Below are 56,280 nucleotides of genomic sequence, written 5' to 3' on the forward strand. Positions count from 1 at the left end.
CGGTCAGGAGGGACTGGACCGGGTCTTCGAGGTGCTGCGTGCACCGTATGCCGAAGAGCCGACGAACTGGTCCCGGCGTTACAAGGCAAATCTCGAAAAGCTCGCCTCCGGCGATGTCATCAAGGTCGCGGAAGTCGTACGTGACCTGTGGCGTCGGGAGCGCGAGCGCGGTCTCTCCGCCGGAGAGAAGCGCATGCTCGCCAAGGCCCGCCAGATCCTGGTGAGCGAGCTCGCTCTCGCGGAGAACACGAACGAGGACAAGGCCGAGGCTCTGCTCGACGAGGTCCTCGCGTCCTGAAACCGGATCACACCGGTCGTACCACCGGATCACACCGGTCCATGAATGTGCCGCGGTGCCCGCTGACCAGTCGTTTTCACGCTGTGTCGTCGGGCGCTCCGGCATGTTCGGACCCGAATCCGCGTCCGATGCCCGACTGCCGGTAACCCCCGTGCCCGCGGTGTGATCCGCGTATGCGGCGGCCGCCGGTGATCAGGCGGCCCCCGGTGCTGCGTGAGCGCCCGCTCCGACCTGTGCTCGACCGGGTGTCACGGAAGGGGCCCGGTGCGAGTCAGGGCGTCACGCCCGGCTCGCTGGGCCCCTACCCATGTCGGTCGTGGAAACAAACCTGCCGAACCTTCGGACCTTCCCCCTCTGACCCCTGGGGCCCCGGGACTCTCGGACCCTTCGGACTTCTCGGACCTTCGGAGTGCAACCGATGTCATCGACGCCATCCCCGACCGACCGGCCGCGCCCGCCCCGTACCGCCGCGGTGATCCCCGCCGCCGGGCGGGGCGTGCGGCTCGGGCCGGGCGCGCCCAAGGCCCTGCGGGTGCTCGGCGGGACGCCCATGCTGATCCACGCCATTCGCGCCATGGCCGCTTCCCGTGCCGTCTCCCTCGTCGTGGTCGTCGCCCCGCCGGACGGCGCGCCCGAGGTGAAGCACCTCCTCGACGAGCACCCGCTGCCCGAGCGCACCGACTACCTCGTGGTGCCGGGCGGTGAGACCCGCCAGGAATCCGTGCGCCTGGGCCTCGAGGCACTGCCCGAGGACGTCTCCGTCGTCCTGGTCCACGACGCCGCCCGCCCCCTGGTGCCGGTAGACACGGTCGACGCGGTCGCCGCCGCGGTACGGGACGGAGCGCCCGCCGTCGTTCCCGCGCTGCCCCTCGCGGACACCGTCAAGGAGGTCGAGCCCGCCCGGACGCCCGGCGAGCCGGAGCCGGTGCTCGCCACTCCCGTACGGGCCAGGCTCCGCGCGGTGCAGACGCCGCAGGGCTTCGACCGGGACACGCTGGTGCGGGCGCACACCGAGGTCGCGGTCGACGGCGAGGGCGCCACGGACGACGCGGGCATGGTGGAGCGGCTCGGCGCCCCGGTGGTCGTCGTCCCCGGCCACGAAGAGGCGTTCAAGGTGACCCGGCCGCTCGATCTGGTGCTGGCCGAAGCGGTACTCGCCCGCAGGAGGGCCCACGATGGTTTCTGAGCAGCCCGCCGCGGGGACTCCCGCGGCCCCCGTCATCCCGCTCGTCGGCATCGGCACCGACATCCACGCCTTCGAGGAGGGCCGCGAGCTGTGGTGCGCGGGCCTGAAGTGGGAGGGCGAGGGCCCCGGTCTGGCCGGCCACTCGGACGCCGACGTCGTCGCGCACGCCGCCTGCAACGCGCTCTTCTCCGCCGCCGGACTCGGCGACCTCGGCCGGCACTTCGGCACCGGCCGGCCCGAGTGGTCCGGGGCCGCGGGCATCACGCTGCTCACCGAAGCCGCCCGGATCGTCCGCGCCGAGGGCTTCGGGATCGGGAATGTCGCCGTCCAGGTCGTCGGCCTCCGCCCGAAGATCGGCAAGCGCCGCGAGGAGGCGCAGCAGGTGCTGTCCGCCGCGGTGGGCGCCCCGGTCTCGCTCTCCGCCGCGACCTCCGACGGGCTCGGCTTCACCGGCCGCGGCGAGGGCATCGCCGGTATCGCGACCGCCCTGGTCTACCGGACCGCCTGACGCCCGGGGCCCGGCCTGCTGCACATCGCTTGCACGTACGCTGACCATGCAAGCGATGGGCGGCACGAGGCGGGAGTGGTACCGGTGACCAGCGCGACCACGGCGATGGCGGGGACAGTGGCCGACCGGGCCGCCGACGGAGGCCACGGAGACGCCGGGTATGTCCTGCGCACCGCCACCGCCGAGGACCTCGGCGGTGCGCGGGCCGTGATGCTCGACACCGTCTACCGCGACCTGAAGTCCGGTTACGTACCCCGCTGGCACGCCGACATCATCGATTCCGAGGCCGCCTATCTGCGCCCGGAGCGCTGCACCCTGCTCGTCGTCGAGCACCGCGGCGAGATCGTCGCCACCGGGGCCGTGCGCGACCGGGGCCCTCAGGCCCCGCCCAATCCGCAGTGGGTCGCCGACCGGTTCCCCTCCGGGTCCACCGCCCAGCTCTGCCGGATCTATGTGCGCCCCGAGCACCGCAGGCACGGGCTGGCCCGCCGCCTGGTACGCGAGCTGGGGGAGTTCGCGGTACGGGCCGGCGGCTACCGGGCGCTGTATCTGCACACCGACCCCGCCGTGCCGGGCGCCGAGCCCTTCTGGCGTTCGCTGGCCCGCGAGGTGTGCGACGAGCGGGCGCTGCCCGGGGGCGGGCAGGGGATCGTCCACTTCGAACTGCCGATGCCCGGAGCCGCCCCGGTTTCCGGCGGTACCGTCCGGACCACCCCCGCCGGTTAGATGACAATCGTTTTCATATAAGGTCGCCGCCATGCCCCCCTCGCGCCCCCACCTCCGCCGCGCCGCGCTGCCCCTCGCCGCCGCCGCGCTCCTCGTGCCCGCCGCCACCGCCTGCACCTCGTCCGCGGGCTCCGGCGGATCCGGCGGGGACCAGCGGCTGAAGGTCGCCCTGGCCTTCCCGCCCGCCCAGGCCATGTCCCCGTACGGGGACGACGCGGTCATCCTGAGCCGGCTCGCCGTCGTCGAAGGGCTGACCCGGCTCGACCGCAACGGTCGGGCCGAGCCCGCGCTCGCCGCCTCCTGGAAGCGCGCAGGCGACCGGGCCTGGGAGTTCACCGTCCGCCGGGACGCCGTCTTCCAGGACGGGACGACGCTCGACGCCGCCGCCGTGGCCCGCTCGCTGGCCGCAGCGCAGAAGGCGTCCCCCAAGCCCCGGGTGCTGTCCGACACCACGCTCACCGCCACGGCCGAGGGCGCGGACACCGTACGGATCACGACGAAGGACGCCGACCCGCTGCTGCCCCAGCGGCTGGCCAACCCCTCGCTGAGCGTGCTGTCCGCCGCCGCCTACCGGGGGGCGAAGGTCGACCCCGCCGGGCACGCCACCGGACCCTTCACCCTCGCCGAGGTCAACGGCGCGGTCAGCGCCACCCTGGAGCGCAACGACACCTACTGGGGCGACCGGGCGAAGGCCCCCGGCGTCGACGTGCGGTTCGTCGCCGACGGCACCGCCCGCGCCAACGCGCTGCGGACCAAGGACGTCGACGTCGCCGAGTACGTGCCCATCTCGCAGGCCTCGCTGCTCGGCGACGGCCTGGTCCACGCGTTCCCGTCCGCCCGCACCAACGGCCTCTCCCTCAACACCGGGCGCGGCGTCTTCGCCGACCCGGCGATGCGCGCCGCCGCCCGCGAGGCCATCGACTCCCAGGCGCTCGTCGACGGCGTCTACGAAGGGCGCGCCGACACCGCCCAGGGGCTGCTCGGCCCCGGCGTCCCCTGGGCCGCCGACCTGCGCACCGCCCCCACCGGCCGGGCGAAGGCCGCCGCCCCGGCCGAGGTCGCCAAGACCCGGCAGATCGTGCTCGCCACCTACACCAACCGGCCCGAACTGCCCGAGGCCGCCACCGTCGTCCAGCAGCAGCTGGAGAAACGCGGCTTCACCGTCAAGCAGGTCGTCCGCGACTACGCGCAGATGGAGGCCGACGCGCTGGCCGGGAAGTACGACGCGTTCATCCAGGCCCGCAACACCCTCCTGGACACCGCCGACCCGGTCTCCTACCTCGCCTCCGACTTCACCTGCGACGGCAGCTTCAACATCACCCAGCTCTGCGCGAAGTCCGTCGACGCCGCCGTCGACCGGGCCGCCGCCCTCGCCGACACCGATGCCCGCCACCGCGCCGAGATGACCGCCGAGGCCGCGATCCTCGGCTCGGACGCCCTCGTCCCCCTCGTCCACGAGCGCTTCGTGCAGGGGTACGACGACGCCCGCGTCCGGGGCGTCGCACTCGACCCGATGGAGCGCACCCTCATCACCGCCGACACCCGCGTCGGGTGACCGCGTGAAGTACCTCGCCGGACGGCTCGGGGCGCTGCTCGCCGTCGTCGCGGTGATCGGGCTGCTGCCCTGGCTGACCCGGACCGACCCGGCCCGCACGATCCTGCACGCCCGGTACGCCGACCGGGCCCCGACGCCCGAGACCCTCGACGCGATCCGCGCCGGGACCGGACTCGACGGCGGGCCGCTGCACGTCCTGGGCGGCTGGTTCGGCGGGCTGTTCCGGGGCGACCTGGGGGAGTCGTGGGTCTCCGGGCAGCCCGTCGGACCCGATGTGACCGCCGCGCTGGGCAACTCCCTCACCCTGATGGGCGTCTCGCTCGCCGTCGCCGTCCTCCTCGCCCTCGCGCTGAGCGCGGCGACCCTGCGGCGCGGGGCCGCGCGCCGGATCGTCCGGGTGCGCGCCGGCGCGGGCGCGGCGGTGCTCGCCGCGCTGCCGGAGTTCCTCCTCGCCACCGTGCTGGCCACGGTGTTCGCCGTGCGCCTCGGGTGGTTCCCGGCGCTCGGCTGGGGCGCGCCCGACCAGCTGGTGCTGCCCGCGCTCGCCATGGGCGTCCCCGCGGGCGCCCTGCTCGGCCGGCTGCTGGACGACGCCCTGCCCGGCGCGTTCGCCGAACCCTGGGCCCGCGCCGCCGCCGCGAGCGGGATGCCGGGCCGGATCGTCGCCCGCCACGCCCTGCGCCGTACGCTGCCGGGCCTGCTGCCCCAGCTCGGCCTGGTCGCGGTCGGGCTGACCGGCGGCGCGGTCGCCGTCGAGACGCTGTACGCCATCCCCGGCCTCGGCGGTACGGCGCTGGCCGCCGCCCTCGCCCAGGACCTGCCCGTCCTCCAGGCGGCCGTCCTGGTCCTGCTGCTCCTCGGCGTCGCCGCGGGGCTCCTCGCCCGCCTCGCCGTCCGCGTGCTGCTGGGCCCCGCGCTCACCGACCGCGCGCTGCCCGCCCTCGTCGCGCCCCGGCTGCCCGGCCGCCGCGCGCTCACCGTCGCCGCCCTCGTCCTCGGCGGCCTCCTGATCGCCGTCACCGTCGCGGGCCTCCTGCGCGACCCCCTCCAGGTGGAGACGGCCGCCCGCCTCGCGGGCCCGTCCGCCGCGCACCCGCTGGGCACCGACAACCTCGGCCGCGACGTCCTCGCCCGCCTCGGCCACGGCGCGGCCCGCACCGCGCTGGCGGCCGTCGCGGTCGGAGCCGTGACCCTCCTCCTCGGCCTCGTCCTCGGAGCCGTACGCGCCGGAGCGCTCACCGAGACCGCGAACGCGCTCCCCGCCGTCCTTGCCGGTCTCGTCGTCGCGGGCATCGCCGGGCCGGGCCCCTGGGGCGCGGCTGCCGCCGTCGCCGCCGTCGCCTGGGCCCCGCTCGCCGCGCACACCGCAGCCCTGTACGCCCAGGAGAAGGCGGCCCCGCACCTCGCCGCCGCCGTCGTCCTCGGCGCGGACCGGGCCCATCTGCTGCGCCGCCACGTCCTGCCCGGAGTCCTGCCGCCCGTCGCCCGGCACGCCCTCCTGCGGGTCCCGGCCGTCGCGCTCGCCCTCGCCTCCCTCGGCTTCCTCGGCCTCGGCACACAGGCACCCGCGCCGGAGTGGGGCCGGATGCTGTCGGAGAACCTGCCGTACGCGGAACGCGCCCCGTGGGCGGTCCTCGCCCCCGCCGTCGCCCTCGCCGCCCTCGGCGCGCTGGCCGTCCTCACCTCGGCCGCCGTGCGCGGGCGCACCCCGGCGGGCCTGAAGTGAACCCGCCCGCGCCGGTACGCGGACCCGGGGGCGCCCCGTGACCTCGCCCCCGCGCGCCCCCGCCGAGGCGCGCCGCCGGCTCCGGCTCGCGAGCGCGCCCACCCCCTACCTCCGGCTCCTGACCGCCACCCAGTTCGCCTTCAACACCGGCTTCTACGCCGTCCTGCCCTACCTGGCCACCCACCTCGGCAGCGGGCTCGGCATGGCGGGCTGGCTCGTCGGGCTCGTCCTCGGACTGCGCACCTTCAGCCAGCAGGGCCTGTTCGTCGTCGGCGGCGCGCTCACCGACCGGTACGGCCCGCGCCCCGTCGTGCTGGCGGGCTGCGCCCTGCGGATCGCCGGGTTCGGCTGGCTCGCCCTCGCCGGATCCACGGCCACCGTCATCGCCGCCGTGCTCCTCATCGGCTTCGCCGCCGCGCTGTTCTCCCCGGCCGTCGAGTCCGAGGCCGCCCGCGAGGCCGTCCGGCACGAACGGGACACCGGCACGCCGCGCGCCCACGTCCTCGCCCTGTTCTCCGCCGCCGGGCAGGCCGGGGCGTTCCTCGGACCGCTGCTCGGCTCGCTGCTCCTGCTGCTCGGCGGCGGCTTCCGGGCCGCCTGCCTCGCCGGGGCCCTCGTCTTCGCCGCCGTCCTGGCCGGGCACGCCCGGCTGATGCCGCGCGCCGACCGCGTACCGGACCGGACCCGCGCCGCCGTCACCCGTACGGCCCAACAGGGGCGATCGTCCTGGCGGGCGGTGTTCGCCAACCGGGCGTTCCTGCTGCTCTGCCTCGCGTACAGCAGCTACCTCGTCGCGTACAACCAGCTCTACCTCGCGCTGCCCCTCGAGGTGGAACGGGCCACCGGGTCGGAGGCCGCCCTCGGCTGGCTCTTCGCGCTGTCCTCGCTGCTGGTCGTCGTCGCCCAGCTGCCGCTGACCCGCTGGTCCGCCCACCGCATCGCCCCGCGCACCGCCCTGGTCACCGGCCTCGTGGTCGTCGCCGCCGGGTTCGCCGCCGTACCGCTCGCACCCGCCGGCCCCGGCGGTCTGCTGCCCGGCGCGGCGCTCGTCGTCCTGCTCACCCTGGGCCAGATGCTGCTGGTCCCCGCCGCCCGGAGCCTGGTGCCGGACCTGGTCGAGGACGCCCGGCTCGGGCTGGCGACCGGGGCCCTGTCCTCCGTGTCGGGGTTCGCGGTCCTCGGCGGGAGCGCGGCGACCGGGGCGCTCCTCGACGCACCCGCGCCCGTCCGGTGGGCGGCGCTCGCGGCGGTCCCGCTGGCCGGGGCGGCGCTGGCGTTCACCCTTCCGGCGGGACGCGGCGGGAAGGAAGCGGAGGCGCGCGCGGTTACGGGGTAGAAGCATCGGACCGACCGCCCCGCAGGGACCAGGAGGACGTACGCATGACCGCCGCACTCTCCACCGAGCTCAAGAACCTGCTCGACACCCCCGTGTTCGTCAACATCGCCACCATCCAGCCCGACGGCAGCCCCCAGGTCTCCCCGGTCTGGGTGAAGCGCGACGGCGACGACGTGCTGATCTCCACCACCGCCGGCCGCCGCAAGGAGAAGAACCTCCGCCGCGACCCGCGCGTCACCGTGGTCGTCCAGCCCTTCGACGCCCCGTACAGCTACGCCGAGATCCGCGGCGAGGCGACGCTCACGACGGACGGCGGTCAGGAGCTGATCGACGAGCTCTCGCTGAAGTACACCGGCAAGCCGTACGCGGAGTTCAACCCGAACTCCGGCGCCGACGACCCCCGCGTGGTCGTCCGCATCTCCCCGCGCAAGGTCGTCGGCAGCATCTGAGGCTCCGAAAGGCCGCTCGCACACCCCGGAAAACGCTCTCCGGACCGGTTCGGGCCATCCCGGTACCAGAAAGTTGTCCCCGCGATCCCCAAGGGTCGCGGGGCACTGGTGCGGGCCTACTACCCTTGAGGCGTGACTATTCGCCTGCACGACACCAACGCCCGGCAGATCCGTGACTTCGTCCCGCTCGCAGCGGGCTGTGTCTCGATCTACCTCTGTGGCGCCACTGTCCAGGCAGCACCGCATATCGGCCACATCCGCTCGGGCCTGAACTTCGACATCATGCGCCGGTGGTTCAGCTACCGCGGCTACGACGTCACGTTCATCCGGAACGTCACCGACATCGACGACAAGATCATCGCGAAGTCCGCCGAGCAGGGCCGCCCGTGGTGGTCGATCGGCTACGAGAACGAGCGCGCGTTCAACAACGGCTACGACGTGCTCGGCTGCCTGCCGCCCACCTACGAGCCCCGCGCCACCGGCCACATCCCCGAGATGATCGAGATGATGCGCGGCCTGATCGAGCGCGGTCACGCCTACGAGGCCGACGGCAACGTCTACTTCGACGTGCGCTCCCTGCCCAGCTATCTGGAGCTCTCCAACCAGGAGCTGGACGATCTGCGCCAGCCCTCCGGCGAGGGCGAGACCGGCAAGCGCGACCAGCGCGACTTCGCCATGTGGAAGGCCGTGAAGCCGGGCGAGCCCAGCTGGGAGACGCCCTGGGGCCGCGGCCGGCCCGGCTGGCACCTGGAGTGCTCCGCGATGGCCCACAAGTACCTGGGCTCCGCCTTCGACATCCACGGCGGCGGCATCGACCTGATCTTCCCGCACCACGAGAACGAGATCGCCCAGGCCAAGGCCTACGGCGACGCGTTCGCGAAGTACTGGGTGCACAACGGCTGGGTCACCATGTCCGGCGAGAAGATGTCGAAGTCGCTGGGCAACTCCGTCCTCGTCAGCGAGATGGTCAAGCAGTGGCGTCCGATCGTCCTGCGCTACTACCTCGGCACCCCGCACTACCGGTCGATGATCGAGTACAGCGAGGAGGCCCTGCGCGAGGCCGAGTCCGCGTTCGCGCGGATCGAGGGCTTCGTCCAGCGCGTCACCGAGAAGGCCGGGGAGACCGTTCCCCCCGCCGCCGAGGTGCCGCCCGCCTTCGCCGAGGCGATGGACGAGGACCTGGGCGTGCCGCAGGCGCTGGCGATCATCCACACCACCGTCCGCCAGGGCAACAGCGCGCTCGCCGCCGACGACAAGGAAGCCGCCACCGCCCGCCTCGCCGAGGTCCGGGCCATGCTCGGCGTCCTCGGCCTGGACCCGCTCGACCCGCACTGGGCCGGCGAGGGCGACCGGGGCGAGGACCTGCACGGCGTCGTCGACACCCTCGTCCGCCTCGTCCTCGACCAGCGCCAGTCGGCCCGCGCCCGCAAGGACTGGGCCGCCGCCGACGCCATCCGCGACCAGCTCAACCAGTCCGGCCTCGTCATCGAGGACAGCCCCACCGGCCCCCGGTGGACGCTGGGACCGCGCTGAGCACCCGCTCCGAGCAGTGAGATTGTGCCGCCCGGCGATCCGGGCGGCACACTTTCCTTATACGTACGTACGTCTGAAAGCAACGAAACAGGTAGAGATCATGGCCGGGAACAGCCAGCGCAGGAACCGCCGCACGTCCAACAAGAAGGGCATGCAGGTCGGCAGCGGTGGCCAGCGACGCCGTGGTCTCGAAGGCAAGGGACCCACGCCGCCCGCCGCCGCCCGCAAGGGACACAAGAAGAACCGGGTCGCCGGCGCCCAGGCCAAGCAGGCCGCGGCCCGCCGCCCCGCGCCCCGGCGCGGCGGCGTGAAGGGCACCTCGGAGATGGTCGTCGGCCGCAACCCGGTCTACGAGGCCCTGCGCGACGGCGTGCCCGCCAGCACCCTGTACGTCCAGCAGTACATCGACAACGACGAGCGCGTCCGCGACGCCCTCAAGCTCGCCGGCGAGCGCGGCAACATCAACCTGATGGAGGCCCCGCGCCCCGAGCTGGACCGGATGACGAACGGCCTGAACCACCAGGGCCTCGTCCTCCAGGTCCCGCCGTACGAGTACGCGCACCCGGAGGACCTCACCGCCGCCGCGTACGACAACAACGAGGACCCGCTGATCGTCGCCCTCGACGGGGTGACCGACCCGCGCAACCTCGGCGCGATCGTCCGCTCGGTCTCCGCGTTCGGCGGTCACGGCGTGGTCGTCCCCGAGCGCCGCGCGGCCGGCATGACCGCGGGCGCCTGGAAGTCCTCGGCCGGCACGGCGGCCCGCACGCCCGTCTCCCGGGTCACCAACCTCACCCGCGCGCTGGAGGGCTACCAGAAGGCGGGCCTCACGGTCGTCGGCCTGGCCGCCGACGGCGAGCACACGGTGGAGGACCTGGAGCAGCTGGCCGGGCCGGTCGTCATCGTCATCGGCAGCGAGGGCAAGGGCCTCGGCCGTCTCGTCGGCGAGACCTGCGACTACCGGGTGCGGATCTCGATGCCGGGCGGCGCGGAGTCGCTCAACGCCGGTGTCGCGGCGGGCATCGTGCTGTACGAGGTGGCGCGCCGCCGTAGTTAGCCGAGCCGCCCGCCGGGATGTCCCGGCGGTGCGCGCACCGGGGTGGACCCGCTCCCCGCGGGGAGAACGGGTCTGCTCCCCGGGCGAGTTGAGGGGACGACCCGGGGCGCGTCGACGCGCGAACGCCGAACACAGTTCCAGGATGCCCGAGTTTGGCCGGATCTTGACGGGTCTCGGACAGATCCGGGCGGTCAAGGCAGTGTCCTAAACACACATCACTCGGTTAGATGAGTGTGGACACCAGAACGCCTCGGTTCGACGAGCAACCCGCCCTGAGCATGACCAAGGTGGACAGCGACCCCGCGCAGGTCATCGTCAACCACGCCAGCTTCCGGGTGCAGCTCGCCCCGGGCCAGCGCGCACGGCTGCGCGGTGCCCCCGCGGAAACGGCCCGCATCCCCGCCATGAGCGGCGCCGCCGGAGGCCGCAGGCGGGCACCGGTCGTCTGGAGCGGGAAATCCGCTCCTGGCGACCCCGGCGCGACGGGCCTCCTCCAGGCCGTGCGCAACTCCACCGCCGGGCACCTCGACGCCGGACCCGGCGGGGTCTCCGGGGACGGGCACGGGCACGAAGCGGGCGCGACGCAGGTCATCCCGCTCCTGGAGGAGACGCAGCCCAACCCCGTACTGACCGCCCCTCACCAGCCGGGACGCACCGGCCCGCTGCTGCCGCCCATGCGGCAGGCCGTCGGCGCGTACGACGATCCGGCCGACGACCTCGGCCGGCCCGGCGCCCCCGGCGACGACGACTACGACGAAGCAGCCGACTCCCGCGCCCGGCGGAACGGCAACGACCCCGTCCGGCACGCCTATTACCCCGGCCACCGGATGAACCTGGGCGTCGTCCTGCTCCCCATGCGGGTGCTCCTCGGCTTCATCTCCATCTACGCCGGCATGGGCAAGCTGTGCGACCCCGTCTACTTCGACGGCGGCGAGCGCGGCTCGATGGTGAAGTGGCTGACCTCCCTGCACCCGTGGGCCGCCGCCGAGCCGCTGCGCGACTTCGCGCTCTCCCACCCGGTCGGCGCCGGACTGACCGTCGCCTTCCTCCAGGTGGTGGTCGGCGTGCTCACCGTCCTCGGACTCTGGCAGCGGGTCGCCGCCGCGTTCGGCGCGCTGCTCTCCGCCGCGCTGCTGGTCACGGTGAGCTGGCGCACGGTCGCGGTGTACGACGCACCCGACATCATCCTGCTGGCCGCCTGGAGCCCGCTGATCATCGCGGGCGCGCCGGTCTACTCCGTGGACGGCCGACTGGCCGGGGAAGCCTGGCGCAAGCTCGGCCCGCGCTCGGAGATCTGGGACCTGCGCCGCCGGGTCCTGCGCCGGGGCACCGTCGTCGGCACGGTCGTCGTCGGCCTCACCCTGCTCATCGGCTCCATCCTCGGCGGCGCGGTCCGCTCCACCGAGGTCGTCACCGTCCCCGGCCGCAACGACAACCCCACCAACCGCCTCCCCGGCATGCCGCTGCCCCAGGAGTCCACCGGCGAGCGCCAGTCCTCCCGTACGCCCGACCAGCAGCGGCAGCCGGAGCCCACCCGCTCCGGCGCGGCCACCGCCCCCGCCCCCGGCCAGGCCACCCCGGGCGCGCCCCGCGAATCCGGCGGCCAGAGCACCGGTTCGGACACCCAGCCCAGCCAGACCCAGGGCACGGGCCAGGCGCCCCCGCAGCAGTCCACCCCGCAGCAGCCCCCGGCCGCCACCAGCGCCGGACCGGCCTCGTCCGGATCCACCGGCGGCGACGCCTCCTCCGGCGGCGGCGGCGAACCGGCGCCCACCGGCGGCTCGACCTCCTCCGGCGGCGAGGGATCCACCTCCGGCGGCGGCCGGAACCCGATCGGCGGCCTGCTCGGCTGACCCCGTACGACAGCGACGAGAAGCGGCCCCCACTCGGATTTCCGTCCGGGCGGGGGCCGCCTCTCATTGCTGTCGTACGGGCGCGGGCCGCTGTCAGCCGGCGGGGGAGCCGAGCTCGCGGGCCGCCTCGGTCAGGTCCTTCGCGGTGTCGATGGCCCGCCAGTACGCCCCGTTCGGCAGCGGATACCCGGCCAGCCGGCGCTCACGCGCGAGCCGCGGGAACGTGGTCCGCTCGTGGTCGCCCCGGTCGGGCAGCAGCTTCGTGAACGCGGGCGAGAACACGTACACCCCGGCGTTGATCAGATACGGCGAGGGCGGCGACTCGATGAAGTCGGTGATGTGCCCGAACGCGTCGGTCTCCACGGCGCCCCAGGGAATCCGCGGCCGGGCGAGGGCCAGCGTGGCCGTCGCGTCGCGCTCCGCGTGGAAGGCGGCCATCTCACGCAGCGAGAAGCGCGTCCAGATGTCGCCGTTGGTGGCGTACCAGGGCTGCTCCGGGTCGGGCAGCCGCCCGGCCGCGTACTTCAGCCCGCCGCCGCGCCCCAGCGGCTCGGTCTCCACGACGGTGGTGACCCGCAGCGGCAGTACGGCGGCCTCCAGCCACTCCTGGAGAACCTCGGCGAGATGCCCGCAGGAGACCACGGCGTCGGTGACTCCCTCGGAAGCCAGCCAGGACAGCTGATGGCCGATGATCGGAGTCCCGGTTCCGGGGATCTCGACCATCGGCTTGGGGCGGTCGTCGGTGTACGGCCGCAGCCGTGACCCCTGGCCACCGGCAAGGATCACGGCCTGCGTCGGATACGTATGCATGGCAGGCACGATATGCGGTGCCCGCCGGCCGAAGGCGGCGCTCGGCGCGCCCGCCGCCGGGGCTCAGCTGAACTGCGCGACGCCGGAGGCGAACGAGGTGTCGCAGACGGGCCGGGAGAAGCGGTGCGCACGGGTCGGGCCGTACTGCTCGACGGCCGCCTTGCCGAGGGCCTTCGCGATCGACATGCAGTGGCGGGCGAGCGACGGGCGCTGCTCGACGGCGCGCTGGAGGCCCGTGAGCGCGCTGCCCGGGTCCTTCTCCTGAAGCTCCACGAGCAGCTTCTCGCGCAGGACGTCCTGCGGGGCGTGCGGCTTCGCGGGCTTGGACACGGTCTCCGAGGAGGCGGCCAGCAGCTTGGAGTCGTTGTCCGTCGCCGCCCACGGAACGCTGGTGACCGCGAGGGTCCCGGACAGAACCATGACGACGGGCAGGACGAGAGCGAGGGATCGGCCGATGCGGCGCGCGGTGTGGGTCACGCAGTGAGCGTAGCGGCCAGTGATGACTTGGCGACAATTCGTCACCCTCGCGGGGGATGGTTCGACGCGCCCTTTCGAATACGAGGTTGACGAACGGAGGCGAAATGCCCTGTGTGCCGGGGTATTTGATGCCACCCGGCACCGAAACCCCCACCGGCCGGGACCACGCAAACGGCCCCGCACCCCCTTGCGGGGAGTGCGGGGCCGGGCGTAGAGCGGGCGGCGGGTCAGTTGGTGAGACGCTCGCCGGTGGAGGTCGCGAAGACGTGCAGCTCGTCCGGGCGCGGCACGACGTGCAGCTCGGTGCCCTTCTCCGGGACGGCACGGCCGCCGACGCGGACGACCAGGTCCTTGTGCTCGCCGCCGACCTGCGCGCCACCGTAGACGAAGCCGTCGGCGCCGAGCTCCTCGACGACGTTCACGGAGACGGCGAGACCGGCCGGCGCGTCCGAGGAGTCCTTGGTCAGCGACTTCGCGGCGGCGCCACCGTGCTCGACGATGTCGAAGTGCTCGGGGCGGATGCCGACCGTGACGGTGGTGTCACCGCGGTCCGCGGCGGCGCTGAGCGCCTCGCGGGACACCGGGACGACGCTGTTGCCGAACTTCACGCCGCCGTCGGTGATCGGGACCTCGATGAGGTTCATCGCGGGGGAGCCGATGAAGCCGGCGACGAAGAGGTTCGCCGGGCGGTCGTACATGTTGCGCGGCGAGTCGACCTGCTGGAGCAGCCCGTCCTTCAGCACCGCGACCCGGTCGCCCATGGTGAGGGCCTCGACCTGGTCGTGGGTGACGTACACGGTGGTGATGCCCAGCCGGCGCTGGAGCGAGGCGATCTGCGTACGGGTGGAGACACGGAGCTTGGCGTCGAGGTTCGACAGCGGCTCGTCCATGAGGAAGACCTGCGGCTCACGCACGATGGCCCGGCCCATCGCCACACGCTGACGCTGACCACCGGAGAGCGCCTTCGGCTTGCGGTCCAGGTAGTCGGTGAGGTCCAGCATCTTGGCGGCCTCTTCGACCTTCGCCCGGATCTCGGTCTTGTTGATACCGGCGATCTTCAGGGCGAAGCCCATGTTGTCCGCGACGGACATGTGCGGGTAGAGCGCGTAGTTCTGGAACACCATGGCGATGTCCCGGTCCTTCGGCGGCAGGTGGGTGACATCGCGGTCACCGATGCGGATGGCACCGCCGTTGACGTCCTCGAGACCCGCGAGCATGCGCAGGGAGGTCGACTTGCCACAACCGGAGGGACCGACGAGGACGAGGAACTCGCCGTCCTCGATGTCGATCTCGAGCTGGTCCACGGCCGGCTTCGTGGAGCCGGGGTAGACGCGGGACGCCTTGTCGAACGTGACACTGGCCATGCTGAATCTTCTCCTCAACCGGCAGGAACGTGCCGGACGATCCGAGTAGGGAGTGGTCTGGTCCACAGACGCGAACCTGCCGTGACGCTACCTGGCGGTCATGTGGTCTGTCAGTACCTCCTGGGTCACGAAAATCGCCTCGTGAACGTGGGAGATGCCAGAGCAATGCACTTTTGGCCCGCCCCCGTGTGAGGGGAGCTTCCTGCTTCGACGTCCACCGCCGACCGGACGCCGCCCTGAAGGCGACACCCCGCCAGTCTCACGCGGACTCCACAGGCATCACGGCCGACGGCCCGTCGGTCCGGAGCGTACTTTCTTGCGTATCCCCTGGCTGACTATGCCGTCAGCACCACGTCCGGTACCTCGGACGACCTGATCACCGGTGGCATGGCCCGCCCCGGAGGCAGCGCCGACGCCAGCAGCTCGTACATCCGCATCCCCTCCTCCCGCAGATTCCGTGCCGCGTTCACATCTCGGTCGTGCACCGCACCACACCCACCGCAGGACCAGCCGCGCAGGGCCAGATCCAGCTTCGGCCCCGTCGTCCCACATGCCGAGCAGCGCCGCGTCGAGGGGAAGAAACGGTCGACGACGACCAGCGTCCGGCCGTACCACGCGCACTTGTACCGCAACTGCCGGAGCAGCTCGCCCCACGAGGCATCCAGGATCGCCCGGTTCAGCCCCGCCTTTCGCCGACGTCCCCTCCCTCCCGGTGACCGCAAGAGCGAGGCGACGGCCAGGTCCTCCACCACGAGCACTTGGTTCTCGCGCACGAGGCGGGTGGTGAGCTGGTCCAACGCGTCCCTGCGGACATCGCTGATCAGGGCGTACAGCCGGGCGATCTCCTGCCGCGCCTTCTCTCTGTTCCTTGATCCCTTTTCCTTGCGGTGCAGGCCCCGCTGGAGAGCCGCGATCTTCGCCCCGTACTTCTTGAGCAGTCGCGGGTGGTCGGCCTTCTCCCCGTCGTCCAGCGTGACCAGCGTCGCCAGACCGAGGTCCAGACCGACCGCCTTCGGCACGCCACCGTCCCGCAGAAACACGGGCGGCAGCGGCTCGATCCGCTCCTCCACCAGCACGGAGACGAAGAAGCGGCCCGCCCGGTCACGGCTCACTGTCAGCTTCACCGGCCGCACGCCCGCTGGGAGCGGCCGGGACCAGCGGATACGGAGCGGCCCGGACTGCTTGGCCAACGCGATCAGCCCCGTACCCGGCCGCTCCGGGTCCTCCACCCAGCGGAAGCCCGTACGGACGTACGTCGCGGAGTCCCGGGAGCGGCTCTTCTTCCTACGCTTCGGGTGCTTGGCCGTTGCCTTGAAGAACCGTCCGAACGCGGCGTCGAGGTGGCGGAGCGCCTGCTGAAGAACGGTCGAGGACACCTCCTGCAACCATCGCGTCTCTTCGGCGTTCCGCCAGCCTGTGAGAGCCCGGCAGGATTCCGCGAACCCGAGCGACACCCGGTGCTCGCGCCAGGCCCTGTCCCGCAGGGCGAGGCCCTCGTTGTAGACCCAGCGGCAGGCGCCGAAGGTCTTGATCAACTGATCTGCCTGGGTAGGGGAGGGGTAGCAGCGGTACCGGTAGACACGCTGGCAGGTGCCGGCTTCCGGCGTCCGCCGCCGCATGGGTACGGCCACCCGCTGCTGATGCTTGACCCGGCCGGGAACGCCCAACGCCTCACGCTTGACGCGCCTCGCCCCCGCGCCGGTGACGCGGAGCTGCCCGTCGCTTTCCATCGACCCTCCCCCTGTCCGATATTCGGATGGCACTTCAGTGCCTTCAACGAACAGGTGAGTGGGAGGTCACGGCTGCCCGATATGCCTGTCCGTGGGGAAGCTGGGCTGTGTAGAGTTGTGATGTCTCGATGCGCGTCCTCGGCGTGCGGAGTGTGCCTCCTTAGCTCAGTCCGGCCCAGAGCGGCTGTCTTGTAAACAGCAGGTCGTCGGTTCGAATCCGACAGGGGGCTCAGCGTGAAGCCCAGGTCAGACATCGTCTGACCTGGGCTTCTGCCGTTCCCCCTGCCCCCTGACAGGGCCGCCGCGAGCCCGCGCCACCATGGGTGGGACCGCCCGCACCGCCGGCGTCCGGTGTGGCCACCGTTCTTCGGGTGGGCTCTCGGTCCACTGTGGCGAGAGCGAAGAACGGCGGCGGCCGTTACCTGCGGGGAGCGCCGGGCGTGAGGCCCGTGCTCCGCGATCCCCACTGTCGCCCGGATGGGCCGGGCCCGGCCACACTGTTGCGGCTGAGTGCAAAAGCGCACGTCATCGGGCCAGGACGGGACGCTGCCGGGCGCGGCCTCACCGGTGGGTTCGTTCCGCTGCGGGGTGCGGGGGCGTCCGGTGGTGGGCGTGCCGTACGCGAAGCAGCAGGGTGCGGGTGTCGGGACGGTCGGCGGGGGTGCGGGCCAGGCAGTCGCGGATGATCTTGTGCCAGGGGTGCGGCAGCGTGGCCGACAGCCGCAGTGCCTGCGTTCGCCCGGCGTAGCGCGTGGCCGCGTCGCACCGGGCGCCCGTCGTGCCGCCCGGCAGGGGGAACGCGCCGGTCAGGACGACATGGGCGAGGACGCCGAAGGCCCATACGTCGACCGACGGCCGCACGCGTGTGCCCCGCTCGTCCATCTCCGGCCACAGTTGTTCCGGCGGGGTGTAGTCGCGGCTGGCGTAGGGGGGTGCGTAGGCGTGTGCGCCCTCCAGTTCGGCGGCCGTGTTGAAGTCGGCCAGGCGGACCGAACCGTCCGCCATCACCAGGATGTTGGCCGGTTTGAGGTCGCCGTGTACCCAGCCCGCGTCGTGCAGCTGGGTCAGGCCCTCGCAGATCTGCATCAGCACCGTGCCGGGATCGGCGGGCGCCGGGGCGGTGTCCAGGCACCGGTTGGCCCGTTCCAGGACCAGGACGGTGGCGCCGTCGAGTTCCGGGTGCCGGGGATCGTCGACGACGAGGGTGTCGTACATCCGGATCAGCCGCGGTGACCGCAGGCGGCCGAGGAAGGTCACTTCCCGCTCGATCAGGCCGCGCAGGTGGTCCGGCCGGCGGGGGGTGCGGGGGCCGGGCGGCCAGAACTTCAGGGCGACGGTGCGGGGCGTGCCGTGGGTGGAGTGTGCTCCGTACACGGTGGTGAAGGCGCCCGACGCGAGGGGCTCGCGGACTTCCCAGTCCCCGACGCGGTAGCCCTTCGGGACGGTGACGGTGTGCCGGTCGGCCTTCATCTGCATCCCTCGTACGCGGGCGCGGCGAGTACGACGAGGTCGTCCTCGCGCACCAGGTCGAAGCGCAGGGCGAGGGAGGCCAGGGTGTCCTTCTTGCCGTTGGAGCGCCGGCCGGGTTCGGCCGCCTCCGGGCCTGGCCGTACGCGCAGCTTCAGGGCCAGGTAGTCGATGTTCCAGTAGACGGAGGAGCGGCTGACCGCCGGCCATACCGGGCGCAGCCGTTGTACGAGTTGGTCGACCGCGGGGGTCGGGGCGTGCGGTTCGCCGCGCAGGCGGGGTTCGCACAGGGCGGCCAGGACCGCGAAGTAGCGTTTGGTGCGGTCGAGCGTGAACGCGGGGGCCGTCACGGACCCCGGCAGTTCCCGGGCCTCCGCGCTCGCGAAGACCTGGCGCGGCGCCCATACGTCGAAGGTCAGCAGATCGCCCGCGGCGGGCAGCACGACACGGGAGAACTCGAACGCCACGGGTGCGTCGACCCGGCCGGGGGCGACCTTGATGTGTTCGCCGGCGCCCTCCGGGTTCTCCACCACGTAGGTCTGCCCGGCGCTGCGGTTGGTCAGCAGCCAGAAGTCGCGCTGTGCGGAGATCTCCCCGGCGAACCGGGGGACGCCCTCGTGGGCGATGGTGAGGCCGCCGGGCGTTTCCCGTCGGCCGAAGGCCAGACTCTCACCGGGGGCGATCCTGATCTGGTCGCCCGGACGCGCGCATGCCGGAGGTACGACGATGACGCTGTACATGGACTTGTCCCCTCGTCAAGCCATGAGGGCCACCCTCCCCCGGTCCAACATGGGGGAGGGTAAGCGAGGTTGACGTCGGGCGCAAAGGATGTCCGGTGTTCGGCGCGCGGGTCACCAGTCGAAGAGGCCCTCGAGGGAGATGCCGCCCATGCCCGCCCCGACCGTGGCGTCCATGGTCTGGCCCACGACGGGGAACTTCCCGAAGGCCGCGCCCCGGCCGGTGAGGGTTCCCATGCCGAACTGGTAGAGCGAGGTGTGGAATTCGCTGCTGTCCCAGCCGTAGGCGGTGCCGTTGAGCACGACGCTCGCGGCTCCCGCGGCCAGGCTGAGGATGGTGAGGGTGGCGCCGACGGCCTGCCCGCCGGGGATGAAGCTGGCGATCGTGCCGGCCTGACCCAGCCAGCTGGACCAGTTGCCCGTGACCGTCGCCCACTCCGCGGGGTCGTCGACGTCCTCCGGCCAGAGGCCGATGTCGGCGTACCAGGGTTTGTCCTGGTCGTCGTTCTGCGACGGGTCGATCCCGACCCCTTCGCACTCCGCGGCCTCGTCCGCGGCTGCCTGTGCCGCGGCCGCGAGCTCCGCGTCGCGTCGTGCCGCCGCCGTCTCCTGGGCCTGGCTCGCGGCGTCGGCCGCGGCCTGGGCGTCCTGTCCGGCCTGTTCGGCGGAGGCCTGGGCCCGGGTGGCGGAGCCCTGGGCGGCGGTCGCGTACGTCACCGCCTGGGCCGCCGACGCCTTCGCCTGCCGCATCGAGTAGTTGGCGCTGCGGGCCGCGACCTGTGCCACGGCGGCGGCCTGTTCGGCGGAGTGCGCGGAGCGGGCGGCGTCGGCGGCCGACGCGTCGGCCGCGTCGGCGTTGGCCTTCGCCTGCTGCGCCGAGTTCGCGGCGTCCGTGGCGTGGTCACGGGCCCGTGCCGCCCAGGCGGCTGCCTCGGTCGCGGCCTGGCGGGCCTCGGCTGCCGCCCGGGAGGCGAGTGCCGCGTCCTGCTGTGCCTGGGCTGCGGTCCGCGCGGCGTGCGCGATCGCGGCGCGGATCGCGGAGATGTGGGTGGCCTGGTCGTGGTCGAGACGGGCGGCGACGAACTGGTCGCGGACGACGAACCTCCGTCGCATCCGGGAGGGGCCCTCCATGGCGATCCGGGCGGCCGCCGTCAGGTAGGCGCCCCCGGTGCCGATCAGCCGCAGGATCTCGACCCGGTCGTCCTCCTTGACGGCTTCGGGCATCTCCAGCCGCAGGAAGCGGTGCAGGGCGGTGGCGGTTCCCGCGTCGAGCGCGGCCTGGGCCTTGGCGTGTACGGCGTTTCCGGGGGTGCCGTTCAGCAGTTTGAGTACGGCGACGCGGTAGTCGGTCTCCGCCGCGGCGATGGCTCCGGTGTCGAGGAAGGCGGTCGCCGCGTCGGTGTCGTCGCTGGTCAGCGCGGTGTGCGCGGAGTAGGCGACCACGGAGGTGGACATGGTGGCCAGGGCCAGCACCGTCTCCCGGTCGTCCTGCCGCTGGGCGAGCAGCCGGTCGGCGTCGACCCAGTTCAGGACGGACGCGTCGGTGCCGGAGAGCGCGAACTCGACGGCCTCGCGGGTCCATGTTCCGGTGGAGTCCAGGAGTTTGACCGCGGCCTGCCGCCCGGTGGACGCCGCCGTGGCGGTGTCCCCGTCGCGCAGGGCCGACTCGGCCGCCGCGATCAGGTCCCGGGTCTCGGCCGTGAGCCGGTCCGCCTGCGTCCGCTGCCGGGCCGCCCGTTCCATCTCCTCGCTCTCCTCCTGGGCGAGCAGCCGGGCGAGGTCGATGCCGATCGCGGTGTCCTCGGTCAGCCGCGCGTTCTCCGCCGTCCGTGCCGCCTCCTCGACCTCCCGTGCCTCCTGCACCGCCTCGGACGCGGTGTTCGCCGCCTGGACCGCGGCGGCCGCGAAGGCCGTGGACCGCTTGGCGTACTCGATGGCCTTGCCCGCGTTGGCCGCGGCCTCGTCCGCCGCGTCGGCGGCGGCGTCCGCGTGGGCGGCCGCGCTCCGGGCCGCGTCGCGGGCCGTGCGGGCGGCCACCGCGGCCCGGTTGGCCAGTGTCCGGGCGGTGCCCGCCGCGCGGGTGGCGCGGGATGCCGCCGCGTTCGCCTCCGCCGCCGCCTGCCGGGCGGCCGCGGCCTGGGACTGTGCGGCGCCCGCCGAGGCGGCGGCGTCGGCGGCGTGGTTCGCCGCCTGTGCCGCGTTGCTCGCCGCGCCCGCCGCGGCGGTGCCGGCCGCGGAGGCCTCGGCCGAGGCCACGGCCGCCTGGTCCGCCGCCTCTGCCGCCGTACGCGCCCGGCCCGCCGCGGCCCGTGCGCCCTCGGCGGCGGCCCGTGCGGCGGAGGCCTTCGACGCGTCGGCCGACGCGGCGATGGCGGCGTTGTAGGCGCCCGCCGCGGCGCGCCCGGCGGCGGCGGCCGCCGCGGCGGCGCCCTGGGCCGCCAGGGCCGCGCGGTACGACGCCGCCTGGGCGGTGCGGGACGCCGCGATGGCGGTGTTGGCGGCGCTCGCCGCGCCGCGTGCCGCGCCGGCCGCGTCGTTCGCGGCCTTGGCCGACTTGGCGACGTCGTTCTGCGCGGCCCGCGCCTCGTCCGCCGCCCTGAGGGCGGCGGCCTTGGCCTTCTCGGCCGCGTCCTTGGCCCGTGCGGAGGCGGCGACCGCCTGCGCGGTCCGGAGCTTCGCCTGTTGTCCCTCGCGCTCGACGATGTCGACGAGTTGGCCGATGGTCGCGGCCTCCTCGTCCCGGGACCGCGCGATGTACTGGCCGGAGGCCAGGAACCAGGAGATCGCTGCGGGCGAGCCGTCGCTGAGCGCGCGTTCGGCGTACTTCTTCACCTCGGGGGAGGCGGTGGCGAGGAGGGTGAGGACCGCGACCCGGTCGTCCTCCGCCTGTGCGGTGTACCGCGTGTCGGTGAGGAAGGTCCGCATCGACCGCAGCGTGCCCGTGTCCAGGGCCGCGCCGGCCTTCCTGCGGACCGCCGGGCCGCTGTTGTCCGAGACGGTGAGGACCGCGACGCGCTGGTCCTCCAGGACGGGCGTCCGGAACCCGTCGCTCAGGAAGGCCGATACGGCGGTGTCGCCGGCGCTCAGGGCCGTACCCGCGCTCGCCCGGGTCGCCGTGCCCGCGTCGGGCAGGCAGGCGAGGATCGCGATCCGGTTGTCCTCCGCCCGTGCGGCGGGCAGCCGACGGGTGAGGAAGTCGGTGACGGCCGCCGGTGTGCCGGTGGCGAGCGCGGTGGCCGCGGCCTCGCGCACCGCGCGTCCGCCGGTCTTGTACTCCCATACGGCCCGGCCCCGTTCGGTGTCGGGCAGACCGTGGTAGGTGCCGTCCTCGTCGGCGGCACGGGCGGGCGTGGCGGCGCCGAGGGTGAGCGCGGCGGGCAGGGCGGAGACCATCGTGGCTCCGGCGATCGTGGCGAGTATGCGGCGTCTGCTCCACAGTGAGGGCGGCACAACGGCATCCTTCCGGGTGGGTGCGTGGGTGCGTGGGTGCGTGGGTGCATGGGCGCGTGGGGGCAGGGGTGCAGGAGGTGCGGGGGTGCGAGGGGGGTGTCGCACGCTAGCTCCCCGTACGCAGGGGCACAGCCTCGAACTTTCGAGGGGCGGCCCGGACGCCGGCGCTGGTAGCTGTTGGTACCCAGCCCGTCGCCAACTCCCGTACGGAGGAACTCTCGTGAGACGCTGGCTCCCTCTGGGGCTCGTCGCCGCGGCCGCCGCCGCCGCACTGCCGCTGTTGATCGTCCCCGGCTCGCCGGCCTCGGCCGACGGCGTTCCGCCGGTCGCTGTCGAGGACTTCGCCTATCCGAACGCCGATGAGATCTTCGCCGACACCGGTATCCGGCTGATCTCCGGCGACGGCAACATCACGCTCACCGCGTGCGGTCCCACCGGCCTGATCGAGGTCCACGCACGCGACCGGGAGAAGTTCTGCTTTTCCGTCAGGGGCGCCTCCGGCCGGGTCGCCATGGAGGTCGAGGCGGTGTACGGGATCAAGGGCGCCGACTACGAGATGACCGCCGACATGACGGTGGAGGGCACCGAGACCTCGTACGAGGTCGACCCCAACAGCTGGACCGCGGTGGGTGAGACCGCCGACCCCGAGGAGCGCGACCACACGCTCGTGGAACTGCGCACCACCAAGTGACCCGTCGCCCCTGCCCGTCCCGCTGCCTCTGCCTGTCCCGTCGCTCCTGCCTGTCCCGTCGCCTCCGCCTGTCCCGCCGAGAGGGATCCTCCATGTCCTCGCCCGTGCCTCGCCCCGGCCGACTCAGACTCGGTCTCACCCTGCTGGCCGCCGGCCTCCTGCTGTCCGTGCCGCTGCCTGCCGCCCACGCCGCGGTCGGCACCCCGACCCCCGACGGCGAGATGGCCTTCACCGCGCACCTCGACATCGGCGGCGACGGCACCCGCGCCTGCTCGGCCGCCCTGGTCGACCCGCGGTGGCTGGTCACCGCCGCCTCCTGCTTCGCCGAGGACCCGCAGTCCGGAACCGCTCCGGCAGCGGGAAAGCCCGGCCTGAAGACCACCGCGACGATCGGCCGCACCACGCTCTCGGGCGCCGGCGGCCATGTCACCGAGGTCGTGCAGATCGTGCCGCGGGCCGGCCGCGACCTGGTCTACGCCCGGCTGGCCACCCCCGCCGCCGGCATCGCGCCGGTGCCCCTGGCCGACTCCGGGCCGGCCGCCGGCGACGATCTGACCGTCCTCGGCTACGGCCGCACCAGCACCGCATGGGTGCCGGGCAGGCTCCACCAGGCGAACTACACCCTGGACGCGGCTGACGGACAGACCCTGACCATGAGCGGCAAGACCGCCGAGGACTCCGTCTGCAAGGGCGACACCGGCGGTCCGGTGCTGCGCGCCCGCGCAGGCGGGTACGAGCTGGTCGCCGTCAACTCCCGTGCCTGGCAGGGCGGCTGTCACGGCAGCGACGAGACCCGCACCGGCGCGATCGCCGCCCGCACCGACGGAACGCCCGGCGGCGCTTCGCTGAGGAGCGGACAGACGCTGCGCTCCGGCGACACGCTGCTGTCGAAGTCCGCCCGGGTCGCCATGGGCGCCGACGGCAATCTGACCGTCTCGTCCAACGCCGGCAAGACCCTGTGGTCCTCCGGCACGACCGGCAACCCCGGCGCCACCGCCGCCCTCGACACCCAGGGCAACCTGACCGTGAAGTCGGCCGGCGGAGCCACCCTCTGGCAGTCCAGGACCTCCGCGCCCGGCGGCACCGCCGCCCTCGACGACCGCGGCAGCCTCGTGGTGCGCAACGCCTCCGGCGAGAGCCTGTGGTCCAGCAACACCGTCGTGCGCAACGACCTGAACGGGGACGGCCGCTCGGACTTCACCGGCTGGTACGACTTCGGCGACGGCCGCGACGCCATCAACCGGTTCCTCACCGCCCCGGACGGCGCCTTCCTCGCACCCGGCAACGGCTGGATCACCACCATCGACACCTGGACGGCGGCCAGGGCGAAGGTGCTGACCGGTGACTACAACGGCGACGGCCTCGCCGACGTGGCCGGTGTCTACGGCTACGCCGACGGCACCATCGCCGTCTGGACCTGGCTGGCCAAGGGCGGCGGCTCCTACGCCACACCGTTCCGCTCCGTGGAGGTCGCCAACTGGACCTTCGCCCGCCTGACCTTCACCAGCGGCGACTTCGACGGCGACGGCCGCGACGACCTGGCCGCCTGGTACGACTACGCCGCCGGTCACGACCGGCTCTTCACCTTCCGGTCGACCGAGGCCGGGGGCTTCCGGGCTCCTGCCGCCTCCCTCACCCTCGACGCGGGCGGCTGGACGGCCGGCCTGGCCAAGCTGGTGACCGGGGACTACAACGGTGACGGCCGCGACGACATCGCCGCCTGGTACACCTACGACAGCGGCCTGGCCCGCACCTACACCTTCCGGGCCACCGCCGACGGCGGGTTCAGCGCCGGGGTCAGGGGCTGGGAGGGCGCCACCTGGGGCTCCCGGGACCGCACCACCGTCTACTCCGGCGACTTCGACGGCGACGGCCGCGACGACATCGCCGCCCACTACGACCACAGCGACGGCAGCGACAGCTTCCACACCTGGCTGGCCGACCCCGGCGGCTCGGTCGGCACCTACAGGGCCTCCGCGCGCATCCCCGCGGGGAACCTCAACCGCGTCAACATGAAGATCGCCGCAGGTGACTACAACGGCGACGGCCGCGACGACCTCGGCTTCATGCACGGCTACGCCAACGGCACCATCAGGATGTGGACGATGCCGTCCCTGAGCGACGGCACCTTCGGGGCGTACAGCGGCGGCTGGGCCTCCACCGGGTCGAGCTGGACCTTCGCCCGGGTCAATCCGATCGAGCGCTATCCCGTCTGACCGGCCCGGGAGGGGCGGTACCGCAGGTCCGCTGTTGACGAGAGGGCCCGCACCTGGTTTCCCCGGGTGCGGGCCCTCGGTGCGTGGCGCCATGCCCCGCCCTAGTGGTGCCATGTGGTGCCATGCGGTGTCTCCGTGGTGCCATTCGTGGGGCCGGTGGCCGTTCGGCGTGTGGTGTCGGGGTTGTCGTTGCGGTGAAAGTGCAGTTCACGGGCCTGTTCATGAATGCTGCGCCAAGGTGGCTCGACGTGGTGCCATCTGTGTGCCATGATGGCGTCATGGACCTCACCCCCTACGTCGACCACCTCCGGCGGGAACTCGCCGTCGCCGCGGATGCCAGCGGTGACGACGCCCGTGCCCTGGCCGAGCGGCTCAGCGCCCCGCTGGAGTCCGCCGCCCGGCTGACCCTGCTCAATGTGCTCTCCGCCGCCATGGCCGATGTCACCCGGGAGCTGGCCCCCGGTTCGGTCGACGTGCGGCTGCGCGGGCTCGATCCCGAGTTCGTGGTGACGCCGCCGCCGGTGCCCGAGCCGGTGCGGGAGGCACAGGAGCCGGCCGTGGCTCCTGTCGTGGCCGCACCGTCGGCCGCGGAAGCCGACGACGGCACCATGGTCCGGATCAACCTCCGTCTCCCGGCCCATCTCAAGGGCCGCGCGGAGAGTGCCGCGGCGGCGGAGGGCCTGTCGGTCAACGCCTGGCTCGTGCGGGCGGTGTCCGTCTCCCTCGACGGCGGGGGGCGCGCGAGCGCACCGGGCCGGGGCAAGGACGCGGGCGGGCGCGGCGGCTTCACCGGCTGGGTCCGCTAGGGCCGGACAGGCCCTGGCGACCGGGCCCTTCCCGCACCACTTTCACCGGCGGATCGCCGATCCGGCCGACGTCACAGATCACTCACCGAGTCACTCATCGAGCCAAGAGGACGGAACAGCCATGCCTTCTTTCGAGACCCCCGAGCCGATCTCCGCCGTCATCGAGCTGGACGCCGGTACCGCCCGCATCACCGCAGGCAAGCGCACCGACACGGTCGTCGAGGTGCTGCCGGGCAACGGGTCCGACGAGGACGACGTACGCGCCGTGCAGCAGACCCAGGTCTCCTGCTCGGGCGGCCGGCTCACCGTCAGGACCCCCAAGAAGCGGTCCCTGTTCGGCAAGCCGGGCGCCGTCGTCGTGAGCATCGAACTGCCCGCCGGGTCCGCTGTGCGCGGCACCTCCGCCCTGGGCGGCTTCTTCTGCGAAGGCCCGCTCGGCGAGGTGCAGCTACGGACCTCGCTCGGCGACCTCCAGGTGGACGAGGCGGCCCGTGCCGAGCTCAGGACCGACCACGGCGACATCCGGCTGAGCCGCTCCACCGGGGACGCCGAGGTCATCGGCTCCGGCCGGGTCGAGGTCGGTACGGTCGCCGGGGCGGCAGTCGTCAAGAACGGCAACGGCGCGACCGGGATCGACGAGGTCGGCGGCGAGCTGAAGGTCAACGCGGCCAACGGCGACATCTCCGTGGGCGTCGTGCGCGGCAGCGTCGTCGCCAAGTCCGCCAACGGCCGGATCGAGGTCGGCGTCGCCCATGCCGGGGTCGACGCGACCTCCTCCAACGGCCGCATCCGCGTCGGTGACGTGATCCGCGGCCGCATCGCCCTGCGCACCTCCGTCGGCGACCTCGAGGTGGGCATCCACGAGGGCACCGCCGCCTGGCTCGACCTGAACCCCAAGTTCGGCACCGTACGGAACGCGCTCGGCGCCGCCGCCGGTCCCGAGGACTCCGACGAGACCGTCGAGGTGCACGCCCGGAGCGGGGCCGGCGACATCATCGTCCGCCGCGCCTAGAACCTGCCCGCCCTAGAGCCTGCCCGCCCCAGAGCCTGCCCGCCCCAGAAGCTGTCCGCCCCAGAAGCTGTCCGCCCCGGAGCCTGTCCGCCCCGGAGCCTGTCCGCCTGAAACCTGCCCGCCCCGGAGCGCGTCCCGCCCTGAACCGCCGGACGCGCCCCGGCCCTGCCCCCTGCCCGAAATCACCCCTCGCGAAAGGGAATCAGCATGACTGTCACCCGAACCTCCGTGCCGCCTGCCGCCCAGGCCGCGGCGCAGGCGATCACCGCCACCGGGCTGCGCAAGTCCTACGGCGACAAGGTCGTGCTCGACGGCATCGACCTGTCCGTGCCCGAGGGCACCGTCTTCTCCCTGCTCGGCCCCAACGGCGCGGGCAAGACCACCGCCGTCAAGATCCTCTCCACCCTCGTCACCGCCGACGCCGGCGAACTGAGCGTCGGTGGCCACGACCTGGCCGCCGACCCGCAGGCCGTGCGCGCCGCGATCGGCGTCACGGGGCAGTTCTCCGCCGTGGACGGGCTGATCACCGGGGAGGAGAACATGCTGCTGATGGCGGACCTGCACCATCTGTCCCGGCGCGACGGGCGGCGGGTGACCGCCGAACTGCTGGAGCGCTTCGACCTGGTGGAGGCGGCGAAGAAGCCCGCCGCGGGCTATTCCGGCGGGATGAAGCGCCGCCTCGACATCGCGATGACGCTGGTCGGCGCCCCGCGGATCATCTTCCTCGACGAGCCGACCACGGGCCTCGACCCGCGCTCCCGCCACACCATGTGGGGGATCATCCGTGAGCTGGTCGCCGGTGGCGTGACCGTCTTCCTCACCACGCAGTATCTGGAGGAGGCCGACGAGCTGGCCGACCGTATCGCCGTCCTCGACGGCGGGAAGATCGCCGCGGAGGGCAGTGCCGAGGAGCTCAAGCGGATCGTCCCCGGCGGCCACGTCAAGCTCCGCTTCCTCGACCCGGACGCCTACCGCTCCGCCGCCTCCGCCCTGCGCGAGGTCACCTGCGACGAGGAGTCCCTGTCGCTCCAGATCCCCAGCGACGGCAGCCAGCGCGAACTGCGCTCCCTCCTCGACTGGCTGGACTCGGCCGGCATCGAGGCCGACGAACTGACCGTGCACACCCCCGACCTCGACGACGTGTTCTTCGCCCTCACCGGCCCCGGCGCGCCCGTCCGTGACAACCAGCCGAAGGAGGCTGTCCGATGAGCTCCCTCCCCCTCGCCGTCCGCGACTCGAACACCATGCTGCGCCGCAATCTGCTGCACGCCTGGCGCTATCCGTCCCTCACGCTGAACCTGCTCCTCACACCTGTCATGCTCCTGCTGCTTTTCGTCTACATCTTCGGCGATGTGATGAGCGCGGGCATCGGTGGCGGCGGGGGCGGCCGTTCCGCGTACATCGCCTACATCGTCCCGGGCATCCTGCTGATGACCGTCGCATCCACCGTGGTCGGGACCGCGGTGTCGGTCTCCACCGACATGAGCGAGGGCATCATCGCCCGCTTCCGCACCATGGCGATCCACCGCGGCTCCGTGCTCGTCGGGCATGTCGTCGGCAGCGTGCTGCAGAGCGTGCTGAGCGTGCTGCTGGTGGGGGCCGTCGCCGTGGCCATCGGCTTCCGCTCCACGGACGCCACGCTCCTGGAGTGGCTGGCGGCGTTCGGGCTGCTGGTCCTCTTCGCCGCCGCCCTCACCTGGATCGCCGTCGGCATGGGCCTGATCAGCCCGAACGCCGAGGCCGCCAGCAACAACGCCCTGCCGATGATCCTGCTCCCGCTCCTGTCCAGCGCCTTCATCCCGGTGGAGACGATGCCGGGCTGGTTCCAGCCGATCGCCGAGTACCAGCCCTTCACCCCCGCCATCGAGACGCTGCGCGGGCTGCTGCTCGGCAGCGAGATCGGCCACAACGGCTGGCTGGCCGTCGGCTGGAGCCTCGGGCTCGTGGTGCTCGGCTACTTCTGGTCGACCTCGAAGTTCGGCCAGGACCCCCGGTAGCCGCTTCTCCCCGCTCGGCTCCCCGGTGAGCGTCCGCACCGATTTCTACCGGGGGGTAGGCCGACCCGGGATCCTTGTTATACCTTGCGTCTAACAAGGGTCCCGCACGAGCCGATTCCCTGCGCACCGCGACGGTCGGCCGCCGTACCCGCCTCTCCACGACCAAGGATCACCGCACTCGACCCAAGGAGCCGCAGCATGGCCGGCAGCACCGTTCCGTCGAAGGTCCAGGAAAGTCCCGAGGGTGACGACGTCGCGCGGCGGCTGCTCGACTCGGCCGCGCAACTGGCGTACGACCCGGCCACCGAGGTGGACTGGGAGACGCCGCTCGACAAGGAGTTCCACGGCGCGAGCCCGGAGTGGTGCAGTCTCTACGGGACGGCGTACTGGGGCGAGTTGACCGAGGCTCAGCGCAAGGAGCTCACCCGGCAGGAGGCGGCCTCCGTCGCCAGCACGGGGATCTGGTTCGAGATGATCCTCCAGCAGATGGTGCTGCGCGACATCTACATGAAGAACCCGGCGGGCGCGGAGTTCCAGTGGGCGCTGACCGAGATAGCCGAGGAGTGCCGCCACTCGATCATGTTCGCGCGCGGCGCGCAGAAGCTCGGCGCGCCCCACTACCGCCCCCGCCGCGCGGTGATGGAGCTGGGCAGGGCCTTCAAGACGCTGGCGTTCGGCGAGGCCGCGTACGCCGCGATCCTGGTCGCCGAGGAAGTCCTCGACGTGATGCAGCGGGACTGGATGCGCGACGAGCGGGTCGTGCCGTTCGTCCGCACCATCAACAACATCCATGTGGTCGAGGAGTCCCGGCACATGAAGTTCGCCCGGGACGAGACCCTCAAGCGCCTGGCGGGCGCGGGGTGGTTGCGGCGGCAGATCAACGCGTTCGTCGTCGCCGTCGCCTCGTACTTCATCGTGACCAGCATGGTGAACCCGGAGGTCTACGAAAAGGCCGGGCTCGACCGGCGGCGCGCGCTGGCCGCCGCCCGGGGCAACCAGCACCACAAGTCCATGATGCGGTCCAGCTGTTCGGGGCTGATGGACTTCCTGGCCTCCGCCCGGCTGCTCACCAAGCCCGCCCTCGCGTTCTACCAGCGCGCGAACCTGATCTGAGCCGGGGCCATGACCTACGCCATCACCCAGACCTGCTGCAACGACGCCACCTGCGTGGCCGTGTGCCCGGTCAACTGCATCCACCCCACCCAGGAGGAACGCGCCTTCGGCAGCACGGAGATGCTCCACATCGACCCGCGGGCGTGCATCGACTGCGGGGCCTGTGCGGATGCCTGCCCGGTGGACGCGATCTTCCCGGTGGACGCGCTGTCCGCCGGGCAGCGGGAGTACGCGGACATCAACGCCGCCTACTTCGAGGAGGAGGAGCCCCTCCCCGTCGGGGCGGGTGTCGACGGGCCCACCTTCCATGTCTGGGGCGAACCGGTCTTCGGGCGGGCGCTGCCCTCCGATTTCGGGCCGCTGCGGGTCGCCGTCGTCGGCACCGGACCCGCCGGGATGTACGCGGCGCAGGACCTCCTGCTGCACACCGCCGCCGAGGTGACCCTGATCGACCGGCTGCCGGTGGCGGGCGGTCTCGTCCGCTACGGCGTCGCCCCCGACCACCCCGCGACCAAGAAGGTCGGCGACACCTTCGCCCGTTTCCACTCCCACCCCCGCGTCCGGATGCACCTGGGCATCGAGGTGGGCCGGGACGTCTCCGCGCAGGAACTGGCCGCCCACCACGACGCGGTGATCTACGCGGTCGGCGCCTCCGCGGACCGGCGGCTCGCGATCCCCGGCGAGGACAGTCCGGGGTGCCTCTCGGCGACCGCGTTCGTCGCCTGGTACAACGCCCATCCGGAGGCCGTCGTGCGGGGCGTCGACCTGTCCGCCGAGCGGGTCGTCGTGGTGGGCAACGGCAACGTCGCCCTCGACGTCGCCCGCATCCTGGTCGCCGACCCGGAGGCGCTCGCGGGCACCGATATCGCCGCGCACGCGCTGGACGCCCTGCGGGCGAGCCGGGTCCGCGAGGTGGTGGTGCTGGGGCGGCGGGGTCCCGAGGACGCCGCGTACACCCGCTCCGAACTCCTCGCGCTGAAGCATCTGCCGGGGGTGGAGCTGGTCGTCGACGACCACGATCCGCGTACGGCGGCGGCGATCGGGGCGGCGGGGGCGGGCGACCGGGCGGGGGTGCTGCGGGGGCTCGGTCTGTCCTCCGTCTCTCCGGCCTCCGCAGGGACGGGCCGGCGCATCGTGCTCCGCTTCCACTCCGAGCCGGTGGAGATCCTGGGCGACGGGGGCGTGCGCTCCGTACGCGTCACGGACGGCGGCGGCGCGGGTACGGCGGACCTGAGCGCCGGGCTGCTGCTGCGGGCCATCGGATACCGGGGACTGCCGGTCCCCGGGCTGCCGTTCGACGAGACCTCCGGGACCGTCCCGCACGAGGGCGGCCGGGTCGCCGGGCTGCCCGGCGGCTATGTGGTCGGCTGGATCAAGCGGGGGCCGTCCGGCGGGATCGGCGCCAACCGCGCCTGCGCCGCCGAGACCGTCGGCACCCTCCTGGCCGACGCGGTCGCCGGGACGCTGCCCGCGCCGACGGGTGACGCCAGAGCCTTCCGGCGGCTCGCCCGGCAGCGCAACCGCCGGGTGGTGGACGCCCGGGGCCTGGCCGCGATCGACCGCGCGGAACGGGAGCGGGGGCGGCGCGACGGGCGGCCCCGGGTGAAGCTCGCCACCGTCGAGGAGCTGGTGGCGACGGCGCGGTCGGGGCGACTGCTGCGGCTGCCCCGCTGACGTACCGCCGCGCTTCGGCGCCGTACACAGTCCGGCCCGGGGCCCGGCGGTTCACACCCCGCCGGGCCCCGGGCCGCGATCCGTGCCGGTACCGCTCAGGCCTTCGCCTCCGACGCCTCCGGCATCCCGGCCGCCGGGCCGTTCGCGGCGGCCGGCGGAAGGAGCGCGGTCGCCGGGCGTACGGGGATGAGCGCGGCGACGACCGCCGCCGCGAGGCCCACCCCGCAGCCGATCAGCATCGCGACCCGGAAGCCGTCCTGCGAGGCCAGCGGGAAGCCGCCGAAGTCCGTGGTCATCCGGGCCAGGACCACCCCGATCACCGCCGCCGCGAACGACGTGCCGATCGAGCGCATCAGGGAGTTGAAGCTGTTCGCCGACGCGGTCTCGGACCGGGGCACCGCGCCCATGATGAGCGCGGGCATCGCCCCGTAGGCGAAGCCGACGCCCGAGTTGCAGACGAGGGTGACGATCAGCAGGCTCCACGGGGAGTCCGCGCCGATCAGCGGTACGGACAGGCCGTAGCCGGCGGCGATGAGCAGGCTGCCGACGGCCAGGGTGACCTTGGGGCCCTTGGCGGCGGACAGCTTCGCGCCGACCGGGGACATCGCCATCATCATCAGGCCCGCCGGGGCCATCCACAGGCCCATCGCGAGCATCGACTGCCCCAGGCCGTACCCGGTGGCCTCGGGCAGCTGGAGCAGCTGGGGCACGACGAGGGACTGGGCGTACATCGCGAAGCCGACCAGGACCGAGGCCGTGTTCGTCATCAGGACCTGGGGGCGGGCGGTGACGCGCAGGTCGACCAGCGGGTCGCTCAGGCGCAGTTCCCACCAGCCCCAGAGGGGCAGCAGGACCAGGACGACGGCGAAGAGGGTGAGCGTGGTGGCGCTGCCCCAGCCCCAGTCGGCGCCCTTGGAGACGCCGAGCAGCAGGCAGATCAGCGCGGTGCCGAGGCCGACGGCCCCGAGCAGGTCGAAGCCGCCGGACCTGGTGGCCGGGCGGTCCCCGGGAACCAGCGCCACGATCAGCGCGCCGACCGCGACGGCCAGTACGGCGACCACCCAGAACAGCACCCGCCAGCTGGTGTTCTCCGCGATGGCGGCGGCGAACGGCAGCCCCAGCGCGCCGCCCACGCCCATCGACGCGCTCATGATCGCGATGGACGGGCCGAGCTTCTCGGCCGGGACCACGTCGCGCAGCAGGCTGATGCCGAGGGGGACCACGCCCATGCCCAGGCCCTGGAGGGCGCGTCCGGCGATCATCGGGACGACCGACGAGGACAGGGCGCAGACCACCGAACCGAGGATCAGCGGTGCGAGGGAGGCGAGCAGCATGCGCCGCTTGCCGTACATGTCGCCGAGCCGGCCGGCGACGGGGGTGGCCACGGCGGCGGCCAGCAGGGTGGCGGTGATGACCCAGGAGGCGTTCGACGCGGAGGTGTCGAACATCTTCGGCAGCTCCGCGATCAGCGGCACCACCAGCGTCTGGGTGAGCGCCGCCACGATGCCGGCGAAGGCCAGGATGCCGACCACGCCTCCCGGGCGGGCTGCGGGGGGTGAACTCTCCACGGCTGCTGCTCCCTCTTGCCCTTCCGGGCCTGTCGTCCGTCGTCGGTGTTCGACTATGCAAGATACATGGAATGTGCATTGTGCATAGCATGTGCATCATGCACACCTATCGTGATAGGCCTGGTCAACGATGAGAAGAGCGGAAGAGCGCGTGGACAAGCCCATCGACCGGATCGAACGCGAGACCATGCTGCTCGGCCGTTACATGCACCTGCTCACCCCGCGCGTGGAATGGCGGCTCGACCGCAGCGCCTACATCCTGCTGAGCCGCATCCAGGCCGAGGGCCCCATGTCGATCAGCCAGCTCAGCGACGCCTTCGGCCTGGACGCCTCCACGCTCAACCGGCAGACCGCCGCGATGCTGCGGGCCGGGGTCGTCGAGCGCATCGCGGATCCCGACGGCGGCATCGCCCGCAAGTTCGCCATCACCGACGAGGGCGAACGCCGCCTCGACAGCGACCGGAGCAGGAACCTGGCGGGCCTCGCGAAGGTCCTCGCGGACTGGACCCCCGAGGAGGCCGAGCAGCTCGCGGTCTCCCTCGGCCGCCTGAACCTCTCCATCGAACGCCTCGACGGACGGCCCTGGCCCCGCGACTGACCCCGGGCCTGCCCAGGCCGTCTGCTCAGGCCGTCTGCTCAGGCCGTCTGCTCAGTGGCGGCCCGCGATGCGGTCCGCCGCCTTCGCGATCGGGTCGGTGCCGGGGCGCGGCGAGGTCGTCTCGCGGCGGTCGGCGGCGCGGTAGGCGGCGTACATGCTGTGGACGCCGAGCCAGCGGAAGGGCTCCGGCTCCCAGCGGCGGACCTTGTGGTTCACCCACGGCAGGGTGGTCAGATCCGTCGGGCCGGCCTGGCCGGAGTCCTGCTGGATCAGGTCGCGCAGGGTGCGGGCGGCGAGGTTGGCGGTGGCGACGCCCGAGCCGACGTAACCGCCCGCGTATCCCAGGCCCGTGGAGCGGTCCAGGGTGACCGTGGCGCACCAGTCGCGCGGGACGCCGAGGACGCCGGACCAGGCGTGGTCGACGTGGACGCCCGCCGTGGTGGGGAAGAGCCGGACCATCAGCTCGCGCAGGGCGGCGACCGTCGCGGGCCGGGTGCGGCCGTCGTGGTCGGTGGCCGAGCCGAAGCGGTAGGGGTAGCCGCGGCCGCCGAGCGCGATGCGGTCGTCGGCGGTGCGCTGGGCGTAGAAGTAGGCGTGGGCCATGTCGCCGAGGGTCTCGCGGCCCTCCCAGCCGATCGTGTCCCAGATCCGGGCGGGCAGCGGCTCGGTGACGATCATGGAGGAGTTCATCGGGAGCCAGGTGCGCTTCTGGCCCTTGAGGCCCGCGGTGAAGCCCTCGGTGCAGCGCAGGACGTACGGGGCGCGGACCGTGCCGTACGGGGTGACGGCGTGCTTGGGCTTGATCTCGGTGACCGGCGTCGACTCGTGGATCGTGACGCCGAGCGCCTCCACCGCGTCCGCGAGGCCCTTGACCAGCTTGGCCGGGTGCAGCCGGGCCCCGTGTGGGGTCCAGGTGGAGCCGACGGCCCCGGTCACATGGACGCGCTCCGCCGTCTCGCGGGCGCCGCGCAGGACCCGGTCGGTCTCACCGAAGGCGATCTCGACGCTGTGGAAGTCCTTGAGACGGGCGAGCTGGGCGGGGGTGTGCGCCACTTCCAGGACGCCGCCCCGGTGGATGTCGGCGTCGATGTTCTCCTCGGCCGCGGTCCTGACGACCTCGCCGACCGTCTCGTTCATCGCCTTCTGGAGCCGTACGGCGGCCTCGTGGCCGTGCAGCCTGGCGTACCGGTCGCGGCCCGCGATGCCGTTGTACAGCCAGCCGCCGTTACGGCCGGAGGCCCCGTAACCGCAGAACTTGGCTTCCAGCACGGTGATGTTGAGGAAGGGGACGGCCTTCTTCAGGTAGTACGCCGTCCAGAGTCCGGTGTAGCCGCCGCCGACGATGCAGACGTCGACGCCGGTGTCTCCGGGGAGGGGTTCGCGCGGGGCGGGGGTGCCCTCCTGCGCGTACCAGAACGATATGCCGCCGACGACGGTACTGACGGTGCTCATGATGCCCCTGCTGTCCGGTGAGATGCCGAGCGTACGTGGGGCGGGACGTTACTGCGCGGCGGGCCGTCCCGTCTCCTGCGCCCTCCTGCCGTTCCTCCCGTTCCGGGTGAGCGGGTAGCAGGCGAGGCCGATCAGCACGGCGGTGAAGTGGCCCAGATCGGTGAAGGTGCGGCCGGTGATCAGCGGCACGCCGTAGAAGACGAGGACGGCGAAGACGTACGCGTACCGCCACAGGAGCGGAACGCGGTACGTGAGGACGGCGACCACCCCGGCCAGCGCGTAACTGACGCCGACGTCCAGGGCGTCGGCCGCGGACGGCGGGGCGTGCCCGTGCCGGATCGCCCAGGCCAGGACGCCTTGGCTGATGAGGGTGGCCAGCACGTGCGACAGGACCACGACGGCCAGCCAGCGCAGGGTGCCGAGCCAGTGCTCGGCGGTGGCGTGGAAGACGGTGAACAGCACGGCGTACGGGAGCCAGCGGCCGCCGTCGATCCACAGGGCGCTGGAGACGAGGACGCGCACCGGGTTCTGCGACAGCTCGTGGATGCTGGTGGAGCGCCGGCGCAGGAAGTCGTCCTCGAAGGCGGGCGACATCTGGTGCAGGACGACGGTGGTGACGAAGAGGACGCCCAGCCAGACGTACGTGCCGGGGGCGGTGGCGATCCAGCGGCGGACGGCGGCGGTGGCGGCCAGGGCTCTTCCCCGGGGGCCGCCGGGCCCCACCGTGCGCGGGCGGTCCGGCGGCCGGCTTCCCGGCTGTTCTCGGGGCATGGCCCGATTGACGCATGTCTCTAGGATCGGCGGCGTGATCGACATCCCGGACGAGCTGATCGCCACTCAGTCCCATTTCAACGGAGCGGCCGGGCGGGCCTTCGTCGCCGGTCTGCCGGACCTCGCCGCGAACTGCCTGGAGCGGTGGGGGCTGCGGCCCGACGGCCCCTCGATGTACGGGATGTGCGCGCTGGTCCTGCCGGTGGTGCGGGAGGCGGACGGGCGGCCGGCCGCGCTGAAACTCCAGCTCGTGGACGAGGAGACGGTGGACGAGCCCGTCGCGCTGCGGGCGTGGAGCGCCGCGGGGGCCGGGGCGGTGGAGCTGCTCGACCATGACCCGGAGACCGGTGCGCTGCTGCTGGAACGGCTCGACGAGCGGCGGCCGTTGTCCGGCGAGGCCGAGGTGCGGGGCGCGGTGACGGTGCTCGGCGCGGTGCTGGCCCGGCTGGTGGCGGTGCCCGCGCCGGCGGGGCTGCGCACGCTGGGCGGGGTGGTGGAGCGGATGCTCGCCGCGGTGCCGGACGCGGTGGGCCTGCTGGCCGACGCCGCGGACCGGCGGCTGCTCGCGGACTGCGCGGCGGCGGTGCGGGAGGTGGCGGGGGAGCCGGGGGACCGGCTGCTGCACTGGGACCTGCACTACGACAACGTCCTGGCCGGGCGCGCGGACGCCGGGCGGGCCGGGGCGTGGGTGGCGATCGACCCGAAGCCGCTCGCGGGCGACCCGGGCTTCGAGCTGTTCCCGGCGCTGGACAACCTCTTCGACGCGGGGGAGGTGCTGTGGCGGTTCGACGCGCTGACGGAGGCGCTCGGCCTGGACCGGGAGCGGGCGCGGGCCTGGACGCTGGGGCGGGTGCTCCAGAACGGGCTGTGGGCGGCCGAGGACGGGGAGCTCCGCCTCTCGCCCGACCATGCGGAGATCGCGCGGCGGCTGCTGGGGCGGTGAGGGCGGTGGCGGCGCGTCCCCCGGGGTCACGGCTCCAGGACGACCTTGCCCATCGTGCCCCGGGTCTCCAGCGCCCGGTGGGCGGCGGCGGCTTCGGCGAGGGGGAAGCGCTGGACGGCGGGCCGCAGCCGGCCGGCCGCCGCCTCGGCGAGGGCCCGGGTCTCCAGTGCGCGCAGCCCGCCGCCCCTCTCGATCATCTGCGGCCCGAGGACCGATGCGGACGTGATGGAGCGGGCGGCCAGCTCCTCGGCGGTGAAGGTGAGCGGGCCCCCGCCGCGGAGCCCTTCGCCGGACCAGCCGTAGACGACGTGCTGCCCGCCGGGGCCGAGCAGGCCGACGGCGGCGCGGGCGGTGGTTCCGCCGACGGAGTCGTAGACGACGGTGGCCCGCAGGCCGTTGGCGTCGAGGAAGGCGCGGGCGCGGCCGGGCCAGTCGGGGCGGGTGTAGTCCAGGGCGAGGTCCGCGCCGTCGGCCTCCGTCCGCGCCACCTTCGCCGGGCCGCCGGCCAGCGCGATCACGGTGGCCCCGGCGTTCTTCGCGTACTGGACGACGAGGGTGCCGATGCCGCCCGCCGCCGCGGTGACGACGACCACGGAATCCGGGCCGAGCGGGGTGGACCCGAGGATGCCGAGGGCGGTGCGTCCGGTGCCGATCATGGCGACGGCCCCGGCGGCGTCGAGCCCCTCGGGGATCTCGTGGAGCCGGTCCGCCCCGGCGACGGTGAGCTCGGCGTATCCGCCCGGGGCGGTGCCGATGTGGACGACGACGCGCCGGCCGAGCCAGCCGGTGTCGACGCCCTCGCCGAGCGACTCGACGGTCCCGGCGACCTCGCGGCCGGGGATGGTGGGGAGTTCGACGGGCGCGGGGTAGGGCCCGCGCTCGCCCTCCCGCAGGGCGGTGTCCAGGAGGTGCACCCCGGCCGCGGCCACGGCGATGCGGACCTGGCCGGGGCCGGGGACGGGGTCCTCGGTCTGCTCGAGCACGAGGTTCTCGGCGGGGCCGAAGGCGTGGAGGCGTACGGCGTGCATGGAGGGCTCCCTCGGGTGGGTGGGCGAGCCGTGCCCCTCCTCGGGCGGCGGGTCGGCTCTGCCCCCACCCTCGTACCTCAGGTCCGGTTGAGGTCAACCCCGGTCGCGGGGCGCTGTGCGGCGGCCTTCACGGCGAGCATCGCGGCTTCGAGGCCGCTGGTGAAGGAGACCTCGCTGAGGAGTCCGGGGGCGGCCACCTGGTCGCCCGCGAGGAAGATCCCGTTGCCCCGGATCACGGAGGGCCGGTCCCGCCAGGTGGTGCCGGGGCGGTCGACGGCCCCGGTGCGCCCGTCGGCCAGCGCCTCGACGCGCCAGGTGGTGCGCTCCCGCCAGCCGGGGAAGCCGAGGTCGAGGAGCTCCTCGGCGCGGGCGGTCCCCGCCGCCCTGCGCGCGTCGGGGCCGATCGGGAACTGCCCCTGGAGCAGCTGTTCGCCGGCCGGTGCGAGGCCCGGGTCCTGCGCGGTGAACCGTTCCAGCCAGCCGGGCGCGTCCAGGTCCGACACGACGAACGCGTCGCCGCGCCGGGTGCGCACCGCCACGTCCACGAGGACGGTGCGGCCGCTCTCCCAGGTGAGGGACGCGTCGTCGAGGAGGACCCGGGCGGAGTCGAGGGAGGTCGCGACGATCACCGGTCCGGTCCGGGCCAGCTCGCCGAGCGCCCGGGTGTCGACGCGGGCGCCCGTCTCGATGGCGACGCCGAGGCCGCGGGCGTGCGTGGCCAGCCGCTCGACGAGCCGCGCCCAGCCGCCGACCGGGTAGCGGGCCTCGGGCGGGAGCGACGCCAGGCGGTGGAAGCGCTCCTGGACGAACCGGGCGGAGAGCGCCCCGGGGTCGTGGTGGAAGAGCGCGGCGGCGGCGAAGTTCGCGGCGGCCCGTGCGCCCTCCTCGCCGACGTGACCCGCGGCCCAGTCCAGGAAGGTGCTGTCCACCGGGGCCGTGCGGGCGGCGCGGCGGGAGAGTCGCAGCAGGGCGGCGGGCGGCATGCTGCGGAGCGCTCCCGCCCGCCGGAAGCGGAAGCGGAGTCCTTCGCGGGGAGGCACGGAGACGATGGGGCCGAGCAGATCGCGCCGGGCCAGCCAGGCGCAGAAGGGCCCGCGCCGGTACAGGGCGTGCGGGCCCTCGTTGGCGTGGTGGGGGCCTTCGGTGGTCCTGGCCCGCCCGCCGAGGGTCCGGTGGCCCTCGTGCAGGGTGACCCGGGCGTCGGACTCGGCGGCGGTGATCGCGGCGGTCAGCCCGGCGAGGCCGCCGCCGACGATGTGGATGTGCTCCATGGCTGGAACTCCTTCGCTTCTTTGATGATGCGACGGATCGGGGGCGGCGGCTCGTGACACGGCCGGCGGGGCGTTGTCAGTGGGGTGCGTCACGATGGGGGCATGGCAGCGAGTGCGGGCAGGACGGCCAGGACGGCCAAGGGCAAGAAGGACGCCTTCGCGGCGGCGCGGCGTCCGGAGGTGCGGTTGCCGCCGCTCGTTCCCTACGACGGCGAGGGCCTGGAGCCGGACGGGGACTACGACGGGGTGCGGTTCGACGGGGTGGACCTGGCGGACGCGTCGGGCCGGGGCGCGCGGTTCATGGACTGTGCGCTGGACGGCTGCGCACTGGACCGCGCGGACCTGGCGCGGGCCCGTTTCATCGACGCGGTGCTGACGGGCGTACGGGGCGTGGGCACGGACCTCGCGGAGGCGTCGCTGCGGGACGTGGAGGTGGTGGACGCGCGGCTGGGCGGGGTGCAGCTGCACGGGGCGGTGCTGGAGCGGGTGGTGGTGCGGGGCGGCAAGATCGACTATCTGAATCTGCGCAAGGCCCGGCTGAAGGACGTCGTCTTCGAGGGCTGTGTGCTCTCCGAGCCGGATTTCGGGGACGCGCACCTGGTCCGGGTCGAGTTCCGGGACTGCGTGCTCAAGCGGGCGGACTTCAGCGGGGTCCGGATGGAGTCGGTGGACCTGCGCACGGTGGCCGAGCTGGACATCGCCCGGGGGCTGGACCGGCTGGCGGGCGCGGTGATCAGCCCGTCGCAGCTGATGGAGCTGGCCCCGGCGTTCGCCGCGCAGATCGGGGTGCGGGTGGAGGGGTGAGCCGCCGGCGTCACATCCGGGGGAAGCGGGCCTGGAGGTCCCAGACCACGGGGTTGTCGGCCAGGCCATCGTGCATATCGGCCAGGTCGGCGATCACGTCGTGCAGGAAGTCACGGGCCTCGCGGCGCAGGAGGGAGTGGCTGAAGGTGAGCGGGGGCTCGTCGCCGGGCATCCAGTCCGCCTCGACGTCGACCCAGCCGAAGCGCCGCTCGAAGATCATGACGTCCGAGGACTCGGTGAAGTCCAGCTCCGCGTACTGCCGCCGGTGCGAGCGGTTGCCGCGCGGGTCCTGGTCGATCTGCTCGACGATGTCGCACAGCGCCCACGCGAAGTCGAGCACCGGCACCCACCCCCAGGCTGTGGACACCTCGCGGTCCGCCTTGGTGTCCGCGAGGTAGACGTCGCCGGAGAACAGATCGTGCCGCAGCGCGCGGACGTCCGCGCGGCGGTAGTCGGTCTGCGGGGGATCGGGGAAGCGACGGGAGAGGGAGTAGCCGATGTCGAGCACGCGTCGATGGTGTCATGCCTGTTCGGGGCGGGCCGACCGCGAGGGCGGGGCCGGGAGTCCGCCGGGTCAGGGCAGCAGGCGCTGTTCCTTCGCGACCGACACCGCGCCCGCCCGGGTGTCGACGCCGAGCTTGTCGTAGATCCGGCCGAGGTGCGTCTTGACCGTGGCCTCGCTGATGAACAGGGCGCGGGCGATGTCGCGGTTGCCGAGCCCCTGGGACAGCTGGGCCAGGATGTCGCGTTCGCGGTCGGTGAGGCTGGGCCGGGGGCTGCGCATGCGGGCCATGACCCGGCTGGCGACGGGGGCCGAGAGCGTGGTGCGGCCCTGGGCGGCGGACCGGATCGCGGCGAACAGCTCCTCGGGGCGCTCCGCCTTCAGCAGATAGCCGGTCGCCCCCGCCTCGATGGCCCGGGTGATGTCGGCGTCGGTGTCGTAGGTGGTCAGCACCAGGACGTGGACCGTGCCGTCGGCCGCGATGCGGCGGGTCGCCTCGACGCCGTCGATGCCCTCGCCCAGCTGGAGGTCCATGAGGACCACGTCCGGGGCGAGCCGGGCGGCGAGCACCACGGCCTCCTCGCCGCTGCCGGCCTCGCCGACGACCTCGATGTCCGGTTCGCTGCCGAGGAGGGCGAGGAGTCCGGCGCGGACGACCACGTGGTCGTCGCAGAGCAGGATGCGTACGGGGGCTGGCTGCGGGTCTTGGCCGGTCATGCGGGGTCCTCCGGGGCGGTGAGAGGGGCGGGCGCGAGCGGGACGGCGGCCGAGAGGACCGTGCCCTCGCCCGGGGCCGACTCGATGGTGAGCGTTCCGCCGAGCTGCCGCACACGGGCCCGGATCGCCGGGAGCCCGTGGCCGCGCACGGTGTCGGGGCTGCGGACGGGCGCGGGCTCCACGGTGAAGCCGCGGCCGTTGTCGCCGATGTCGAGGACCACCCGGTCGTCGAGGTGCGTCAGGGTCAGCCCGGCGGCGGAGGCCCCGGCGTGCTCCCGCACATTGGCCAGAGCCCCCTGGGCGATGCGCAGCAGGGCGGACTGCACCCGGTCCGGCAGCGGGGCGTGCGGGGTGCCCTCCACGTGGCAGTGGACGGTGAGCGAGCCCTGCGCCTGGGCGCTCTCGCGGGCGGCGAGCGCGTGCAGGGCGGCCTCCAGGCCGCCGCCCTCCGCCAGGTCGGCCGGGGCCAGGTCGTGGACGAAGCGGCGGGCCTCGGCGAGGTTGCGCTCCGCGATGCCGGTGGCCGTACGGACATGACGGCGGGCGGCGTCCGGGTCGGCGGCCCAGGTGCGGTCGGCGGCCTGGAGCAGCATCTGCTGGCTGGACAGGCCCTGGGCCAGGGTGTCGTGGATCTCCATGGAGAGCCGCTGGCGCTCGGCGAGGGTCCCCTCGCGGCGTTCGGTGGCGGCCAGTTCGCGCCGGGTCCGCAGCAGGTCGTCGATCAGCTCGCGCTGACGGACGGCCAGTTCCCGCTGGCGTACCGCCTGGCGCTGCATATGGACGAAGACGGCGGTCGCCACGGCGGCCACCGCGGGCGGGGCCAGCACCAGGTTCGGGTCGAACCCGGTGGCCAGGCGCAGTTGCGCGGCCACGACGAACGCGGTGAGCAGGGCGACGAGCGCCAGCGCCGCGCGCGGCGGCAGGATGCGCAGCCCGGTGTAGAACAGCGGCACCGCGCACCACGCGAAGCTCGGCGCGAGGACGACCAGCACCATCCAGACCAGGACGAGCACCCCGAGCCAGGTGAGCCGGCGCGGGGTGGGGCGCGAGCCGAGGACGGGCCCCAGGAGGTACAGCACCGCCAGGGTGATCGACAGGGCGATGATCCACGGGGTGCGGGCCTCGCCGGGGTGCCGCATCAGGAACCGGGTCAGCGAGGCGCCGAGCAGCAGGAAGAACGCGGCGTGCATGAGGAGCGCGAGCCAGCGCGCGTCGGGGTCGAAGCCCGTGGGCCCGCCCTCTTCCGCACCCGCACCCGTGTCCGTGGGCGGGTCCGGGGCCGCGTGCGCCGATTCGCTGCGGTGCTGCACCTCGTACCTCGCGTTCCTAGCCGTCGGACGCCCGCCGGACGCACGTCGCACGCCCGCCGGACGCCGACGACCGCTGCTGACCTGCGCGGATCTCTCCAGGGTGGCCCGGTCCGACCACCCTCGCATCAACCGATCGGCTGACAGGGGCGTCAGCCGTCCCGCGCGCCGCTTCCAGCCGGTACGTCGACCGTACGGGGCCGGATCCGCCGGGAGGATCGATACCAGAGCGAAACGCCCGGACCACCTTCGGGCCGCGCCGACCGAACCACACCGGGCCGCCCCGGATCACCAAGGAGCCACCATGAAGAAGCTGTCGCTGCGCACCCGTGTCGTCACCGGCGCCGTCGTCGTCGCCCTCGGGGCCGGCACGTTCGGCGCGATGTCCGCGAGCGCCTCCTCCCCGGCGGCCGCGCCCGCCGCCGCGGTCAAGGCCGACACGAGCAACCGCAACCTCCAGCAGAGCACGCACCTGACCGTGGCCGCCGCCACCAAGGCCGCGCAGGCCACGCTGGACGCCGCGAAGAAGGAGAACCAGCGGGTCTCCGTCGCGGTCGTCGACCGCAACGGCAACACCATCGTCACCCTGCGCGGCGACGGCGCGGGCCCGCAGTCGCCCGAGTCCGCGGTGAAGAAGGCGTACACCGCCGTCTCCTGGAACGCGCCGACCTCCGAGCTGGTCGAGCGCCTGGAGCAGGCCCCGAACCTGAAGGACATCCCCGGCACCCTGTTCCTCGCGGGCGGCGCGCCGGTGAAGGCCAAGGACGCCCCGGTGGCGGGCATCGGCGTGGCCGGCGCCCCCAGCGGCGACCTCGACGAGAAGTTCGCCCAGGCGGGCGTCGCCGCCCTCGCCCGGTAGTCACCTCCGCACAGCCGAGAACGGAGTACCCATGAACGCCCTCGATCACGCCCTGCTCACCGCCGCGCGCACCGGCGACCCCGAAGGTGTGCGCACCGCGATCGAGGGCGGTGCCCAGGTCGACGTCCGCGACGAGGAGCTGCGCACCCCGCTGCTCCTCGCCGTCCACGGCGACCACGTCGAGGCGGCCCGGCTGCTCGTGGCGGCCGGGGCCGACCCGAACGCCCAGGACCGGCGCGAGGAGAGTCCGTGGCTGGCCACCGGGGTCACCGGCAGCGTCGCGATGCTGCACGTCCTGCTGCCGGCCGGCCCGGACCTGACCCTGCGCAACCGGTTCGGCGGCGTCTGCCTCATCCCGGCGAGCGAACGCGGCCATGCCGGTTACGTACGGGAGGTGCTGCGGGTCACCGACATCGACGTCGACCACGTCAACCGGCTCGGCTGGACCGCCCTGCTGGAGGCGGTGATCCTCGGCGAGGGCGGCCGGGCGCACCAGGAGGTCGTGGAGCTGCTGCTCGCGGCCGGGGCGACCCGGGACCTGCCGGACGGCGACGGGGTGACGCCCCTGGCCCACGCCGAGCGACGCGGCTTCGCCGAGCTGGCCGCCCTGCTGCGGGACGCCACGTGACCGGGCCCGGCAGCCCCGGCGCGGCTCTGCCCGCCCTCGGCCCCGGCGCGGCCCTGCCCGCCCCGGGCCTCGACGCCCTGCCCGCCCCCGCCCCCGACGCCCCCGACGCCCGCGCCGCCCTCCGCGCCCCCGGCCCCCGCCGAGTTCGCCGTGGCCACCGAGCCCGCCGTCTCGCGTTCGGGCTTCTCGCCGCCGCGCTGCTCGCCGGGTGCGCGGCCGGCACCACGGAAGCGGCCCCGGGCGTCCCGGACGGGTCCGCCGCGCCGAGCGCCGTGGCGAGCCCCGACCCCTCCCGGGCCCCCACCGGCCGCACCGCCGAGGGCACCCTCCTCGTCGCCGACTTCGGCGGCGACACCGTGACCTTCGTCGATCCCGGCCGGGACGGGTCCGGCGAGGGCGGCGCCCCCATCGCCTCGGTCCGGGTCGGCACCGCGCCCTACGGCCTCGTCGTCGGCGAGGACGGGCGGGCCTGGGTCGCCACCGCCGAGGGCGTCGCGGTCCTCGACACACGGCAGCGGACCCGGCTCGCGCTCGTCCCGTACGAGACGGAGTCCGGCCCGGTCACCACCGGTGAGTACCGGGGCGGCGGCATGGGCATCGCCCTGGCCCCGGACGGGAAGCACGTCTACGTCGGGGTCAACGTGCCCGGCGGCGACGGCGCGGTCGAGGTCATCGACACCGCGACCCGCGAGGTCACCGGCACCGCGCCGGTCGGCCTGCGCCCCTTCGACGTGGACGTGTCGCCGGACGGCCGCGAGGTGTACGCCACCGATCACGACTCCTTCGACGTGACGGCGGTGGACGCCGCATCGCTGGAGACCCGGCGCATGGAGGTCGCCCCGTACGGCACGGAGGGCGGGCTCGGCTCCTGGCTGAAGCCGCACTACGCCGTCGTGCGCCCCGAGGACGGCAAGCTGCTGCTGCCCTTCGAGGGGGAGCGGCTCGCGGTCCTCGACCCGCGTACCGGCGAGGTGGCCATCGAGCCGATGACCGCCAACACCCACCAGCACGGCGCGGCCCTGACCCCCGACGGCACCCTCCTCGTGGTGGGCACCGGCCCGATCGGCGCGGACGACGCGGAACCCTCGCTCACCGTCCGCGCCCCCGACGGCAAGGAGCGGGTCGTCCCGCTGGACGGGCCGCACGAGGACGTGGCGGTGTCGAAGGACGGCCGGACGGCGTACGTCACCGGCGGCTTCACCCGCGACGGGTTCTGGAACGGGATCACGGTCGTCGACCTGGACGACGAGGAGAGCGAGCCGGTCCGCCTGCGGGCGGGCAACCGGCCGCTCGGTATCGCCGTCCTCTGAGCTGGAGCCGCCCGTTCTTCCCCCGAGGCGGGCGGCTCCTTTCCCGGGCCCCGGAGTCGGACATTCCGGCTCCGGCGCGGCTCGTAGGATCGACGGCGTGGATCACCGAACCCCGGCCCCCGCCCCCGCCCCGGCCCGGCGGCGCACCGCCCACGCCCCGGTGCTGATCGCCCTCGCCCTGGCCCTCATCGGCGGCGGCTGCACGGGCGGGGTCGAGGGAACCCCGGGCGCCGCCGGACTGCGCGATCCGTACTTCCCCGGGCTCGGCAACGGCGGCTACGACGTCACCCACTACGGCCTGGAGCTGGACGTCGACCCCGCCGCCCACCATCTGCGCGGCACGGCCACCATCACCGCCCGCGCCACCCAGGACCTGAGCGCCTTCCACCTCGACCTGGCCGGGCTCGACGTGGACGGCGCGACCGTCGAGGGCCGCCCGGCCGCCGTGAACCGGGCGGGCCACGAACTGACGCTGCGCCCGGCGGCCGGGGTCGAGGACCGGCTGCGCGAGGGGCGCACGTTCACCGCCGTCGTGCGCTACTCCGGTTCCCCCGAGGCCATCACCGACGCGGACGGGGAGCGGGAGGGCTGGCTGCGGACGGCGGACGGCGCGGTGGCCCTCGGTGAGCCGACCGGGTCCATGGCCTGGTTCCCCGGCAACCACCACCCGAGCGACAAGGCCGCCTACGACGTCGGGATCACCGTTCCCGAGGGGCTGGCGGGGATCTCCAACGGGAGGCTGGTGTCCCGGCGCACGGTCAACGGTCGCACCGCCTTCCGCTGGCGGACCGCCGAACCGATGGCGAGCTATCTGGCGACCGTCGCCGTGGGCCGGTTCACCACCCGGCAGTCGCGCACGCCCGACGGCATCCGCCTGTTCACCGCCGTGGACCCGGAGTCGGCGGCGGCGAGCGAGGACGTGCTGGCACGGATCCCGGCGGTGCTGAAGTGGTCGGCGGCGAAGTTCGGCCCCTACCCCTTCACGTCCGCCGGGGCGATCGTGGAGCGGACGGGCGACTCGACGTACGCCCTGGAGACCCAGAACCGGCCCGTCTTCCCCGGCCCGCCCGACACCGCACTGCTGGTCCACGAGATGGCCCACCAGTGGTTCGGGAACTCCGTCACCCCCGCCACCTGGCGGGACATGTGGCTGAACGAGGGCTTCGCGACGTACGCGGAGTGGCTCTGGTCCGCCGATCACGAGGACGTGCCCGTCCAGGAGAGCTTCGACGAGGCGTACGCCGACGACGGGAACTGGGCGTTCCCGCCCGCCGATCCGCCGTCCGCCATCGACCTCTCCGACCCGCCCGTCTACGGGCGCGGGGCGATGGTCGTGCACCGCGTCCGGCTCGCCATGGACGACGACAGGGCGTTCTTCGCACTGGTCAGGGGATGGACGAAGGCCCACCGGCACGGCAACGCGTCGACCGCCGACTTCACCGCGTACGTGGAGCGTGCGACGGGCCAGGACCTGACGGAGCTGTGGGACGCCTGGCTGTACGGCGGAAGCCGGCCGCCCGCGAAGGGGTGACCGGCTTCCGTGTCTCCGTGCGACGGGGTTACTTGACGTTGACCCCGGTCCAGGTGGCCGAGACCGCCTTCAGCTCCTCGCTGTCCGCGCCGAACAGGTCGGTCGCCGCCTTCTCGGTCGCGACGCGCGCGCCCGCGTAGTCGGTGGTGGAGGTCATGTAGACGGAGAGGGCCTTGTACCAGATCTGGTACGCCTTCTCCCGGCCGATGCCCGTCAGCGTCGAGCCGTCGGAGGTCGGGGAGTCGTAGTCGACGCCGTTGACGGTCTTCTTCCCGCTGCCCTCGGAGAGCAGGTAGAAGAAGTGGTTGGCGACGCCGGAGGAGTAGTGGACGTCCAGGTCGCCGAGGTTCTCGTCCCAGAAGTCGGCCGAGTTGCCGTCCTTGCTCGGCTGGTCCATGTAGCGCAGCGGGGTGCCGTCGCCGTTGATGTCGATCTTCTCGCCTATGAGGTAGTCGCCGGCGTCCGTGGCGTTGTCGGCGAAGAACTCCACCGAGGCGCCGAGGATGTCGCTGGTCGCCTCGTTGAGACCGCCGGACTCGCCCGCGTAGTCCAGGTTGGCGGTGGCGGCGGTGAGGCCGTGGGTCATCTCGTGGGCCGCGACGTCGATGGAGGTGAGGGCGTTCTTGTTGCCCTCGCCGTCGCCGTACGTCATGCAGAAGCAGCTGTCGTCCCAGAAGGCGTTGACGTACGCGTTGCCGTAGTGGACCCGGGAGTACGCGGCCTTGCCGTCGCCCGCGATGCCGTCGCGTCCGAGCGCCGTCTTGTAGAAGTCCCAGGTCTTCGCCGCGCCGTAGTGGGCGTCGACGGCGGCGGTCTGCCGGTCGTCGCCCGTGCCGTCGCCCCAGGCGTCGTCGTCGTCCGTGACGAGTTCGCCGGTGCCGGAGGAGCCCTGGTTGAGGTCGTACGTCTTGTGGCCGCCGCGCTCGCCGTCGGTCAGCTCGAAGCCCGCGTCGGTCTTCGTGGTGGTGAGCTCGACCTCGCCGCTGTACTGGCTGTTGCCGCTGCCGGTCTCGATCGCCTCGTAGCTGTGCAGCTTCTTGCCGGTCGTGGCGTCGGTGATGGTGTGGACGCGGCTGGGCGTGCCGTCCTTCTGCACGCCCTTCTTGACGGTCTCGAAGGCGAGGACGGGGGTGCCGCTGCCGGCCCAGATCACCTTGCGGGCGCTCGCCGCGCTCTTCAGCTTCGGCGTGGTCGAGGCCACGGCTATCTTCGCCTTCGTCGCCTTGTCCACGCTCTTCAGCGTGCCGTCGGCGGCGGCGTGGGTGACGAGGTCGCCGCCGAGGACGGGCAGGCCGTCGTAGGTGCGCTCGTAGCGGGTGTGCACGGTGCCCTCGGCGTCCTTGATGACGTCGCGGACGATGAGCTTCTCCTGGCCGCCGAGCTTCAGCGTCCTGGCCGCCGAAGAGGCGTCCGACTGTGCCGACTTGATGGCCGTGGCGCGCTGCGCCGAGGGGTTCACGCCGAGCGCGGCCGCCGTGGAGGGCGTCGCGGTGGCGCGGGCGTCGTCGCCGCCGGGCGTGGCGACGGCGGATCCGGCCTGGACACCGGCGACGACCATCGCGGCGACCGCCGCGAGTGCTGCGAGCCGACGGGTGCCCCGGGCGCGGGAGTTGTGGGGGGTGGTGTGGAGGTTCATGTGTGTTCTCCGTTGGTCGTCCTGTGGGGGGACTACGAGCGGAGAGCGTGCCATCTCATGAGCGAAATTGACGGTGTGCTGACAATTGCCTCACAAGTTTTTGACCAGTTCTTGTACGAATGGGGTGCTGGGCTGTCCGGTATTCGGTGAAGTGGCGGGTTTTCGCGGCTCGGAGCGGCCGACGTGACGGTCGCTCACACGCCGGAGCCCCCGGCCGCGAATCGCGGCCGGGGGCTCCGGTGAAGCCGATGTGCGCTCGGGTCAGAGGTTGACGCCGAAGTCCTGGGCGATGCCGCGCAGACCGGAGGCGTACCCCTGGCCGACCGCGCGGAACTTCCACTCGGCGCCGTTGCGGTAGAGCTCGCCGAAGACCATGGCGGTCTCGGTGGCGGCGTCCTCGCTCAGGTCGTAGCGGGCGATCTCGGCGCCGCCGGCCTGGTTGAGGATGCGGATGTACGCGTTGCGGACCTGGCCGAAGTTCTGGCTGCGGGTCTCGGCGTCGTAGATGGAGACCGGGAAGACGATCTTGTCCACGTCGGCCGGCAGGCCCGCCAGGTTGACGTTGATCTGCTCGTCGTCGCCCTCGCCCTCACCCGTGACGTTGTCACCGGTGTGCACGATGGTCTGGTCCGGCGTCGACTTGTTGTTGAAGAAGATGAAGTGGCCGTCGGAGACGACCTTCCCCTCCGGCGTGACCGCGATCGCCGAGGCGTCGAGGTCGAAGTCGGTGCCGGTGGTGGTGCGGACGTCCCAGCCGAGGCCGACCGTAACGGCGGTAAGGCCCGGTGCCTCCTTGGTGAGCGAGACGTTGCCGCCCTTGGACAGGCTTACTGCCATGGGAAGTCCCTTTCCTCGTCGTGTGCGGGCTTCGTGCCATCACGAAAGCTACCGTCACCCGTCATAACGCAAGCAGCAGACCACGAGGTTCCTGCTCGCTTTACTTTCTTTGCCGAACATCCTCCGGACGGGATCCCGCCGGCGGGAGAAGCCGTCGGCAAAAGAAGGTGACGGACAGGGCGGGAGGAGGAGACCATGGGTGTCATGTCCGGGCCCTATGTCATCCGCGGCTCGGTCTCCCTCCCGGAGGCCGAGCTCATGTGGCGTTTCTCGCGGTCCTCCGGGCCCGGGGGCCAGCACGTCAACACCAGCGACTCCCAGGTGGAGCTGCGCTTCGACGTGGCGGCGACCGAAGCGCTCCCCGACGTGTGGAAGGCGCGGGCGCTGGAACGGCTCGCGAGCAGGCTGGTGGGCGGGGTGGTCTCCGTACGGGCCTCCGAGCACCGCTCCCAGTGGCGCAACCGCGAGACGGCCGCCGTGCGGCTCGCCGCCCTCCTGGCCGAGGCCACCGCGCCGCCGCCGAAGCCCCGGATCAAGCGGAAGATCCCGCGCGGGATCAACGAGCGCCGGCTGCGCGAGAAGAAGCAGCGCGGCGACACCAAGCGCGGGCGCTCGGGCCGCGACTGGTAGCACCGCCCCGGATGCGGGCCGGCCCGGTCGGCGGTAGCGCCCTGGATGGGCGTCGGCCCGGTCGGCGGTAGCGCCCTGGATGGGCGTCGGCCCGGTCGGCGGTAGCGCCCTGGACGGACGTCAGCCCAGTTGGCGGTAGCGCCCCTTGAAGTACGTCAGCGGGTCGCCCTCCGGGCTCGGCAGGTCCGCCGTGAGCACCCGCCCGATCACCAGCGTGTGGTCCCCGGCCGCCACGCGCTGCTCGGTGCGGCACTCCAGGGTCGCCAGCGCGCCGCCGATCAGCGGCGCGTGCGTCACCTCGCCCCGCAGGTACGCGACGTCCTCGAACAGCAGCCGGTCGCTGATCCGGCCCTTCATGGCGAACCGGCCCGCGATGTGCCGCTGGCTCGCGGCCAGGACGGAGACCGCCCACAGCGGCTGCTCGTCCAGCAGGTCGTCCATCCGGGAGTCGTTGCGCAGGCTCACCATCACCAGGGGCGGGTCCAGGGACACGGACATGAAGGCGGTCGCCGTCATGCCCACGTCCTCGCCCCGGCCGTCCTCGTCGAGGGGCGGTTCCTGGGCGGTGACCAGCACCACCCCGGCGGCCAGCCGCGCCAGTGCGGCGCGGAACTCGTCGTTGCTCACTCCCTCAGCATGGGGGATGGGCTCGGGGCGCGGGGCGGAGGGCTTCGTCTGGAACACACCCAGACGCTAGCCGCGGTCGCGGGAGGGCCGCATCGGGCCGCAGGACCAGGCCGGTCCTAGGACCGGCCTGGTCCTGCGGAACGACCGTCGGGGCCGGGAGTCACCGGTATACCATGATCATCTATTGTGACTTGAGTCACAGAGTCCATTTTCTGCTGACCCTGTGTACCGGGTGCACAGCTCACTGTGATTCAGTGGCCGTGACACTGCAACAAGTACGTCGATATGAAACCTGGAGTTGCTGTCGAGGTCTCGGGGAGTGCGAGCAATGGAGGCCGAGTCGGAGCCCTACGTCCGCCTGGCGACCATGCGGCAGCTGCATCAGGCCGTCGCTGATCTCAACACGGCGCGGAGTCTGGCGGACACGCTGCAGACCGTGGCCGACGGCATCGTCGCGGGCCTCGGCTACGAGCTGGGCTGCGTGAACCTGGTCCGGCCGGACGGCGACCTCGTCATCGCCGCCTTCGCCGGCAACGCGGCCGCGGAGGCGCTGATCACCGGCCGGGTCGGCTCCCGCGCCTCCTGGGAACGCCGGCTCTCCATGGGCGAGGACTGGGACAAGCTCCGGTTCATCCCGCACACCGAGGGCTGGGTCCTCCTCGACGACGACGTACCGCAGTGGCACACCGAGGGCCCCGAGCCCCGGTTCGAGGACGAGTGGCACCCGCTGGACCGGCTCTACGCCCCCATGCACGCCTCCGGCGGCGGCCAGGACCTCCTCGGGGTCATATCCGTGGACCGGCCGCGCAACGGACGCCGGCCCGGAGCCTGGGGGCGCGAGGCGCTCCAGATGTACGCCTCCCAGGCCGCCATCGCGATCAGCAACGCCCGCCTGCGGGCCAACATGCAGCGCGCCCTGGTCCGCCTGGAGCGGGAGCAGCAGGCGCTGCGGGCCAGCGAGGAGTCCTTCCGGCAGGCCTTCGAGTACGCGCCCAGCGGCATGGCCATCGCCGAGATGGGCGGCGACCAGCACGGCCGGCTGCTGCGCACCAACGACGCGCTGTGCCGGCTGCTCGGCCGCCCGGCCTCGGTCCTGCGCCGCTACTCCTTCGCCGACCTGGTCCACCCCGAGGACATCGGCACCCTGCTGCGCACCTCCGCCGAGGGCGGCCGGGCCGAGCTGCGGCTGAGCCGCCGGGACGGCACGTACCTCTGGGTCTCGCTGCGCAACTCCGTCGTCGCGGACACCGCGGACGGGCCGCGCTTCCTGCTCACCCATGTCGAGGACATAGAGGAGCGCAAGCGCCACGAGCTGAACCTCGCCCACCGCGCCTCGCACGACGCCCTGACCGGGCTGCCCAACAGCGCCGAGCTGAAGTCGCGGCTCGGTGCCCGGATCTGCGAGCGGCCCTTCTCCCCGGCCACGACCGCGATCGAGGCGCTGGACGCGGCGTACGGGGACGTCGAGTCGTCCCTGACCCACGGCTACCAGGCCGACGGCTACGAGGGCGAGGCGGTCCCCGGGGGCGGGCCCTTCGACCACCATGTGCACGCGGTGGCCCCGGATCCGACGCACGACGACGGCACGAAGGGGCTCGCGGTCCTCTTCTGCGACCTCGACGGCTTCAAGTCCATCAACGACCGCTTCGGGCACCACACCGGCGACGCCGTGCTCATCGAGGTCGCCCGGCGGCTGAGCACCTGTGTGCGGGACGGCGACACCGTCGCGCGGCTCGGAGGTGACGAATTCGTCGTTCTCGCCGACGGCCTCGGAGCGGCGGACGCCGCTGACCTGGCCGTTCGTCTGAGAAATGCCATCATTCCGCCCATAAGGGTCGATGGTCGCGCGGTCCGGGTCGGAGCGAGCTTCGGCATCGGATGGGCCGAGTGCGGGATGACCGCCGAAGAGGTCCTGCGCTCCGCCGACCAGCGGATGTACGTGGAAAAGCGATCCCGGTCGAAGGTTCACCGCAGGGCCGGATGACGTTCACGGCCCGTTTCTCCCCCTACCCCGTACCCGTTCCCCGGAGGCCGTCCAGGTCGGTGAACGCAATTCGGGGCCTGCTCCGTTCGAGGTAGGCTCGGCCGGTCGGCGACGGCTGGCGACATGGTGAGGAGTGACCCAGGGATGACGGCCGGAAACAACGGCGCGAGCAAGCCCGAGGACGACGATCCGTTCGGCTATCTGTACGCGGACGGACAAGCGGCAGGCGCCCAGCCGCCCGGCCAGGGCGGCTACGGCTACCCGGGCCCGGCCGCGCAGCCCGGCGTGCCCAGAACGTCCTACAACCAGGTGCGTGCCGTCGGCGAGCGCCAGTACGGCCAGCAGCAGGTGCCGCCGCAGCAGGGGTACGGCTACCCGCCCCAGCAGGGTTACGGCCAGCCCGCCCAGCAGCAGCACCGGCCGAACCCGCAGTACGCCGCCCCCGAGACCTATCCCGGCGGCGCGTCCAACGGGCAGCCTCCGGCGCAGGGCGGTCACGGCGGCGGTCCGGGGCGCGGCGGTCCGAACACGAAGGCGCTCCTGATCGCGGCGGTCGCCGTGGTCGCGGTGGTCCTCATCGGCATCGGCGCCGCCCTGCTCACGGGCGACGACGGCGACAAGGACGACCAGAAGGACGAGGCGTCCTCCTCGCAGGGCTCGGCCGGCGAGGTCGAGGAGTCGAAGAAGCCGGACAAGAAGCCCGAGGAGACGCCGAAGCCGGTCGAGCTGCCGAAGCAGGACGCGGCGACGCTGACGCTGGGCGGCACGGCGGCCCTGGACTCCACGGTCAAGGGCGCCAAGGGCGCGAACGGCAACTACATCAACCTGAACGAGGTCGGCCGGTCGGCCACCTGGACGGTCGAGGTTCCCGAGGCCGGCGCGTACACCCTGTACGTGACCTACGGCGTGCCCGGCAAGGACGCGAAGACGACCCTGACGGTCAACGCGCAGGAGCCGCGCTCCATCAACATGAAGAACTTCGCGCAGGCCGCCGAGGGCGACCTGGAGAAGGGCTGGACGAACACGTACGCGTACGTCCAGCTCGACAAGGGCTCCAACACCCTCAAGCTGTCGTGCGAGACGGGCGACGAGTGCGACGCCAATCTCGACCAGCTGGAGCTGAAGTCCGGCCACATCAAGAGCTAGGCCCCCGCCGTCCCGTGGACGGCGTCCGATGCCCTGATCACCCCGCGGTGGTCAGGGCGTCGGCGTGTGCGGCTCCACGGTGACGCGCGGCAGCAGGTCCGCGTAGGCCGCCGCGTCGAACTCGCCGGCCGTCGGGGCCAGCACGGTCGCCGTCGACAGGGCCACCGCGCGGGCCAGGCGCTCCGGCCAGTGCAGGCCCTCGGCCAGGGCGGACAGCAGTCCGGCCACCGCGGAGTCGCCCGCGCCGGTCGGGTTGCCGCGCACGGGGGCGGGCGGGGCGGCCCGCCAGACGCCCTCCGGGGTGACGGCGAGCACGCCCTCCGGGCCCAGGGACGCGACCACGGCGTGCGCCCCGCGGCGGCGGGCGTCGCCCGCCGCCCGCAGCGGTTCGCGGGCACCGGTCAGCTGGGCCAGCTCCTCGGCGTTCGGCTTGACCACATCGGGGCGGGCGGCGATGCCCCGGCGCAGCGGTTCGCCGCTGGTGTCCAGGAGGACGGGCACGGCGGCGGCGCGGGCGATCCGGACCAGCTCCGCGTAGGCCCCGACGTGGATGCCGGGCGGCAGGCTGCCGCAGAGCGCGACCGCGTCGGCCCCGGCGACCAGCTCCTCGTACGTCCGCAGGAAGACGGCCCATTCGGCGGAGCTCACCTGGGGTCCGGGCTCGTTGAGCTGCGTGGTGTCGCCGGTCGAGCGGTCGGTGATCGCCAGGGTCCGGCGGGTGTTCCCGGCGACGGGCACGAGGGCGTCGCGCGGCGGGAGCGGGGCGAGGAGATCGCGCAGGACGTCTCCGGTGGCTCCACCGGCGAAGCCGGTGACCACGCATCTGTGGCCCAGCGCCCCGAGCACCCGGGCGACGTTGAGGCCCTTGCCGCCGGGGCGTTCGATGACCTCGCCGACCCGGTGGCTGCTGTGCGGGACGAGCGCGTCGACGGTGTACGTCACGTCGAGCGCCGTGTTCAGAGTGACGGTCAGGATCACCTGCCGGTCCCTTCCTCGGTCCGTAACCCGGCGGCGCGTGCCCGCTTCCGGCACGCGATCTTGATGATCATGTCAAAAGGGTGGCGGTCGGCCCAGTCCCGCGGGCCGACCGCCACCCCTTCGTTACGTGCCGTCGTGTCGCCGTGTCGTCGTGCGGCCGGGTTCAGGCGGTCTTCGGCTCGATGATCCACTCGCCCTGGCGCATGACGCCCTTGAGGACGAAGTCCTCGTCGAGGACCACCAGGTCGGCGTCCTTCCCCGGTTCGAGCGAGCCGACCCGGTCGTGGACGCCGAGCAGCCGGGCCGGGTTGGCGGAGATGGACCGGACGACGTCCTCGACGGGGATCCGGTCGAGGACGACGGCCCGGCGGAACGCGGTGTCCAGGGTGAGCGTGGAGCCGGCGATCGAACCGCCCTCCACCAGTCGCGCCACCCCGTCGGTGACCGCGACCGCGAGCGGGCCGAGCTGGTACTCCCCGTCGCCGAAGCCGGCGGCGTCCATCGCGTCGGTGATCAGCGCGACGCGGGCCGCGCCCTTGTGGCGGTAGGCCAGCTCCAGGACGGCCGGGTGCAGATGCGTGCCGTCGTTGATCAGCTCGACGGTGATCCGGTCGTCCTCCAGGAGGGCGGCGATCGGTCCGGGCTCGCGGTGGGCGAGCGGCGGCATCGCGTTGAACAGGTGCGTGGCGACGGTCGCGCCCGCGTCGATGGCCTCGACGGTCTGCTCGTACGTCGCGTCCGTGTGGCCGATCGCGGCGATGACGCCGCGCTCGGCGAGCAGCCGCACCGAGTCGATGCCGCCGGGCAGCTCGGTGGCGAGGGTGAACATCCGGGCGGCGCCGCGGGCGGCGTCCAGCAGCTTGCGGACCTCGGCCGGGTCCGGGTCGCGCAGCAGCTCCTCGCTGTGGGCGCCCTTGCGGCACGGCGAGATGAAGGGGCCCTCGAAGTGGATCCCGGCCAGATCGCCCTGCTCGACCAGCTCGGACAGGACGCCCGCGCGCCGGGCGAGGAAGTCCATCTCGCCGGTGACCGTGGAGGCGAGCATCGTGGTGGTGCCGTGCTCGCGGTGCGTACGGATGCCGGTGAGGACCTCGTCCACGGTGCCGGAGGTGAAGGAGGCCCCGCCGCCGCCGTGGTTGTGCATGTCCACGAAGCCGGGGACCACCCAGTGGCCGCCGAGGTCGATGGTCCGGGCGCCCTCCGGTGCGGTACCGGAGATCCGGGCGCCCTCGACGGTCACCCGGCCGTCCTCGACGGTGCCGGTGGGGAGCACCACCCGGGCGCCGGCGAGAACGGTGCTGTCTGCTGCGCGTCCGGCCATCAGGCGGAAACCTCCGTGGAGAGTAGATCCCAGGCGAGCAGCCCCGCGCCCAGGCATCCGG

The 56,280-nt window shown here is 73.3% G+C and carries 49 protein-coding genes, 1 tRNA gene and 1 pseudogene (2 of these 51 cut by a window edge); 30 read left to right on the top strand and 21 right to left on the bottom strand.

Going from position 1 to position 56,280, the window contains the following annotated elements; genetic code table 11:
- The 11 genes from ACH4UK_RS33530 to ACH4UK_RS33580 form a co-directional block, all read left to right on the top strand.
- Positions 1-298 carry the 3' portion of a CarD family transcriptional regulator gene (locus ACH4UK_RS33530; protein WP_006380568.1) on the top strand. 185 nt of this gene lie to the left of the window's left edge, so only the last 298 of its 483 coding nucleotides appear in the window; its start codon lies beyond the left edge, outside the window; its stop codon occupies positions 296-298.
- A gap of 418 nt (positions 299-716) precedes the next feature.
- Positions 717-1,484 carry a 2-C-methyl-D-erythritol 4-phosphate cytidylyltransferase gene (gene ispD, locus ACH4UK_RS33535; RefSeq protein ID WP_398362509.1) on the top strand — a complete coding sequence of 256 codons (768 nt, stop codon included), beginning with the start codon at positions 717-719 and terminating at the stop codon, positions 1,482-1,484.
- Positions 1,474-1,992, top strand: coding sequence for a 2-C-methyl-D-erythritol 2,4-cyclodiphosphate synthase (gene ispF / locus ACH4UK_RS33540; RefSeq protein ID WP_398362511.1), 519 nt, complete (start codon positions 1,474-1,476; stop codon positions 1,990-1,992). The genes ispD and ispF overlap by 11 nt, the downstream gene beginning before the upstream one ends.
- Before the next feature lie 105 nt (positions 1,993-2,097).
- Positions 2,098-2,718: a GNAT family N-acetyltransferase gene (locus tag ACH4UK_RS33545; RefSeq protein WP_398362725.1), complete on the top strand. Its 621-nt coding sequence runs from the start codon at positions 2,098-2,100 to the stop codon at positions 2,716-2,718.
- Positions 2,719-2,749: 31 nt separating this feature from the next.
- Entirely contained in the window at positions 2,750-4,273 is a 1,524-nt protein-coding gene (locus ACH4UK_RS33550) for an ABC transporter substrate-binding protein (RefSeq protein WP_398362513.1), read from the top strand.
- 4 nt (positions 4,274-4,277) lie between these two features.
- On the top strand, positions 4,278-5,999 hold the full coding sequence (locus tag ACH4UK_RS33555) for an ABC transporter permease subunit (RefSeq protein ID WP_398362515.1): 1,722 nt from the start codon (positions 4,278-4,280) through the stop codon (positions 5,997-5,999).
- 118 nt (positions 6,000-6,117) lie between these two features.
- Positions 6,118-7,335, top strand: coding sequence for an MFS transporter (locus ACH4UK_RS33560; RefSeq protein ID WP_398362727.1), 1,218 nt, complete (start codon positions 6,118-6,120; stop codon positions 7,333-7,335).
- Positions 7,336-7,379: 44 nt separating this feature from the next.
- Positions 7,380-7,784: a PPOX class F420-dependent oxidoreductase gene (locus ACH4UK_RS33565; protein ID WP_398362517.1), complete on the top strand. Its 405-nt coding sequence runs from the start codon at positions 7,380-7,382 to the stop codon at positions 7,782-7,784.
- A gap of 132 nt (positions 7,785-7,916) precedes the next feature.
- Positions 7,917-9,317 carry a cysteine--tRNA ligase gene (cysS, locus tag ACH4UK_RS33570; protein ID WP_398362518.1) on the top strand — a complete coding sequence of 467 codons (1,401 nt, stop codon included), beginning with the start codon at positions 7,917-7,919 and terminating at the stop codon, positions 9,315-9,317.
- 100 nt (positions 9,318-9,417) lie between these two features.
- Positions 9,418-10,374, top strand: a complete 957-nt coding sequence (rlmB, locus tag ACH4UK_RS33575; RefSeq protein ID WP_398362520.1) for a 23S rRNA (guanosine(2251)-2'-O)-methyltransferase RlmB — start codon at positions 9,418-9,420, stop codon at positions 10,372-10,374.
- Between the two features lie 227 nt (positions 10,375-10,601).
- On the top strand, positions 10,602-12,227 hold the full coding sequence (locus tag ACH4UK_RS33580; RefSeq protein WP_398362522.1) for a DoxX family membrane protein: 1,626 nt from the start codon (positions 10,602-10,604) through the stop codon (positions 12,225-12,227).
- 93 nt (positions 12,228-12,320) lie between these two features.
- Here ACH4UK_RS33580 and ACH4UK_RS33585 read toward each other — a convergent pair whose 3' ends face one another.
- The 4 genes from ACH4UK_RS33585 to ACH4UK_RS33600 form a co-directional block, all read right to left on the bottom strand.
- Entirely contained in the window at positions 12,321-13,037 is a 717-nt protein-coding gene (locus tag ACH4UK_RS33585) for an NDP-sugar synthase (protein WP_398362524.1), read from the bottom strand.
- Positions 13,038-13,100: 63 nt separating this feature from the next.
- Positions 13,101-13,514 (bottom strand): hypothetical protein, encoded by a 414-nt coding sequence (locus tag ACH4UK_RS33590; protein WP_398362526.1) that lies wholly within the window; start codon positions 13,512-13,514, stop codon positions 13,101-13,103.
- A gap of 227 nt (positions 13,515-13,741) precedes the next feature.
- Complete coding sequence (locus ACH4UK_RS33595; protein ID WP_398362528.1) at positions 13,742-14,878, bottom strand: ABC transporter ATP-binding protein; 1,137 nt, start codon at positions 14,876-14,878, stop codon at positions 13,742-13,744.
- 335 nt (positions 14,879-15,213) lie between these two features.
- Positions 15,214-16,608: an RNA-guided endonuclease InsQ/TnpB family protein gene (locus tag ACH4UK_RS33600; RefSeq protein WP_398362529.1), complete on the bottom strand. Its 1,395-nt coding sequence runs from the start codon at positions 16,606-16,608 to the stop codon at positions 15,214-15,216.
- A gap of 154 nt (positions 16,609-16,762) precedes the next feature.
- On the opposite strand from ACH4UK_RS33600, the gene ACH4UK_RS33605 reads away from it, so the two are divergent.
- Positions 16,763-16,838: transfer RNA gene (locus ACH4UK_RS33605), tRNA-Thr, on the top strand.
- 379 nt (positions 16,839-17,217) lie between these two features.
- On the opposite strand, the pseudogene ACH4UK_RS33610 reads toward ACH4UK_RS33605, so the two are convergent.
- The 3 genes and pseudogenes from ACH4UK_RS33610 to ACH4UK_RS33620 all read right to left on the bottom strand — a co-directional run.
- Positions 17,218-18,078, bottom strand: a pseudogene (locus tag ACH4UK_RS33610) (protein kinase); the annotation flags it as partial.
- Positions 18,075-18,815: an FHA domain-containing protein gene (locus tag ACH4UK_RS33615; protein WP_398362531.1), complete on the bottom strand. Its 741-nt coding sequence runs from the start codon at positions 18,813-18,815 to the stop codon at positions 18,075-18,077. The gene ACH4UK_RS33615 and the pseudogene ACH4UK_RS33610, both read right to left, overlap by 4 nt.
- A 111-nt stretch (positions 18,816-18,926) precedes the next feature.
- The gene (locus ACH4UK_RS33620; RefSeq protein WP_398362532.1) at positions 18,927-22,262 is read right to left on the bottom strand and encodes an ALF repeat-containing protein; all 3,336 of its coding nucleotides are present in this window, start codon (positions 22,260-22,262) and stop codon (positions 18,927-18,929) included.
- Positions 22,263-22,482: 220 nt separating this feature from the next.
- On the opposite strand from ACH4UK_RS33620, the gene ACH4UK_RS33625 reads away from it, so the two are divergent.
- The 8 genes from ACH4UK_RS33625 to ACH4UK_RS33660 all read left to right on the top strand — a co-directional run bounded on the left by ACH4UK_RS33625 (position 22,483) and on the right by ACH4UK_RS33660 (position 31,771).
- Positions 22,483-22,953: a hypothetical protein gene (locus tag ACH4UK_RS33625; protein ID WP_398362534.1), complete on the top strand. Its 471-nt coding sequence runs from the start codon at positions 22,483-22,485 to the stop codon at positions 22,951-22,953.
- A 92-nt stretch (positions 22,954-23,045) separates the two neighbouring features.
- Positions 23,046-25,169 (top strand): FG-GAP-like repeat-containing protein, encoded by a 2,124-nt coding sequence (locus tag ACH4UK_RS33630; protein ID WP_398362536.1) that lies wholly within the window; start codon positions 23,046-23,048, stop codon positions 25,167-25,169.
- A gap of 278 nt (positions 25,170-25,447) precedes the next feature.
- Positions 25,448-25,975 carry a toxin-antitoxin system HicB family antitoxin gene (locus tag ACH4UK_RS33635; RefSeq protein ID WP_398362538.1) on the top strand — a complete coding sequence of 176 codons (528 nt, stop codon included), beginning with the start codon at positions 25,448-25,450 and terminating at the stop codon, positions 25,973-25,975.
- Between the two features lie 121 nt (positions 25,976-26,096).
- Positions 26,097-26,987, top strand: coding sequence for a DUF4097 family beta strand repeat-containing protein (locus tag ACH4UK_RS33640; protein ID WP_398362540.1), 891 nt, complete (start codon positions 26,097-26,099; stop codon positions 26,985-26,987).
- 207 nt (positions 26,988-27,194) lie between these two features.
- The gene (locus ACH4UK_RS33645; protein WP_398362541.1) at positions 27,195-28,196 is read left to right on the top strand and encodes an ATP-binding cassette domain-containing protein; all 1,002 of its coding nucleotides are present in this window, start codon (positions 27,195-27,197) and stop codon (positions 28,194-28,196) included.
- Positions 28,193-28,984 (top strand): ABC transporter permease, encoded by a 792-nt coding sequence (locus ACH4UK_RS33650; protein ID WP_398362543.1) that lies wholly within the window; start codon positions 28,193-28,195, stop codon positions 28,982-28,984. The genes ACH4UK_RS33645 and ACH4UK_RS33650 overlap by 4 nt, the downstream gene beginning before the upstream one ends.
- 198 nt (positions 28,985-29,182) lie before the next feature.
- Positions 29,183-30,097 (top strand): diiron oxygenase, encoded by a 915-nt coding sequence (locus ACH4UK_RS33655; protein WP_398362545.1) that lies wholly within the window; start codon positions 29,183-29,185, stop codon positions 30,095-30,097.
- Between the two features lie 9 nt (positions 30,098-30,106).
- Positions 30,107-31,771, top strand: coding sequence for an FAD-dependent oxidoreductase (locus ACH4UK_RS33660; RefSeq protein WP_398362547.1), 1,665 nt, complete (start codon positions 30,107-30,109; stop codon positions 31,769-31,771).
- Between the two features lie 95 nt (positions 31,772-31,866).
- Here ACH4UK_RS33660 and ACH4UK_RS33665 read toward each other — a convergent pair whose 3' ends face one another.
- Positions 31,867-33,339 carry an MFS transporter gene (locus ACH4UK_RS33665; protein ID WP_398362548.1) on the bottom strand — a complete coding sequence of 491 codons (1,473 nt, stop codon included), beginning with the start codon at positions 33,337-33,339 and terminating at the stop codon, positions 31,867-31,869.
- Between the two features lie 151 nt (positions 33,340-33,490).
- Between ACH4UK_RS33665 and ACH4UK_RS33670 the strand changes: the two genes are divergently transcribed.
- Entirely contained in the window at positions 33,491-33,937 is a 447-nt protein-coding gene (locus ACH4UK_RS33670; RefSeq protein ID WP_398362550.1) for a MarR family winged helix-turn-helix transcriptional regulator, read from the top strand.
- A gap of 51 nt (positions 33,938-33,988) precedes the next feature.
- Here ACH4UK_RS33670 and ACH4UK_RS33675 read toward each other — a convergent pair whose 3' ends face one another.
- Positions 33,989-35,389 carry an NAD(P)/FAD-dependent oxidoreductase gene (locus ACH4UK_RS33675; RefSeq protein ID WP_398362551.1) on the bottom strand — a complete coding sequence of 467 codons (1,401 nt, stop codon included), beginning with the start codon at positions 35,387-35,389 and terminating at the stop codon, positions 33,989-33,991.
- Between the two features lie 48 nt (positions 35,390-35,437).
- Positions 35,438-36,160 carry a rhomboid-like protein gene (locus ACH4UK_RS33680; RefSeq protein ID WP_398362553.1) on the bottom strand — a complete coding sequence of 241 codons (723 nt, stop codon included), beginning with the start codon at positions 36,158-36,160 and terminating at the stop codon, positions 35,438-35,440.
- Here ACH4UK_RS33680 and ACH4UK_RS33685 point away from each other — a divergent pair.
- Positions 36,159-37,103 (top strand): aminoglycoside phosphotransferase family protein, encoded by a 945-nt coding sequence (locus tag ACH4UK_RS33685; protein ID WP_398362555.1) that lies wholly within the window; start codon positions 36,159-36,161, stop codon positions 37,101-37,103. The two genes, ACH4UK_RS33680 and ACH4UK_RS33685, sit on opposite strands and share 2 nt — an antisense overlap.
- A gap of 26 nt (positions 37,104-37,129) precedes the next feature.
- Here ACH4UK_RS33685 and ACH4UK_RS33690 read toward each other — a convergent pair whose 3' ends face one another.
- Together ACH4UK_RS33690 and ACH4UK_RS33695 are read right to left on the bottom strand one after the other, a co-directional pair.
- Positions 37,130-38,131: a zinc-binding dehydrogenase gene (locus ACH4UK_RS33690; RefSeq protein ID WP_398362557.1), complete on the bottom strand. Its 1,002-nt coding sequence runs from the start codon at positions 38,129-38,131 to the stop codon at positions 37,130-37,132.
- 77 nt (positions 38,132-38,208) lie between these two features.
- Entirely contained in the window at positions 38,209-39,402 is a 1,194-nt protein-coding gene (locus ACH4UK_RS33695) for an NAD(P)-binding protein (protein WP_398362559.1), read from the bottom strand.
- 102 nt (positions 39,403-39,504) lie between these two features.
- Here ACH4UK_RS33695 and ACH4UK_RS33700 point away from each other — a divergent pair, with 102 nt between their 5' ends.
- Complete coding sequence (locus ACH4UK_RS33700) at positions 39,505-40,206, top strand: pentapeptide repeat-containing protein (protein WP_398362561.1); 702 nt, start codon at positions 39,505-39,507, stop codon at positions 40,204-40,206.
- 10 nt (positions 40,207-40,216) lie between these two features.
- Here ACH4UK_RS33700 and ACH4UK_RS33705 read toward each other — a convergent pair whose 3' ends face one another.
- The 3 genes from ACH4UK_RS33705 to ACH4UK_RS33715 all read right to left on the bottom strand — a co-directional run bounded on the left by ACH4UK_RS33705 (position 40,217) and on the right by ACH4UK_RS33715 (position 42,735).
- Positions 40,217-40,714, bottom strand: a complete 498-nt coding sequence (locus ACH4UK_RS33705; RefSeq protein ID WP_398362563.1) for a hypothetical protein — start codon at positions 40,712-40,714, stop codon at positions 40,217-40,219.
- A gap of 66 nt (positions 40,715-40,780) precedes the next feature.
- A complete protein-coding gene (locus tag ACH4UK_RS33710) occupies positions 40,781-41,425 on the bottom strand; it encodes a response regulator (protein WP_398362564.1) in 645 nt (214 codons plus the stop codon).
- Positions 41,422-42,735: a sensor histidine kinase gene (locus tag ACH4UK_RS33715; RefSeq protein ID WP_398362566.1), complete on the bottom strand. Its 1,314-nt coding sequence runs from the start codon at positions 42,733-42,735 to the stop codon at positions 41,422-41,424. The genes ACH4UK_RS33710 and ACH4UK_RS33715 overlap by 4 nt, the downstream gene beginning before the upstream one ends.
- Positions 42,736-43,036: 301 nt before the next feature.
- Between ACH4UK_RS33715 and ACH4UK_RS33720 the strand changes: the two genes are divergently transcribed.
- The 4 genes from ACH4UK_RS33720 (at position 43,037) to ACH4UK_RS33735 (ending at position 47,060) form a co-directional block, all read left to right on the top strand.
- A complete protein-coding gene (locus tag ACH4UK_RS33720) occupies positions 43,037-43,591 on the top strand; it encodes a heme-binding protein (RefSeq protein ID WP_398362567.1) in 555 nt (184 codons plus the stop codon).
- 31 nt (positions 43,592-43,622) lie between these two features.
- On the top strand, positions 43,623-44,219 hold the full coding sequence (locus ACH4UK_RS33725) for an ankyrin repeat domain-containing protein (RefSeq protein WP_398362569.1): 597 nt from the start codon (positions 43,623-43,625) through the stop codon (positions 44,217-44,219).
- The gene (locus ACH4UK_RS33730) at positions 44,216-45,529 is read left to right on the top strand and encodes a YncE family protein (RefSeq protein ID WP_398362570.1); all 1,314 of its coding nucleotides are present in this window, start codon (positions 44,216-44,218) and stop codon (positions 45,527-45,529) included. The genes ACH4UK_RS33725 and ACH4UK_RS33730 overlap by 4 nt, the downstream gene beginning before the upstream one ends.
- 97 nt (positions 45,530-45,626) lie before the next feature.
- Positions 45,627-47,060: a M1 family metallopeptidase gene (locus tag ACH4UK_RS33735; RefSeq protein ID WP_398362572.1), complete on the top strand. Its 1,434-nt coding sequence runs from the start codon at positions 45,627-45,629 to the stop codon at positions 47,058-47,060.
- A gap of 28 nt (positions 47,061-47,088) precedes the next feature.
- Here the strand turns inward: ACH4UK_RS33735 and ACH4UK_RS33740 are convergent, their stop codons facing one another.
- Together ACH4UK_RS33740 and ACH4UK_RS33745 are read right to left on the bottom strand one after the other, a co-directional pair.
- Positions 47,089-48,696 carry a M4 family metallopeptidase gene (locus ACH4UK_RS33740; RefSeq protein ID WP_398362574.1) on the bottom strand — a complete coding sequence of 536 codons (1,608 nt, stop codon included), beginning with the start codon at positions 48,694-48,696 and terminating at the stop codon, positions 47,089-47,091.
- Positions 48,697-48,957: 261 nt separating this feature from the next.
- Complete coding sequence (locus ACH4UK_RS33745; RefSeq protein ID WP_398362576.1) at positions 48,958-49,533, bottom strand: TerD family protein; 576 nt, start codon at positions 49,531-49,533, stop codon at positions 48,958-48,960.
- A 195-nt stretch (positions 49,534-49,728) separates the two neighbouring features.
- Here ACH4UK_RS33745 and arfB point away from each other — a divergent pair, with 195 nt between their 5' ends.
- The gene (gene arfB, locus ACH4UK_RS33750; RefSeq protein WP_398362578.1) at positions 49,729-50,163 is read left to right on the top strand and encodes an alternative ribosome rescue aminoacyl-tRNA hydrolase ArfB; all 435 of its coding nucleotides are present in this window, start codon (positions 49,729-49,731) and stop codon (positions 50,161-50,163) included.
- A gap of 120 nt (positions 50,164-50,283) precedes the next feature.
- Here arfB and ACH4UK_RS33755 read toward each other — a convergent pair whose 3' ends face one another.
- The gene (locus ACH4UK_RS33755; protein WP_398362580.1) at positions 50,284-50,790 is read right to left on the bottom strand and encodes a flavin reductase family protein; all 507 of its coding nucleotides are present in this window, start codon (positions 50,788-50,790) and stop codon (positions 50,284-50,286) included.
- Positions 50,791-51,118: 328 nt separating this feature from the next.
- On the opposite strand from ACH4UK_RS33755, the gene cdgB reads away from it, so the two are divergent.
- Positions 51,119-52,774, top strand: a complete 1,656-nt coding sequence (gene cdgB / locus ACH4UK_RS33760) for a diguanylate cyclase CdgB (protein WP_398362582.1) — start codon at positions 51,119-51,121, stop codon at positions 52,772-52,774.
- A gap of 144 nt (positions 52,775-52,918) precedes the next feature.
- Positions 52,919-53,920 (top strand): carbohydrate-binding protein, encoded by a 1,002-nt coding sequence (locus ACH4UK_RS33765; protein ID WP_398362584.1) that lies wholly within the window; start codon positions 52,919-52,921, stop codon positions 53,918-53,920.
- Positions 53,921-53,971: 51 nt separating this feature from the next.
- Here ACH4UK_RS33765 and ACH4UK_RS33770 read toward each other — a convergent pair whose 3' ends face one another.
- The 3 genes from ACH4UK_RS33770 to ACH4UK_RS33780 form a co-directional block, all read right to left on the bottom strand.
- Positions 53,972-54,898 carry a 1-phosphofructokinase family hexose kinase gene (locus tag ACH4UK_RS33770; RefSeq protein WP_398362586.1) on the bottom strand — a complete coding sequence of 309 codons (927 nt, stop codon included), beginning with the start codon at positions 54,896-54,898 and terminating at the stop codon, positions 53,972-53,974.
- Between the two features lie 163 nt (positions 54,899-55,061).
- Positions 55,062-56,219 carry an N-acetylglucosamine-6-phosphate deacetylase gene (gene nagA, locus ACH4UK_RS33775; protein ID WP_398362588.1) on the bottom strand — a complete coding sequence of 386 codons (1,158 nt, stop codon included), beginning with the start codon at positions 56,217-56,219 and terminating at the stop codon, positions 55,062-55,064.
- Positions 56,219-56,280, bottom strand: the end of a protein-coding gene (locus ACH4UK_RS33780; RefSeq protein ID WP_398362729.1) for an ROK family protein. 829 nt of this gene lie beyond the right edge of the window; 62 of the gene's 891 nt are visible here — the last part of the coding sequence; the start codon falls outside the window, past its right edge; the stop codon is at positions 56,219-56,221. Before ACH4UK_RS33780 ends, nagA begins: the two co-directional genes overlap by 1 nt.

Origin of the sequence: Streptomyces sp. NPDC020884 (assembly GCF_044333935.1) — a bacterium.
Taxonomy (GTDB): Bacteria; Actinomycetota; Actinomycetes; order Streptomycetales; family Streptomycetaceae; genus Streptomyces.

Bases quoted from the DNA above. Each gene is read 5' to 3' on its own strand.
- ACH4UK_RS33550 (WP_398362513.1), top strand. From the start codon at position 2,750: ATGCCCCCCTCGCGCCCCCACCTCCGCCGCGCCGCGCTGCCCCTCGCC.
- ACH4UK_RS33680 (WP_398362553.1), bottom strand. From the start codon at position 36,160: ATGCCCCGAGAACAGCCGGGAAGCCGGCCGCCGGACCGCCCGCGCACG.
- ACH4UK_RS33630 (WP_398362536.1), top strand. From the start codon at position 23,046: ATGTCCTCGCCCGTGCCTCGCCCCGGCCGACTCAGACTCGGTCTCACC.
- ispF (WP_398362511.1), top strand. From the start codon at position 1,474: ATGGTTTCTGAGCAGCCCGCCGCGGGGACTCCCGCGGCCCCCGTCATC.
- ACH4UK_RS33685 (WP_398362555.1), top strand. From the start codon at position 36,159: ATGGCCCGATTGACGCATGTCTCTAGGATCGGCGGCGTGATCGACATC.
- nagA (WP_398362588.1), bottom strand. From the start codon at position 56,219: ATGGCCGGACGCGCAGCAGACAGCACCGTTCTCGCCGGCGCCCGGGTG.
- ACH4UK_RS33600 (WP_398362529.1), bottom strand. From the start codon at position 16,608: ATGGAAAGCGACGGGCAGCTCCGCGTCACCGGCGCGGGGGCGAGGCGC.
- ACH4UK_RS33690 (WP_398362557.1), bottom strand. From the start codon at position 38,131: ATGCACGCCGTACGCCTCCACGCCTTCGGCCCCGCCGAGAACCTCGTG.
- ACH4UK_RS33640 (WP_398362540.1), top strand. From the start codon at position 26,097: ATGCCTTCTTTCGAGACCCCCGAGCCGATCTCCGCCGTCATCGAGCTG.
- rlmB (WP_398362520.1), top strand. From the start codon at position 9,418: ATGGCCGGGAACAGCCAGCGCAGGAACCGCCGCACGTCCAACAAGAAG.
- ACH4UK_RS33695 (WP_398362559.1), bottom strand. From the start codon at position 39,402: ATGGAGCACATCCACATCGTCGGCGGCGGCCTCGCCGGGCTGACCGCC.
- arfB (WP_398362578.1), top strand. From the start codon at position 49,729: ATGGGTGTCATGTCCGGGCCCTATGTCATCCGCGGCTCGGTCTCCCTC.
- ACH4UK_RS33765 (WP_398362584.1), top strand. From the start codon at position 52,919: ATGACGGCCGGAAACAACGGCGCGAGCAAGCCCGAGGACGACGATCCG.
- ACH4UK_RS33720 (WP_398362567.1), top strand. From the start codon at position 43,037: ATGAAGAAGCTGTCGCTGCGCACCCGTGTCGTCACCGGCGCCGTCGTC.
- ACH4UK_RS33595 (WP_398362528.1), bottom strand. From the start codon at position 14,878: ATGGCCAGTGTCACGTTCGACAAGGCGTCCCGCGTCTACCCCGGCTCC.
- ACH4UK_RS33650 (WP_398362543.1), top strand. From the start codon at position 28,193: ATGAGCTCCCTCCCCCTCGCCGTCCGCGACTCGAACACCATGCTGCGC.
- ACH4UK_RS33585 (WP_398362524.1), bottom strand. From the start codon at position 13,037: ATGCATACGTATCCGACGCAGGCCGTGATCCTTGCCGGTGGCCAGGGG.
- ACH4UK_RS33710 (WP_398362564.1), bottom strand. From the start codon at position 41,425: ATGACCGGCCAAGACCCGCAGCCAGCCCCCGTACGCATCCTGCTCTGC.
- ACH4UK_RS33740 (WP_398362574.1), bottom strand. From the start codon at position 48,696: ATGAACCTCCACACCACCCCCCACAACTCCCGCGCCCGGGGCACCCGT.
- ispD (WP_398362509.1), top strand. From the start codon at position 717: ATGTCATCGACGCCATCCCCGACCGACCGGCCGCGCCCGCCCCGTACC.
- ACH4UK_RS33655 (WP_398362545.1), top strand. From the start codon at position 29,183: ATGGCCGGCAGCACCGTTCCGTCGAAGGTCCAGGAAAGTCCCGAGGGT.
- ACH4UK_RS33580 (WP_398362522.1), top strand. From the start codon at position 10,602: ATGAGTGTGGACACCAGAACGCCTCGGTTCGACGAGCAACCCGCCCTG.
- ACH4UK_RS33615 (WP_398362531.1), bottom strand. From the start codon at position 18,815: ATGTACAGCGTCATCGTCGTACCTCCGGCATGCGCGCGTCCGGGCGAC.
- ACH4UK_RS33545 (WP_398362725.1), top strand. From the start codon at position 2,098: ATGGCGGGGACAGTGGCCGACCGGGCCGCCGACGGAGGCCACGGAGAC.
- ACH4UK_RS33660 (WP_398362547.1), top strand. From the start codon at position 30,107: ATGACCTACGCCATCACCCAGACCTGCTGCAACGACGCCACCTGCGTG.
- ACH4UK_RS33675 (WP_398362551.1), bottom strand. From the start codon at position 35,389: ATGAGCACCGTCAGTACCGTCGTCGGCGGCATATCGTTCTGGTACGCG.
- ACH4UK_RS33725 (WP_398362569.1), top strand. From the start codon at position 43,623: ATGAACGCCCTCGATCACGCCCTGCTCACCGCCGCGCGCACCGGCGAC.
- ACH4UK_RS33700 (WP_398362561.1), top strand. From the start codon at position 39,505: ATGGCAGCGAGTGCGGGCAGGACGGCCAGGACGGCCAAGGGCAAGAAG.
- ACH4UK_RS33565 (WP_398362517.1), top strand. From the start codon at position 7,380: ATGACCGCCGCACTCTCCACCGAGCTCAAGAACCTGCTCGACACCCCC.
- cdgB (WP_398362582.1), top strand. From the start codon at position 51,119: ATGGAGGCCGAGTCGGAGCCCTACGTCCGCCTGGCGACCATGCGGCAG.
- ACH4UK_RS33645 (WP_398362541.1), top strand. From the start codon at position 27,195: ATGACTGTCACCCGAACCTCCGTGCCGCCTGCCGCCCAGGCCGCGGCG.
- ACH4UK_RS33745 (WP_398362576.1), bottom strand. From the start codon at position 49,533: ATGGCAGTAAGCCTGTCCAAGGGCGGCAACGTCTCGCTCACCAAGGAG.
- ACH4UK_RS33635 (WP_398362538.1), top strand. From the start codon at position 25,448: ATGGACCTCACCCCCTACGTCGACCACCTCCGGCGGGAACTCGCCGTC.